At 61.8% G+C, this 48,268-nt stretch carries 42 protein-coding genes; 15 read left to right on the top strand and 27 right to left on the bottom strand.

The genetic code is table 11. The annotated features are described in order from the left end of the window. Positions 1 to 522 (bottom strand): glyceraldehyde 3-phosphate dehydrogenase NAD-binding domain-containing protein (locus EBS11_RS20440; RefSeq protein WP_290605818.1); only part of this gene is annotated, 522 nt, incomplete at its 3' end. 78 nt (positions 523 to 600) lie between these two features. Beyond that, positions 601 to 2,598, bottom strand: coding sequence for a transketolase (gene tkt / locus EBS11_RS20435; RefSeq protein WP_290605816.1), 1,998 nt, complete (start codon positions 2,596 to 2,598; stop codon positions 601 to 603). 186 nt (positions 2,599 to 2,784) lie between these two features. Between tkt and EBS11_RS20430 the strand changes: the two genes are divergently transcribed. Beyond that, positions 2,785 to 3,510 carry a 16S rRNA (uracil(1498)-N(3))-methyltransferase gene (locus EBS11_RS20430; protein ID WP_290605814.1) on the top strand — a complete coding sequence of 242 codons (726 nt, stop codon included), beginning with the start codon at positions 2,785 to 2,787 and terminating at the stop codon, positions 3,508 to 3,510. A gap of 198 nt (positions 3,511 to 3,708) precedes the next feature. Here EBS11_RS20430 and EBS11_RS20425 read toward each other — a convergent pair whose 3' ends face one another. The 3 genes from EBS11_RS20425 to EBS11_RS20415 all read right to left on the bottom strand — a co-directional run bounded on the left by EBS11_RS20425 (position 3,709) and on the right by EBS11_RS20415 (position 7,522). Next, positions 3,709 to 6,579 (bottom strand): TonB-dependent receptor, encoded by a 2,871-nt coding sequence (locus EBS11_RS20425; RefSeq protein ID WP_290605812.1) that lies wholly within the window; start codon positions 6,577 to 6,579, stop codon positions 3,709 to 3,711. Positions 6,580 to 6,910: 331 nt separating this feature from the next. Continuing rightward, positions 6,911 to 7,159: a hypothetical protein gene (locus EBS11_RS20420; RefSeq protein ID WP_290605810.1), complete on the bottom strand. Its 249-nt coding sequence runs from the start codon at positions 7,157 to 7,159 to the stop codon at positions 6,911 to 6,913. 102 nt (positions 7,160 to 7,261) lie between these two features. Beyond that, entirely contained in the window at positions 7,262 to 7,522 is a 261-nt protein-coding gene (locus tag EBS11_RS20415; protein ID WP_290605808.1) for a hypothetical protein, read from the bottom strand. 303 nt (positions 7,523 to 7,825) lie between these two features. Between EBS11_RS20415 and EBS11_RS20410 the strand changes: the two genes are divergently transcribed. Then, complete coding sequence (locus EBS11_RS20410; protein WP_290605806.1) at positions 7,826 to 9,460, top strand: NAD(P)/FAD-dependent oxidoreductase; 1,635 nt, start codon at positions 7,826 to 7,828, stop codon at positions 9,458 to 9,460. 84 nt (positions 9,461 to 9,544) lie between these two features. On the opposite strand, the gene EBS11_RS20405 is transcribed toward EBS11_RS20410, so the two are convergent. The 7 genes from EBS11_RS20405 to glnA form a co-directional block, all read right to left on the bottom strand. Further along, positions 9,545 to 12,193 carry a TonB-dependent receptor gene (locus tag EBS11_RS20405; protein WP_290605804.1) on the bottom strand — a complete coding sequence of 883 codons (2,649 nt, stop codon included), beginning with the start codon at positions 12,191 to 12,193 and terminating at the stop codon, positions 9,545 to 9,547. A gap of 441 nt (positions 12,194 to 12,634) precedes the next feature. Then, positions 12,635 to 14,023, bottom strand: a complete 1,389-nt coding sequence (locus EBS11_RS20400) for a GAF domain-containing sensor histidine kinase (RefSeq protein ID WP_290605802.1) — start codon at positions 14,021 to 14,023, stop codon at positions 12,635 to 12,637. A 134-nt stretch (positions 14,024 to 14,157) separates the two neighbouring features. Next, positions 14,158 to 15,123, bottom strand: a complete 966-nt coding sequence (gene corA, locus EBS11_RS20395; RefSeq protein WP_290605800.1) for a magnesium/cobalt transporter CorA — start codon at positions 15,121 to 15,123, stop codon at positions 14,158 to 14,160. Positions 15,124 to 15,267: 144 nt separating this feature from the next. Then, positions 15,268 to 16,758 (bottom strand): nitrogen regulation protein NR(I), encoded by a 1,491-nt coding sequence (ntrC, locus tag EBS11_RS20390; protein WP_290605798.1) that lies wholly within the window; start codon positions 16,756 to 16,758, stop codon positions 15,268 to 15,270. 48 nt (positions 16,759 to 16,806) lie between these two features. Continuing rightward, positions 16,807 to 17,895, bottom strand: a complete 1,089-nt coding sequence (gene glnL, locus EBS11_RS20385; protein WP_290605796.1) for a nitrogen regulation protein NR(II) — start codon at positions 17,893 to 17,895, stop codon at positions 16,807 to 16,809. 5 nt (positions 17,896 to 17,900) lie between these two features. After that, entirely contained in the window at positions 17,901 to 18,383 is a 483-nt protein-coding gene (locus EBS11_RS20380) for a DUF4124 domain-containing protein (protein WP_290605819.1), read from the bottom strand. 182 nt (positions 18,384 to 18,565) lie between these two features. Beyond that, positions 18,566 to 19,981 carry a type I glutamate--ammonia ligase gene (glnA, locus tag EBS11_RS20375; protein ID WP_070219258.1) on the bottom strand — a complete coding sequence of 472 codons (1,416 nt, stop codon included), beginning with the start codon at positions 19,979 to 19,981 and terminating at the stop codon, positions 18,566 to 18,568. A gap of 385 nt (positions 19,982 to 20,366) precedes the next feature. On the opposite strand from glnA, the gene EBS11_RS20370 reads away from it, so the two are divergent. The 3 genes from EBS11_RS20370 to EBS11_RS20360 all read left to right on the top strand — a co-directional run bounded on the left by EBS11_RS20370 (position 20,367) and on the right by EBS11_RS20360 (position 21,617). Next, the gene (locus EBS11_RS20370) at positions 20,367 to 20,828 is read left to right on the top strand and encodes a rhodanese-like domain-containing protein (RefSeq protein ID WP_290605793.1); all 462 of its coding nucleotides are present in this window, start codon (positions 20,367 to 20,369) and stop codon (positions 20,826 to 20,828) included. A gap of 157 nt (positions 20,829 to 20,985) precedes the next feature. Beyond that, positions 20,986 to 21,336 (top strand): type II toxin-antitoxin system RelE/ParE family toxin, encoded by a 351-nt coding sequence (locus EBS11_RS20365; RefSeq protein WP_290605791.1) that lies wholly within the window; start codon positions 20,986 to 20,988, stop codon positions 21,334 to 21,336. Beyond that, positions 21,333 to 21,617 carry a Fis family transcriptional regulator gene (locus tag EBS11_RS20360; RefSeq protein ID WP_290605789.1) on the top strand — a complete coding sequence of 95 codons (285 nt, stop codon included), beginning with the start codon at positions 21,333 to 21,335 and terminating at the stop codon, positions 21,615 to 21,617. The genes EBS11_RS20365 and EBS11_RS20360 overlap by 4 nt, the downstream gene beginning before the upstream one ends. Before the next feature lie 4 nt (positions 21,618 to 21,621). On the opposite strand, the gene EBS11_RS20355 is transcribed toward EBS11_RS20360, so the two are convergent. Continuing rightward, positions 21,622 to 22,974 (bottom strand): TAXI family TRAP transporter solute-binding subunit, encoded by a 1,353-nt coding sequence (locus EBS11_RS20355; RefSeq protein WP_290605788.1) that lies wholly within the window; start codon positions 22,972 to 22,974, stop codon positions 21,622 to 21,624. Between the two features lie 131 nt (positions 22,975 to 23,105). Between EBS11_RS20355 and EBS11_RS20350 the strand changes: the two genes are divergently transcribed. Next, positions 23,106 to 23,711: a glutathione S-transferase gene (locus EBS11_RS20350; protein ID WP_290605787.1), complete on the top strand. Its 606-nt coding sequence runs from the start codon at positions 23,106 to 23,108 to the stop codon at positions 23,709 to 23,711. On the opposite strand, the gene EBS11_RS20345 is transcribed toward EBS11_RS20350, so the two are convergent. From EBS11_RS20345 to EBS11_RS20315, 7 genes are all read right to left on the bottom strand, one after another. Continuing rightward, the gene (locus EBS11_RS20345; RefSeq protein WP_290605785.1) at positions 23,708 to 24,037 is read right to left on the bottom strand and encodes a hypothetical protein; all 330 of its coding nucleotides are present in this window, start codon (positions 24,035 to 24,037) and stop codon (positions 23,708 to 23,710) included. The two genes, EBS11_RS20350 and EBS11_RS20345, sit on opposite strands and share 4 nt — an antisense overlap. A gap of 112 nt (positions 24,038 to 24,149) precedes the next feature. Next, entirely contained in the window at positions 24,150 to 27,266 is a 3,117-nt protein-coding gene (locus EBS11_RS20340; protein WP_290605783.1) for a transglycosylase domain-containing protein, read from the bottom strand. Positions 27,267 to 27,648: 382 nt separating this feature from the next. Then, positions 27,649 to 28,434, bottom strand: a complete 786-nt coding sequence (locus EBS11_RS20335; RefSeq protein WP_290605782.1) for a molybdopterin-binding protein — start codon at positions 28,432 to 28,434, stop codon at positions 27,649 to 27,651. 31 nt (positions 28,435 to 28,465) lie between these two features. Beyond that, positions 28,466 to 29,293, bottom strand: coding sequence for an EI24 domain-containing protein (locus tag EBS11_RS20330; RefSeq protein WP_290605780.1), 828 nt, complete (start codon positions 29,291 to 29,293; stop codon positions 28,466 to 28,468). Continuing rightward, positions 29,293 to 30,333: a sterol desaturase family protein gene (locus EBS11_RS20325; RefSeq protein WP_290605778.1), complete on the bottom strand. Its 1,041-nt coding sequence runs from the start codon at positions 30,331 to 30,333 to the stop codon at positions 29,293 to 29,295. The genes EBS11_RS20330 and EBS11_RS20325 overlap by 1 nt, the downstream gene beginning before the upstream one ends. Further along, a complete protein-coding gene (locus tag EBS11_RS20320) occupies positions 30,330 to 31,199 on the bottom strand; it encodes a polysaccharide deacetylase family protein (RefSeq protein ID WP_290605776.1) in 870 nt (289 codons plus the stop codon). The genes EBS11_RS20325 and EBS11_RS20320 overlap by 4 nt, the downstream gene beginning before the upstream one ends. Continuing rightward, the gene (locus EBS11_RS20315; protein WP_290605774.1) at positions 31,199 to 32,116 is read right to left on the bottom strand and encodes a cytochrome D1 domain-containing protein; all 918 of its coding nucleotides are present in this window, start codon (positions 32,114 to 32,116) and stop codon (positions 31,199 to 31,201) included. The genes EBS11_RS20320 and EBS11_RS20315 overlap by 1 nt, the downstream gene beginning before the upstream one ends. 251 nt (positions 32,117 to 32,367) lie before the next feature. On the opposite strand from EBS11_RS20315, the gene EBS11_RS20310 reads away from it, so the two are divergent. From EBS11_RS20310 to EBS11_RS20300, 3 genes are all read left to right on the top strand, one after another. Continuing rightward, on the top strand, positions 32,368 to 32,724 hold the full coding sequence (locus tag EBS11_RS20310) for an FKBP-type peptidyl-prolyl cis-trans isomerase (protein ID WP_290605772.1): 357 nt from the start codon (positions 32,368 to 32,370) through the stop codon (positions 32,722 to 32,724). A gap of 196 nt (positions 32,725 to 32,920) precedes the next feature. Next, positions 32,921 to 33,175: an acyl-CoA-binding protein gene (locus EBS11_RS20305; RefSeq protein WP_034782468.1), complete on the top strand. Its 255-nt coding sequence runs from the start codon at positions 32,921 to 32,923 to the stop codon at positions 33,173 to 33,175. Between the two features lie 46 nt (positions 33,176 to 33,221). Beyond that, positions 33,222 to 33,683: a GNAT family N-acetyltransferase gene (locus tag EBS11_RS20300; RefSeq protein WP_290605766.1), complete on the top strand. Its 462-nt coding sequence runs from the start codon at positions 33,222 to 33,224 to the stop codon at positions 33,681 to 33,683. Between the two features lie 89 nt (positions 33,684 to 33,772). On the opposite strand, the gene proX is transcribed toward EBS11_RS20300, so the two are convergent. From proX to EBS11_RS20280, 4 genes are all read right to left on the bottom strand, one after another. Beyond that, positions 33,773 to 34,825: a glycine betaine/L-proline ABC transporter substrate-binding protein ProX gene (gene proX, locus EBS11_RS20295; RefSeq protein ID WP_290605764.1), complete on the bottom strand. Its 1,053-nt coding sequence runs from the start codon at positions 34,823 to 34,825 to the stop codon at positions 33,773 to 33,775. Positions 34,826 to 34,837: 12 nt separating this feature from the next. Beyond that, positions 34,838 to 35,938 carry a glycine betaine/L-proline ABC transporter permease ProW gene (gene proW / locus EBS11_RS20290; protein ID WP_290605762.1) on the bottom strand — a complete coding sequence of 367 codons (1,101 nt, stop codon included), beginning with the start codon at positions 35,936 to 35,938 and terminating at the stop codon, positions 34,838 to 34,840. Further along, a complete protein-coding gene (gene proV, locus EBS11_RS20285) occupies positions 35,935 to 37,170 on the bottom strand; it encodes a glycine betaine/L-proline ABC transporter ATP-binding protein ProV (RefSeq protein WP_290605760.1) in 1,236 nt (411 codons plus the stop codon). Before proV ends, proW begins: the two co-directional genes overlap by 4 nt. A 594-nt stretch (positions 37,171 to 37,764) precedes the next feature. Then, on the bottom strand, positions 37,765 to 38,049 hold the full coding sequence (locus EBS11_RS20280; protein ID WP_290605759.1) for a polyhydroxyalkanoic acid system family protein: 285 nt from the start codon (positions 38,047 to 38,049) through the stop codon (positions 37,765 to 37,767). Between the two features lie 198 nt (positions 38,050 to 38,247). Between EBS11_RS20280 and EBS11_RS20275 the strand changes: the two genes are divergently transcribed. The 4 genes from EBS11_RS20275 to phaZ all read left to right on the top strand — a co-directional run bounded on the left by EBS11_RS20275 (position 38,248) and on the right by phaZ (position 42,173). Continuing rightward, positions 38,248 to 39,645, top strand: coding sequence for a hypothetical protein (locus tag EBS11_RS20275; protein ID WP_290605758.1), 1,398 nt, complete (start codon positions 38,248 to 38,250; stop codon positions 39,643 to 39,645). A 95-nt stretch (positions 39,646 to 39,740) separates the two neighbouring features. Continuing rightward, positions 39,741 to 40,028, top strand: coding sequence for a protealysin inhibitor emfourin (locus tag EBS11_RS20270; RefSeq protein ID WP_290605757.1), 288 nt, complete (start codon positions 39,741 to 39,743; stop codon positions 40,026 to 40,028). A gap of 320 nt (positions 40,029 to 40,348) precedes the next feature. After that, a complete protein-coding gene (gene fdxA, locus EBS11_RS20265; protein ID WP_290605755.1) occupies positions 40,349 to 40,672 on the top strand; it encodes a ferredoxin FdxA in 324 nt (107 codons plus the stop codon). Positions 40,673 to 40,952: 280 nt separating this feature from the next. Beyond that, positions 40,953 to 42,173 carry a polyhydroxyalkanoate depolymerase gene (phaZ, locus tag EBS11_RS20260; protein ID WP_290605753.1) on the top strand — a complete coding sequence of 407 codons (1,221 nt, stop codon included), beginning with the start codon at positions 40,953 to 40,955 and terminating at the stop codon, positions 42,171 to 42,173. Positions 42,174 to 42,238: 65 nt separating this feature from the next. Here phaZ and EBS11_RS20255 read toward each other — a convergent pair whose 3' ends face one another. From EBS11_RS20255 to EBS11_RS20245, 3 genes are all read right to left on the bottom strand, one after another. Next, complete coding sequence (locus EBS11_RS20255; RefSeq protein WP_290605751.1) at positions 42,239 to 42,922, bottom strand: DOPA 4,5-dioxygenase family protein; 684 nt, start codon at positions 42,920 to 42,922, stop codon at positions 42,239 to 42,241. 48 nt (positions 42,923 to 42,970) lie between these two features. Further along, positions 42,971 to 45,535: a TonB-dependent receptor gene (locus tag EBS11_RS20250; RefSeq protein ID WP_290605749.1), complete on the bottom strand. Its 2,565-nt coding sequence runs from the start codon at positions 45,533 to 45,535 to the stop codon at positions 42,971 to 42,973. Between the two features lie 127 nt (positions 45,536 to 45,662). Next, the gene (locus EBS11_RS20245) at positions 45,663 to 46,484 is read right to left on the bottom strand and encodes a transporter substrate-binding domain-containing protein (RefSeq protein ID WP_290605747.1); all 822 of its coding nucleotides are present in this window, start codon (positions 46,482 to 46,484) and stop codon (positions 45,663 to 45,665) included. A gap of 276 nt (positions 46,485 to 46,760) precedes the next feature. On the opposite strand from EBS11_RS20245, the gene rsxB reads away from it, so the two are divergent. Together rsxB and nth are read left to right on the top strand one after the other, a co-directional pair. Further along, positions 46,761 to 47,495: an electron transport complex subunit RsxB gene (rsxB, locus tag EBS11_RS20240; protein WP_290605745.1), complete on the top strand. Its 735-nt coding sequence runs from the start codon at positions 46,761 to 46,763 to the stop codon at positions 47,493 to 47,495. After that, positions 47,492 to 48,139 (top strand): endonuclease III, encoded by a 648-nt coding sequence (nth, locus tag EBS11_RS20235; protein ID WP_219133028.1) that lies wholly within the window; start codon positions 47,492 to 47,494, stop codon positions 48,137 to 48,139. The genes rsxB and nth overlap by 4 nt, the downstream gene beginning before the upstream one ends. The last annotated feature ends 129 nt before the right edge of the window (positions 48,140 to 48,268 follow it).

Genomic DNA, 48,268 nt, shown 5'->3' with positions numbered 1-48,268 from the left:
TTCGATGCCGATGGCGTCGTTCAGCGGCTTGACCAGCGGTGCCAGGCAGTTGGTGGTGCACGACGCGTTCGAGATGACGGTGTCCGTCGATTTCAGGACCGAGTGGTTCACGCCGAACACGACGGTGGCGTCGACGTCCTTGCCGCCTGGTGCCGAGATGATGACTTTCTTGGCGCCGCCCTTCAGGTGAGCCGATGCTTTCTCTTTGGTGGTGAAGAAGCCCGTGCATTCCAGCACGACGTCCACGCCCAGCTCGCCCCATGGGATTTCAGCCGGATTGCGCTGTGCAAACACGCGGATCGGATCGCCGTTCACGATCATGTTGTCGCCTTCGACGGTAACCGTGCCCGGGAACTTGCCGTGCGCGGTGTCGTAGCGGGTCAGGTGGGCGTTCGATTTGGCATCGCCCAGGTCGTTGATGGCAACGATCTGGATATCCTGTTTCTTGCCGCCTTCGTAGAAAGCGCGCAACACATTACGGCCGATGCGGCCATAGCCATTGATTGCAACTTTGATCGTCATACTCTGCTCCTGATTAAAAAAAAGGTATCAGCACAGCACCCCGGTCAGCACATGGCCAGGGTCTGCTCAAAATCAATATTAGCCAGCGATAACAGCTTTAACCTTGGCTACGACGTTCTCGACCGTGAAGCCGAAGTGCTTGAACAGCACGCCGGCCGGCGCCGATTCGCCAAACGTGTCGATACCGACGACGGCGCCTTCCAGGCCGACATATTTGTACCAGAAGCTGGTCACGCCCGCTTCGATGGCCACGCGCGGCACGCCCTTCGTCAGCACGCTGGCCTTGTAGGCGGCGTCCTGGCGGTCGTACACGTCGGTCGACGGCATCGACACGACGCGCACATTGATGCCTTCCGACGCCAGCGCGCTGGCGGCAGCGACGGCCAGTTCCACTTCGGAACCGGTGGCGATCAGGATGGCCTTGGCGTCGGCCACGTCGTTGAGCACATAGCCGCCGCGGAAGATGTTCTCGATCTGTTCGGCGCTACGCTCCTGGTACGGCAGGTTCTGGCGCGAGAAGATCAGGGTCGACGGGCCATCCTTGCGGCGCACGGCGGCGCCCCAGGCAGCGGCCGACTCGACGGTGTCGCATGGACGCCAGTTGTCCAGGTTCGGGATCAAGCGCATCGACGAGACGTGTTCGACCGATTGGTGCGTCGGGCCGTCTTCGCCCAGGCCGATCGAATCGTGGGTGAACACGAAGATCGAACGCAGTTTCATCAGGGCAGCCATGCGCAGCGCATTGCGGCTGTAGTCGGAGAACGTCAGGAACGTGGCGCCGAACGGGATGTAGCCGCCGTGCAGGGTGATGCCGTTCATGATGGCGCTCATGCCGAATTCGCGCACGCCGTAGTTGATATGGTTGCCAGGCTGGCCCGAACGCACGGCCACGCACTCTTTCCAGTTGGTCAGGTTCGAACCGGTCAGGTCGGCCGAGCCGCCGAGGAATTCCGGCAGCGACGAGGCCAGTGCCTGGATGGCGTTCTGGCTGGCCTTGCGGGTGGCGATGTTTTCTTTCTTTTCCACGCAGGAAGCGATGGCGGCGCTCAGGGCCGCTTCGAATGCCTGTGGCAGGTCGCCCTGCATGCGGCGCGACAGCTCGGCGGCTTGCTGCGGGAACTCCTTGCCATAGGCGGCGAAACGCTCGTTCCAGTCCGCTTCCAGCAGGGCGCCTTGTTTCTTGGCATCCCAGGCTGCGTACACGTCGGCCGGCATCTCGAACGGTGCGGCATCCCAGCCGATGTATTCGCGCACGGCAGCGATTTCCTTGTCGCCCAGCGCGGCGCCGTGGACCTTGTCGCCGCCTTGCAGGTTCGGCGAACCCTTGCCGATGATGGTCTTGCAGCAGATCAGGGTTGGCTTCGACGCGGTCTTGGCGGCGGCGATGGCGGCGGCCACGGCGGCCACATCATGGCCGTCGACGGCGCGGATGACGTTCCAGCCGTACGCTTCGAAGCGGGCCGGGGTATCGTCCGTGAACCAGCCTTCGACCTTGCCGTCGATGGAAATGCCGTTGTCGTCGTACAGGGCGATCAGCTTGTTCAAGCCCAGGGTGCCGGCCAGTGCGCACACTTCGTGCGAAATGCCTTCCATCAGGCAGCCGTCGCCGACGAAGGCGTAGGTGTAGTGGTTGACGATGTCGTAACCAGGCTTGTTGAATTCAGCGGCCAGCAACTGCTCCGACAGGGCCATGCCGACGGCGTTGGCGATGCCCTGGCCCAGCGGGCCGGTGGTCGTTTCCACGCCCGGCGTGATATCGACTTCCGGGTGGCCCGGGGTTTTCGAATGCATCTGGCGGAAAGCCTTGATGTCCTCCATCGACAGGTCGTAGCCCGTCAGGTGCAGCAGCGCATAGTGCAGCATCGAGCCGTGGCCGTTGGACAACAGGAAACGGTCGCGGTTCTGCCATTTCGGGTTCGCGGGATTGTGGCGATAATGACCACTCCACAGGGCAACTGCGATCTCGGCCATGCCCATCGGCATGCCTGGATGGCCGGAATTGGCCTTTTGCACAGCGTCCATTGCCAGTGCGCGGATCGCATTGGCCATTTTGGTAGTCGGGAGCGTAGTTGTCATGATGGTGTGGGTCAGTCGCGAGTTTGGGATTCGTTTGCAACAGCGCGGACAGGGAAGCCGGCTGCTTTCTGTAGTCAACTATTTTACCAGACTGGGGGGCTGCAAATTAGAATTGCGCCGTACTGGTGCGCCAAATGGCTATACTTTGACGTCTTTCCATCCCAATTTGCCCCATTTAGGATTTGCATGCCGCGTTTTTTCTGCCCCCAGCCGCTCGTCGCCGGCACCACCGTCCCCCTGCCGGAGGCCGTCGCCCACCACATCCAGGTCGTGCGCCTGGCACCGGGCGACCTCATCACCCTGTTCAATGGCGAAGGGGGCGAAGTGCAGGCCAGCCTGGTGGCGGTGGCCAAGCGCAGCGTGACGGCGGAGGTGCAGACGCACGTGGCGCGCGAGGCGGAATTGCCGTATGCCGTGACCCTGGCGCAGGCGCTGCCGGAAGCGTCGAAGATGGACTGGATCATCGAAAAGGCCATCGAACTGGGCGCCGCGGGCATCGTGCCGCTGGCGGCGCAGCGCTGCGTCGTGCGCCTGTCCGCCGAGCGGGCCGAGAAAAAAATGGCGCATTGGCAAGGCATCATCGTCTCGGCCTCGGAACAAAGCGGCCGCAACCGCCTGGCGCAGCTGGCGCCGCTGCAGGAATTCAATAGCTGGAGCAAACAGCAGAATGCACAGGCGCGCATCATCCTGACGCCACGGGCGGAGCAGTCGCTGGCCGAATGGGCCCGTCACCAGCCGCCGCAGGCGGTCACCTTGATGGTGGGACCGGAAGGGGGGTTTTCGGAAGCGGAAGAAAAGGCGGCCCTGGCCGCCGGCGCCATCGGCCTGTCCATGGGCCCGCGCATCCTGCGCACGGAAACGGCAGGCTTGACGGCACTGGCCGCCCTGGCCGCGCTGTGGGGCGGCATGTAGCGATTCTTTGCCCATCGATAACGCCTTGCGCTCACCTGCACTGCGCCAGCGGCCCGACATGGCAGCTACGTTTCGCCAATTGTAAATAGGAAACTGCTGGAGCATCCGGCAACGGACGCAGAAATCAAAAAGGTCCGCCAGGAAACCCTGGCGGACCTTATTCAGACGGTCATCCGATGCTCCTTGCGGAGCCCCAGATTAGAACGACTGGTTGTAGCGAACGTACACGAAACGGTCGATCGGCAGGTTAGGATCTACCGACGACGACGACGACGGGCCAGAGTAGTTGCTGTTGGCGCTGTAGTTGACGGTAGGAGCCTTGTCGAACACGTTGTTCGCGCCGACCATGATGCGGCCTTTCCATGGCGTAGCGTAAGCAACGCTCAGGTCGGTGTAAACATACGCGCCGATCTTGTTGTATGCGCCAATTGGCGATACTGGGTTCGAGCACTCGACATTCGCGCCGAATGCGCAAGCAGCCTTGGTGCCGGACGTGTAACGCGACGTGACCGTTGCGCTCCAGTTGCCCAGGCTCCAATCCAGCGTCAGGTTCGACTTCAGGCGTGGCGAACCCCACTCACCGTTCGAATCGTACCAATCGGCTGTCGCGCTGCTCTTGGTCAGGAACGATTTGACCCAGGTCGATTGCGAATTGATGGCGAACTGGCCGTATGCCGTACGTGGCAGACGGTAGACCAGGCCGATATCAACGCCTTCGGTTTCCATGGTACCCAGGTTGGTATTGCCGCGGCTCAGGCCAACGATCTGACCAGTCGTATCACGCGTCACGTTGTTGCAGAACTCGGAGACGTTGTACAGGTAGCACTGGCTCAGGGTGTATGCCACGCCAACTGCCGTGATGCGATTCTCGATGGTGATCTTGAACCAGTCCAGGGTACCGCTCAGGCCAGGCACGAACGATGGGCTGTACACCAGACCCAGGGTTTTCGTCTTCGCCGTTTCCGGTTTCAGGTTGCTGTTGCCAGCGCCCGTGTTGAATGGAACTGGCGTCTGCGCTGCGGCCGTGACTTCAGCGCCAGTCGCATTGCGTTGACGGAAGGTAGCAGGGACACCGGCTTTCGCGCAATTGGCCGCGATCGTCGGATTGGACGTTTGGCCATACTTGCTGTCACAGATGTCCAGGTAGCTGTCGTACGACTGCGAACCGCCGCCGAAGGTATCGTTCAGCGATGGAGCACGGAAGCCTTCAGCCCAGGTACCACGTGTCAGCAGGTCGTTGACCGGTTTCCACATGAAGCTGGCTTTGCTGTTGGTGGTCGTGCCGAAGTTGCTGTAGTCCGAATAACGGGTAGCCAGGTCGATCGACAACAGTTTTGCGAATGGCGCGTCTTTCAACAACGGCACGTTCGCTTCCAGGTACATTTCCTTGACAGTGTAGCGGCCATAGGTGGCATTGCCAGCCAGGTCGGTCGTCAGGTTCGACTGCGCGAATTGATCCGGGACGTCATAGCCGCGCACTTCGCGACGCTCCAGACCACCAGCCACGCCCAGGGCGCCTGCCGGCAAGGTCAGCAGTTCACCGCTGACGTCGGCGGTGATGCTGTTGACCGTGCTGCCGTACGTTGCCTGACCATTGGCCGCGATGTATTTCAGCGCTGCCGGGGTCGAGGCCGATGGGCCGCCCAGGATATTGAACGGGGTGCACTCCGCCAGCGAAATCGGGCTAGCCGCCGTACCGCACTGCACCACGCCGCTGGAGTTCAGGAACGATGGACCCAGGGCCTTTTTCAGGTTGATCAGGTTCAAATTACCCGTGCTCGACGACAAGCCGGTGACGGCGTTGTGGTTGTAGCCCGTGCTCCAGCTCCATGGCAGACCGCGCAAGGTGAAATCGCCTTCCAGCGATGCATCGATGTGGACGGTCTGGTTCTTGCTGTCCGTGACGCGCGGCATTTCGACCATGCGACGGTAGAAGAACGCATCCGCACCCGTGCCGCCAGTGACGGAAGCGCCGATCGGATTGTAGTAGCTGTTCTTGTCGATATAGACAGGGTATTTCGACTGGCTCAGGCTGTTAACCGGGTAGCCCGCGTTCTGACGGCTGGCATTACGTTCGGAGAACATGGCCGTGCTGGCAAAGCGCACGCCCATCGGCAGTTCGAACGTACCCTTGGTAAACATCGTCGTCAGCGAGTTCGGCGATTCGAACATCATTTGCTGCGTCGAGTTGTACAGATCGTCCACGCCTGCCGCGTACGCATGGTAGCTGGCCGGATTGCGCGAATCCTGGCCAACGCCGTTCGGGTTTTGCCACGTACCGGTGTGGTTCAGGTATTGGTTGACGCCCGTTGCAGCGCCGCTAGCGCTGACTTGACGGTAACGTCCCCACTGGCCGACGCCAAGACCATCGGTCGGATGATTCGGACCGTAGGTCGTCGCCGTGACATCGCGGTCTTTCGACCAAACTACGCCCGACGTCGTGTGCGACAGGCCGAACATCAGCGAGGCTTTTTCATCGCCAGCGCCATAGGAGAAGCTGTAGTCCGAGTTCTTGCCGTCGCCCTTGTCGTTCTGGCCATGGTAGACGCTCAGGTTCGCGCCTTGCATGGATTTTTTCAATACGATGTTGACCACGCCGGCGATCGCGTCGGAACCGTAGATGGACGATGCGCCATCTTTCAGGATATCGATGCGTTCGATCATGGAGGTCGGTACCGTCGACATGTCCGTGTAGCCAGCAACGGTGGTAGTCCAGCGCTTGCCGTTGACCAGCACCAGCAGGCGCTGCGAACCGAGGCCCCGCATGTCGATGTACTGGCCGCCTTGCTCGCGGTTCGAGGTCAGGGTCGAGCCTTTGCTGAATGCTGGAGGGCCAGCCGAAGTCAGTTGATTCAAGACATCGCCAACAGTCACCAGGCCAGTCGCCTGGATCTGTTGCGCCGTCATTTTCAGGACAGGTTGAGCGGTCTCGAGATCGACCTGGCGAATACGCGAGCCGGTAATTTCGACGCGTTGCGGTGCTTCCGCTTCAGCTTGTGCCTGGGCAAAAGCGGTGAGCGTATTCAATGCCAATGCCACTGCTACGGCAATCTTGGTGCGTTGATGCATAAGTTCTCCGATTTGAAATACTACTACCTACTGATCTAGTCAGGCTCTTGTAAACATATGTGAATATGTTTATGTCTTTTTTAATCCAGTGCTGGCGGCCGTGTATCCAACCGTTAAACGCTTTATGAGCGGGTCAGCAAGATTGCTATGACATGGCCATCATCAAACCATTTCCAAAGCGACACTGTCAATAATCGTTGGAAATCGATTCATCAAAGAAACAACACTTTTCCATTAAGCATTTCCTGTTTCTCGTAGAAAAAAGAGCATGTCATGCTTGATAGCAATAGTGCATGCACCAGACGAGGGCAATAGCGAGAGCTATACGAGCTCAACTGCTGCATTGCAGTGCGCGGTCAGCTGCTGCGTGGTGGGCCAGCAAACCAGCAATAGCCCACAAACCGATGGCAATTGCAGCCAAAATCAGCGAATGCATGCAATTTCCCTCTAAAGCAACGCACATAAATGGTGCATCGCTCAATAAAACATCGTTTTTTTTCGCGTACAGCACGACATAAACGAGATTTTTTTTCGCTAGCCAGACGAGGAGTGGCAGAGAGTTGCAAAAACACAACAACATGGGTTAAATCTATCACAATCTCACTTTTTCATTATATGATGCAGAGGCAACAAGAAAGCACCTTGCTGATTTGAACGCCTTATTTAGTATGAAAACATATATTCATATGCGTTCGTAACGCATATTTCTTCTTTTGAAATAATAATTCGCCCCATTTCTATTCCAGGAATAAATAATATTTACAGGAATATAAAATTGCCGCGCGCTGCCCCAATATAATCGGAAAGATATCAAGGGGCCGGCTGATTTTTCACGCCTTAGTATTTCCCGGAAAATACCATTGCGCCGCTTGTAATAACATTGCGGAATACTTTCTGCTCGTCCGCGTCCTAATTTGGGCAGCTTTCCATTATTCGCTTCCATATGCTCCTGTGCTTGCCATCGCGGCTGCACCTGATGCGATCCGCTGCGCACGACCAGGAACCTGTTCCGGCAAATTCCGCTCCCGGTGGCGTTGACCGACCTGGCAATCTGCCGTGACGCCCCTGCCGCCTTCACGGCAGGCTGGCAGCGTCACCCCGCCGGGGCCTGCCGGCCAGGCGCGGCCGCCTCGACCTTCTCAACAAAACGCCAGCTCCGGGTAAAATGGCGGCTTGATGGCCGCGCGCGGCACGTCAACGACTCTCCGCTAGATACGGAGCCCAGCCATTTATATAGACAGATATCATGTTGCGACTCAACGAAGTAAAACTCCCCCTCGAACACGACGAAGCAGCCCTGCCCGCCGCCATCCTGGCGCGCCTGGGCATCACCGCGGCCGACCTGACCGGCTTTACCGTCTTCAAGCGCAGCTATGACGCGCGCAAGCGCAGCGCCGTGGTGCTGATTTACTCGCTGCATGTCGAAGTCAGGAATGAAGCGGCCGTGCTGGCGCGCCTGAGCCACGATATCCACCTGATGCCCGCGCCCGATACCGACTACAAATTCGTCGCCGGCGGCGAACAACTGGCCGGCCACACGAGCGAACCGCGCCCCATCGTCATCGGCACGGGCCCCTGCGGCCTGTTCGTGGCGCTGATCCTGGCGCAGATGGGCTTGCGCCCCCTCATCCTGGAACGGGGCAAGCAGGTGCGCGAACGCACGGTCGACACCTTCGGCTTCTGGCGCAAGCGCGAACTGAACCCGGAATCGAACGTGCAGTTCGGCGAAGGCGGCGCCGGCACCTTTTCCGACGGCAAGCTGTACAGCCAGATCAAGGACCCGAAACACTACGGCCGCAAGGTCCTGACGGAATTCGTCAAGGCGGGCGCGCCGGAAGAAATCATGTATGTCAGCAAGCCGCACATCGGCACCTTCCGTCTCGTCAAGATGGTGGAAGAGATGCGCGCTAACATCGAACAGCTGGGCGGCGAATACCGCTTCGAGAGCAAGGTGGTCGATATCGACATCGTGCCGGGCGCCGACGGCGGCCAGGTGCGCGGCGTGGTGCTGGCCAATGGCGAAACCATCGCCAGCAACCACGTGGTGCTGGCCATCGGCCACAGCGCGCGCGATACCTTCGAGATGCTGCACCGGCGCGGCGTGTACATCGAGGCGAAGCCGTTCTCGATCGGTTTCCGCGTGGAACACCCGCAATCCCTGATCGACAGCTGCCGCTTCGGCCCCAGCGCCGGTCACCCCATCCTCGGCGCGGCCGACTACAAGCTGGTGCACCATGCCAGCAATGGCCGCTCCGTGTACAGCTTCTGCATGTGCCCGGGCGGCACCGTGGTGGCGGCTGCCTCGGAGCCGGGTCGCCTGGTGACGAATGGCATGAGCCAGTACTCGCGCAATGAACGCAACGCCAACAGCGCCATCGTCGTCGGCATCACGCCGGCCGACTATCCGGGCGACCCGTTGGCCGGCATCGCCCTGCAGCGCGAACTGGAAGAGCGCGCCTTCGCCCTGGGCGGCGGCAATTACGATGCGCCAGGGCAATTAGTCGGCGACTTCGTGGCGGGCCGGGCCTCGACGGAATTCGGCAGCGTGGTGCCCTCGTACAAGCCGGCCGTGCACCTGACGGACCTGGCCCCTTCGCTGCCCGAGTACGCCATCACGGCCCTGCGCGAAGCCTTCCCGGCATTCAACAAGCAGATCAAGGGCTATTACAAGGCCGACGCCGTGCTGACGGGCGTGGAAACGCGCACCTCGTCGCCGATCCGCATCAAGCGCCGCGACGATGACCTGCAAAGCCTGAACACGCGGGGCCTGTTCCCCGCTGGCGAAGGCGCCGGCTATGCGGGCGGCATCCTGTCGGCGGCCGTCGACGGCATCAAGGTGGCCGAAGCGGTGGCGCTGTCGATGGCGGCGCGCAGCAAGTAAGGCCGCATCGCCGCCATTTGCGGCGGCGCAAAAAAAACGCCCGGGCAAATCACCCGGGCGTTTCAGTTTCCAGCCTGCCTTTACTTAGAACGTATAGCTGCCGCGCACGTAGATGGTACGGCCGATGGCATCGGCGAAGCGTGGATCATAGCCAGCCTGGAACGTCCTGGTCTGGAGGCTCAATGGCGGTGCGCGGTCGAACAGGTTGCGCACGCCAGCGGTCAGGGTCACGTTCTTGGTGGCAGCGACCGCGCCGAAGGTGTCGAAGGTCGTGTACGACGACACATTGTGGCTTGGGTCCTGGTCGACATAGCCGGATTTGTAATGGCCGGACAGGCCGCCGCTGAAGATGCCGCTGTTCCAGTTCAGCGTGACATTATGCTGCCAGCGGAAGACGGGACCGGTACCCGAGTAAATGCCCACGTTATCCTTCCACACGCCGCCATCCGTATTTTGGTACTCATACTTGTTGATGTAGGTACTGTTGGACACGATGGCAAAGGTGCCGTAGTCGTTCGAGCGCACGCGGTAGTTCAGGCTCAGGTCGACGCCGTTGGTATTGATGCCGCCCAGATTTTGCGTACGCAGGTCAACATAACCGCAGGTGACGGGATTCGGACATTGCGAGCCGTCCGTTGCCAGGTTGCCCGCCGACGTGCGGTGGTAGACGGCGGCATAGGTCACCGGATCGCCGAACACATCATCTTCGCTCAGGCTGCCGATCGAATGTTTCAACTGGATCCACCACACGTCAACACCGATGCTCAGGTTGTTGAGCGGCTCGAAAACGATGCCCAGCGTGGCATTTTTCGATTTTTCAGGCTGGAGGTTCTTGTTGCCGCCGCCCAAAGCCTGGAATTGCTGGCTGCAGTTCGCCGCTTCAGGCTTGCCTGGCAGCGCTTTACCGCCAGGGCAGTTGATAGGGTCATCCTGCTGGCTGGTATTGGTGTACGTCTGCGCCGAGTTGATTTCATACAGCGACGGCGCACGGAAGCCCGTCGAGTAGGAACCGCGCAGCAGCACTTCCTTGGTCGGCTGGAAGCGGAACGCCACCTTCGGATTGGTGGTGTTGCCAAAATCGCTATAACGGTCGTAACGGACGGCCGCCGTCACGTCCAGCGATTTGATGATGGGCACGTTCAACTCGGCATACAGCGCCTGGGTGTTGCGTGAACCTTCGTTATGCAGCTCGGGGTCGATACCGGTACTGGCGACAACCTTGCTGGCGTAGTCGAAGTTGGCGGTGCTGAGGAAGCTTTCATGGGTTGCCTGGCCGCCGACAGCCAGCGCGGCCGAGCGGCCCGCGCCGAACCAGTCGCTCAATTCGCGGCTGGCATTGAAGTCCGCGCCCTTGGTTGTGCCCTTGGCATTCTGTACGTTGCCGTCCAGCGCGGCGCTCTGGATCAGCGCCATGCCGGCAGCGTCCTGGTCGCCATACGGATTGATAATGCCGTTCAATACGCCCTTGGTGATGATGCCGCCATCACTGTAGCCCTTCAGGTTGACCTTGACCTTGTTTTCGTTATACGTCAGTGCGGCGTTGTAGTCCCAGCCGGCGATATTCCCCGTCAGGGCGGCTACCAGACGCTGCTGTTTATTGATGTTTTCGTCCGAACGCGAACCATTCGGCAGATCGCGCCATTTGACGTGGACGAAGCCGGGATTGACGCCGGCCGGTGGCGGCGAGTCCGGTTCCCAGTAGGTCGAGCTGAGCGGAATGTTTGGCACGAAATTGCCATTGCCCGGGAAATACGGGTTGGGCGAGCCGTCGAGACGGGTACGATTCTGAAACAGGCCGCCGTATGGCACGGGAGCGATATGGCTGTAGACCTTGCTTTCGCTGCCCAGATACTCGAGGCTCAGTTCATGGTTCGCATTGAGCTTCAGCGTGCCCTTGACCAGGCCGGTCGTGCGCTCGCTTTTCGGCACGTAGTCGACAAAGCTCGACGTCGTCATCTGGCAGCCAACGCCCAGTGGTATCAGGAAGGTACCGCTGGTGCAGCTAGGCGCGGCCGGATTGCCGCTCTTGCCGTCCTGGTAGTAGTTGGCCGGGCTGGTGGTGGGCGACAGGCCACCCGGGAAACGGGTGTTATACGGACGCTGCGTGCCGGTGATGGCGCGCTGGGCCTGGTGGTCGAGCATCGCGAAGAGGTTGAAGCCATCCTTGTCCAGGTCGCCAAAGCCGTAACCGATATTGGCGCTGTTGGAGAAACCGCCCGATTGTTCCGGCATATCCGCGCCAATGCTGGCGACGCCGCCCTGGAAATCCTTGCGCGTGATGAAGTTGATGACGCCGCCCACCGCATCGCTGCCGTACAGCGACGACGCGCCGTCACGCAGTACTTCGACGCGCTCGAGCGCGGCGAAGGGAATCATGTTCAAGTCGGGCGCCGAGCTGTCGAGCGCATTGTTGGCCAGGCGGCGACCATTCAGCAAGACCAGGGTCTTGTTGGCGCCGATGCCGCGCAGGTTGGCGAACGAGGCGCCGCCAGTGCCCAGGCCGACCACCTGGCTGGTGCCTTGCGAGGCCTGCGACGCGCTCAGGTTCGACATGACTTGTTCGATGGTGGTAATACCCTGTTTCTTCAGGTCATCCATCTTCAAGATCGTGATGGGTACCGATGTTTCACCATCGATACGCTTGATGGCCGAGCCGGTAATTTCCACGCGCTGGATCGGCGTGTCGGATTGTTGCGCCATCGCTGGCTGGGCCAGCATGGTCAGGCCGGCCATGACAGCGCCACCTGTAAACATCAAACGTAAAGAACGAGACAAGACTGTTTCCATCATCATTGCAAACTCCCCTTAATTTTTACCGCATGATCATCATGTAATCTAGCGTCACCGAACATCGAGGTGGCGATCCGCGGATGGCGGCCATCAACTCATTCAATTCTTATCATTGTAAAAAGCGCATTCTTGCCACTGATGAAGGGCTGTATGAACTCAATGGATGATGAATAGCCGCCCTCCAACTACTCTGTTAAAAGCCCAGCCGCCTTCAGCGAACTGAACTTTAATAAGCCATCAAAACACGCGGGATTGGAGAGTGTCAACGACGTACTGATCGTCGCTACAAAAAACAACATTTTACAAAACAGTAATATTGTTTTGCACAATGATGGTGTAGCTTACGCACCAAAAGTCACCATTTTTGCACTGGCGTAGGGAGGATTACTCGCGGCAGACTGAAGCGGCCAGCGGCAGCCGGATATGGATATGGCAGCCGGGACTGCTGTCGACGGCGCTGACCTCGCCGCCCAGCTGCTGCACGATGGTATAGACGATATGCATGCCCAGGCCGGAGCCGCCCTGGCCCCGCTTGGTGGTGAAAAACGGTTCGAACATGTGTTCGCGCACGGCGGGCGCCAGGCCGATGCCGTCGTCGGAAAACTCCAGCAGCAGCCAGGACGCGGCGGCATCGGCATCGTCCGTCTCGATGCGCGCGCGTATCGTGATGCGCCCCGGACCGCCCTGCGGATAGCCGTGGCGGGCGCTGTTCATCAGCAGGTTCGACAGGATCTGCGACAGTTTGCCGGCCGCCAGGCGCACCTGGCAATCGGGGGCGATGTCGAGTTCCACGCCCAGCGCCGCCTTGCGCAGCTCCGGGCTGTGCGCCGACACCAGGCCGTGCACGTAGTCGTGCAGCGCCAGGTCGGCCACGTATTCGCTGACCTGGTCCACGGCCAACTGCTTGAAATTGCCGATCAGGTCGGCGGCGCGCGCGAGGTTGCGCTCGATCAAGGCAGCTGCGCCCTTGAGCGACTCGGCAATATCGACCAGCTCGGCACGGCTGACCTTGGCGCCGCCCAGCAGCTGCACCAGCTGGTCGGCATAGCTGCCCATGCTCGACGCCGCCGTCAGCGCCACGCCGATGGGCGTATTGACTTCATGCGACACGCCCGCCACGAGCGAACCGAGCGCCGCCATCTGTTCCTGCTCGATCAGGTTGGCCTGCGCCGCCAGCAGCGATTCAGTGCGCACGCGCACGATTTCCTCCAGCTGCCGGGTACGCTCCTGGTGCTGCAGCTCGGCCGCGCTGCGGGCCGAAAAGATCGACAGCAGCAGCAAGGCCAGCAGCCGCTTGTTTTCATCGATGGGACGCGTGTCGATGGCCGACAGGATGCCCAGGGTCTGGCCGTCCGTATCGATCAGCGGCATGCCGACATAGCTTTCCGCGTGCATGTCGACGAGAAGGGTATCGTATGGAAAGCGACGCTGGATGTCGCTGCCGTGAAAGCACATGCTCTGGCAGGTCACGTCCTGGCACGGCGTGTGCCGCAGGCTGTATTCAATGTTCGGCTGGTAGCTGTCGCCGCCCCACAGGGCCAGCGTGCGGATGCCTTCGCTGCCGTCATCCATGCGGATCAGGCGCCCGGCGATCACATACTGCACGTCGAGCGCTTCGGCCAGGTCCTTGACGAGGATGCGCAGGAAGTCGTCGCCGCGGGCGCGGGCCGTCGAGGCGGTAATCGAGCGCAAGGCCGCTTCCGCCAGGGTGCGCCGCTGCTCGGGATCGAACAGGGGTTCTTGCGAATTCACATCAAACAACGGAATACTCATGAATGCTCCTGCGCAGCACTGGAAGCACCAGCAACCCTGCCGGCGTGGCAACCCTCAGCCATGGCCCGCGCACGCGGACCTGCCGCGATTGTACCCCTGGCTATTGTTTAATAATACAGATTTGCAGGAATTTTTTACAGCCAGCCGGAACGCTTGAACAGGTAGTACATATAACCGCAGACGCAGCTCATCAGTCCCACGGCCACGGGATAGCCATATTGCCAGTCCAGTTCCGGCATGAACTTGAAGTTCATGCCCCACACGCCGGCAAAGGCCGTGAAGACGGCGAAAATCGCCGCCCAGGCCGCCAACTGCTTGTTCACTTCGCTCTCATCGATGGCCACCATCGACAGGTTCACCTGGATGGCCGTGCTGATCGTGTCGCGGATGGTATCGAGCGTGCCATTGATGCGCGACAAATGGTCATGCACGTCGCGGAAGTATTCTTGGGTATCGTGGCACAGCGGTGGCACGCGGCCGCCGTGCAGCTTGCCCACCGCTTCCATCAGGGGCGCCACGACGTGCCGCAAGACCATGACCTTGCGCTTCAGCTGGTACAGCCGTTCGATATTGTCGCGCTCGGTGCCGCGGTCGAAGATGCGGTCCTCGATCAGTTCCAGCTCCGATTCCAGCGCGTCGAGCACGGGGAAATACCGGTCGACGACGGCGTCCATCAACGCGTACAGGACGAAGGCGGAACCCTGGCGCAGCAGGTGCGGTTCGCGCTCGGCGCGTGCCCGCACGCCGAGGAAGCCTTGCGAGCTGTTGCTGCGCGACGAGAGTACGTAGTTGGCGCCGACAAAAATGTCGACTTCGCCCAGCACCAGTTCATTCTCGACCATTTCCACGGTCTTCACGACGGCAAACAGGGAGTCGCCGTACTCCTCGATCTTCGGGCGCTGGTGGCCCCGCTGCGCGTCTTCCACGGCCAGTTCGTGCAGGCAAAATTCTTGCTGCATCTGTTTCAGCTCGTCCGGCGTGGCGTCGAGCAGGGCGACCCAGACGAAGCAGTCGGGCCGCTCCACGTAATCGCTGATATCGTCGATCGGCAAGTCGGCCAGTTTTTTGCCATCCTGGTAGGCCACGCAGTTTATGAGCATACACATTCCACAATCAAATGAAGAGCGGACGAAACAGTCCGCCAGGCGTCAGCTTACCTTATCGCCTGCATTTGTTGTGCATTCTGGCGTGCAAGGGACGCCGGGAGAAAAGCGGACGGGGTGGGGTCCCCGCCCGGCAAGGCGTCAGTCTTCCTTGGCGCCGTCGATGCCCAGTTCCGAGATCTTGCGGGTGATGGTGTTGCGGCCGATACCCAGGCGCACGGCCGCGTCGTTCTTGCGCCCGTGTGTATGCTTGAGCGCCGTCTTGATCAGGGCCGACTCGAATTGCCGCCCCAGCACGGCCATGACTTCCTGCTGCCCTGCGCCCAGCATGCCGGCCGCCTGCAGCTCCAGCAGGCCGATCCAGCCCGGCGGCGCGCCATTGGCGGGCGCGGCCGCCTCGAAGACCTGGCCGCCATGCCCATGAGCAACACTCGCCGGCGCCGTGTCAGTGGACGCCGCCGTGGCGCCGCCATCGCCCTGCCCCTGCGTCAATTCCAGGGGCAAGTCCTTGATTTCCACCGTCTGGCCCGGCGCCATCACCGTGATCCAGTTGCACAGGTTTTCCAGCTGGCGCACGTTGCCGGGCAAATCCAGGCTGCTGAGGAACTGCATCGTCGGTTCGCTCATGCGCTTCGCTTCCACTCCCAGCTGGCGCGCGCTTTGCACCAGGAAGTGGCGCACCAGAATGGGGATATCCTCGCGCCGCTCCCGCAAACTGGGCAGGCGCAAACGGATCACGTTGAGGCGGTGATACAGGTCTTCGCGGAACAGGCCGTCGCGCACGCGCTGCTCCAGGTTCTGGTGCGTGGCCGTAATGACGCGCACGTTGGCCTTCATGGGCTGGTGCCCGCCGACCCGATAGAAATGCCCGTCGGACAGCACGCGCAGCAGCCGCGTCTGCAAATCAAACGGCATGTCGCCGATCTCGTCGAGGAACAAGGTGCCGTTCTCGGCCTGCTCGAAGCGACCCCGGCGCGTCGTCTGCGCGCCCGTAAACGCGCCCCGCTCATGGCCGAACAGTTCCGACTCCAGCAAATCCTTCGGGATCGCCGCCGTGTTCAGGGCGATGAAGGGCTGCGCCGCGCGCGGGCTGTGCTTGTGCAGCGCGCGCGCCACGAGCTCCTTGCCGGAACCGGATTCGCCCGTGATGAGCACCGTCACGTTCGACTGCGACAGGCGGCCGATGGCACGGAAGACTTCCTGCATGGCCGGTGCCTGGCCGAGAATTTCCGGCGTTTCCGACGGGCCCGACTCGACGCTCGTCTCGCGCAGGCTTTCTTCCAGCGCCCGGCGGATCAGCTCGACGGCCTTGTCGATGTCGAAGGGCTTGGCCAGGTATTCGAAGGCGCCGCCCTGGAAGGCCGCGACGGCCGAGTCGAGGTCGGAAAACGCCGTGATAATGATGACGGGCAGGCCGGGAAAGCGCGACTTGACCGTCTGCAACAATTCCAGGCCGGACGCGCCCGGCATGCGGATGTCCGACACGAGCACTTGCGGCGTGTCGAATTCCAGTGCGGCAATGGCGTCGCGCGCATTGGCAAAACTCTTGGTGGCGAGATTTTCCCGTGCCAGGGCTTTTTCCAGCACCCAGCGGATTGATTCGTCGTCGTCAACTATCCAGATTGGCTTCATTAGTGTGTGCGTCCCGCAATGGATTTCATGGGTGGGATACGCCCCCGCTTATGGCAAGGGCAGAACGATCCTGAAATCGGTGTATCCAGGCCGGCTTTCGCACTCGATCACGCCCAGGTGCTGCTGCACGAAGGTTTGCGCCAAGGTCAGCCCCAGGCCGCTGCCGCCTTCCCTGCCCGACACCAGCGGGTAGAAAATCCGGTCGCGGATCTGGGGTGCGATGCCCGGTCCATTGTCAATGATATGCAAGTCTAATGCCAGGTTGTAACGTACCTTGGCCAAGGTCACCTGGCGCGCCACGCGCGTCTTGAAAATCAGCTCCGCATCGCCCGCCTCGATGCGCTCGGCCAGGGCCTGCGCCGCGTTGTGCGCGATATTCAGCACGGTCTGTATCAGCTGCTCCTTGTCGCCGCGGAACTCGGGAATCGAGGCATCGTAATCGCGCGAAATGGTCAGGCCGCTGGGAAACTCGGCCAGGATCAGGCTGCGCACGCGCTCGCACACTTCGTGGATATTCACGTCGCCCACGATGTGCGGGCGGCGGTGCGGCGCCAGCAGGCGGTCGACCAGGGTCTGCAGGCGGTCCGCTTCCTTGATGATGACCTGCGTGTATTCGCGCAGTTCGCTCAGGTGCAGGGCCGGCAGCTCCAGCTCCAGCAGCTGGGCCGCGCCGCGGATGCCGCCCAGCGGGTTCTTGATTTCATGCGCCAGGTTGCGGATCAGCTCCTTGTTGACCTGGCTCTGGTCGAGGATGCGCTCCTCGCGGTCCAGCTTTAACTGCTGCACGTTTTCGCGCAGCTCGATCAGCACGCTGTCGGGCGGCGCGTCGAGCGCGCTGATGATGCTGTGCACGCGCAGCGGCTCGCGCCCCAGGCGTTCCAGGCTCAGGTCCTGGCGCAAGTCGGAAAATTTATGCTCGAGCGCCTGGGCGCAGATGCCGGCCAGTTCCTCGGGATTGAGGAACAGGGCCGTCAGCTTTTGCCGCGACAGGGCTTTCAAGGAGCTTTCCAGCAGGTTTTCCGCCGCCGCGTTGGCATAGCCGATGCGGCCATCGCCGTCGAGCAGGATCACGGCCGAGGCCAGCAAATCGAGGCCGGCCAGGTGGGCGGGACGGATAGGGTGACTATCTAGGGTCATGTGGATTACCGAATATTCGCGATTTCGCGTTTCAGGGCCTCGACGTTCTGCTGCGTCCGGCTGATGTTGTCCTTCAACTGCGCCACTCTTTCCTGGTACTTGGCATAGTTGCGCTCATTGCCCTGGCGTTCAGGCTGGCCCTCGTTGAATTCCAGGCGCTGCGCCGCCAGCTTCTGCTCTTCGCTGCGCAATTCATCCTGCAGGATCTGGCGCCGGTCCAGGTCGCGCGCCCGCTGCTCGGCGCCATCGACCCGGGGAAACGCGCCGGCGGCCGGCGCCGGCGTCCCCGCCGCCTGTTGCGAAGGCCGCGCCGGGGCAGCGGCCAGCGGCGCCGCCCTGCGCGGCGGTTCCGTCATGGCGCCGGGCAAGTCCAGCAGCTGGCAATGCTTGCCAGCACTCTTGTCCGTGTATGTCTTGTGTCCCTGCGCATCGGCGCACACGTACAGCTGCCCGTGCGCCTGCGCCGCCGCGCCCAGCAAGCCTGCCATCAGCGCCATTCTGTATTGCTTGGTCAATCTTCACTCCTGTCGGCTCGTGCCGCATCATTCCTGCGCCGACTATACAACACTGCACCGGCGCCGCCTTGGCGCGCCGCATAAAAAAACGCGGGCAAGACCATCGCCTCACCCGCGTTTTTATTCAATGCCAGCAACTTGCCGGCATGGCGCCATTACAGCGAGTAGTACATGTCGAACTCGGCAGGATGCGTGGTCATGCGCATGCGCTGCACGTCCTGCATTTTCAGTTCCAGGTAAGCGTCGATCATCGAATCGCTGAACACGCCGCCACGGGTCAGGAACTCGCGGTCCTTGTCCAGCGCTTCCAGTGCTTCTTCCAGCGAAGCGCACACGGTCGGGATCAGTGCGTCTTCTTCCGGCGGCAGGTGGTACAGATCTTTCGAGGCGGCTTCGCCCGGATGGATCTTGTTGGCAACACCGTCCAGACCGGCCATCAGCAGTGCGGCGAAGCACAGGTACGGGTTCGCCAGCGGGTCCGGGAAGCGCGCTTCGACGCGGCGGCCTTTTGGATTGGCCACGTGCGGGATGCGGATCGAGGCGGAACGGTTTTTCGCCGAGTACGCCAGTTTCACCGGCGCTTCGTAGCCTGGTACCAGACGCTTGTACGAGTTGGTGCCCGGGTTGGTGATGGCGTTCAGTGCCTTGGCGTGCTTGATGATGCCGCCGATGTAGTACAGGGCGAAATCGGACAGGCCGGCATAGCCGTCACCGGCGAACAGGTTCTTGCCATCTTTCCATACGGATTGATGCACGTGCATGCCCGAACCATTGTCGCCAACGATAGGTTTCGGCATGAAGGTGGCGGTCTTGCCATAGCTGTGCGCCACGTTCCACACGACGTATTTCAGGTTTTGCGTCCAGTCGGCGCGCTCGACCAGGGTCGAGAACTTGGTGCCGATTTCATTCTGACCGGCGCCGGCCACTTCGTGATGATGTACCTCAACCGGGATGCCCAGCGATTCCAGGATCAGGCACATTTCCGAACGCATGTCCTGGAAGCTGTCCACTGGTGGCACGGGGAAATAGCCGCCCTTGACGGTCGGACGGTGGCCGCTGTTGCCGCCTTCGATGTCCTTGCCCGTCGACCACGAACCTTCGTCGGAACCGATCTTGACGAAGCAGCCCGACATGTCGATCTTCCAGCGCACGCTGTCGAAGATGAAGAATTCCGGCTCAGGGCCGAAGTAGGCGGTGTCGCCCATGCCCGACGATTTCAGGTAGGCTTCGGCGCGTTTCGCGATCGAGCGCGGGTCGCGGTCGTAGCCCTTGCCGTCCGACGGTTCGATCACGTCGCACTGCATGAACAGGGTCGTTTCTTCCATGAACGGGTCGATATTGGCCGTGTTTGGATCCGGCAGCAAGATCATGTCGGACGCTTCAATGCCTTTCCAGCCAGCGATGGAAGAACCGTCAAAGGCGTGGCCCGACTCGAATTTGTCCATATCGAAGTGCGACACGGGAACCGTCACGTGCTGCTCTTTACCACGGGTATCGGCAAAGCGGAAATCAACGAATTTGACTTCGTTTTCTTCTACCATCTTCAAGACTTCTGCGGCTGTCATTGCCATGCGTATCTCCTAAATGAATGTGGGGTGAGCCGACCTTAGTGCGTCTGGGCTGATGAAGCGAAGCAAACATTGCGTGCCACCAAAACTCATAGGGATCATAGCAGATTCCATGCCAGCTCCCGGAGCGTCCCGGCAGCCATCGCCAAATCGCTGTCATCCCAGTGAAAATTTTCGCGCCGGCGATTTCCGCGCCGCATTTGCACCAAATCAGGAATGCACTATACAAGTGCGAAAAACGAATAACGCACCATTATCGTGCATTTCGAAACGATTCTTGAAAAATGCCCATTTATGGTGCGTCGGCAAGATCCCCCGTATTCCCGCTTGCGGGGCGCCAGCGGCGCACTATAATCGTCCACACCTTTCCACTTTCATCGAGGATGCCATGACCACCGCCGCCGATATCCTGAACACCGCCCGCAGCCGCGCCAATGAGGGCACGCCCTATGCGGGCGCCGTCACGCCGCAGGAAGCGTACGAGCTGCTGCAGCGCGATGCTGCCGTCAAGCTAATCGACGTGCGCACCAATGCCGAGCGCGACTGGGTCGGCCGCGTCGACATCGCCGATACCCAGCATGGTGCGGTGCAGTGGGCCACCTACCCAGGCGGCGCGCCGAATCCCGACTTCCTCGCGCAGCTGGCCGCCCAGGCCGGCAAGGACGAGGTGCTGCTGTTCCTGTGCCGCTCCGGTGTACGCTCGCGCCATGCGGCCAAGCTGGCCACCGAACACGGCTATATCAACTGCTTCGACATCCTCGAAGGCTTCGAGGGCGACAAGGATGCCGACGGCCACCGCAAACAGATTGGCGGCTGGTGCAAGGCAGGCTTGCCATGGCTGGGCGCCTGACGCCGGCCGCCTGACTATCTGAACCATGTTTGATCTGGCGGGCCATGCTGCGGCCCGCCATCGGCTACAACCATCCATGCGCGCCCGATTTTCTCAAGAGCGGCGCAGATTTACCTTGCGAACATGTACCTTATATAGTACAACGTAGGAGTGGGTCATGGATGCTTCCGGCTTGCGGCAAATTACCCTGCTGTTCTATGCGAACGGCCATGGCGGCGAACCCGTGCGCGACTGGCTCAAGTCTTTACCCATCGAAGAGCGCCATGTGATCGGGCAAGACTTGATGCATGCGCAATGGCGCTGGCCCGTGGGCATGCCCCTGTGCCGCCACCTGGGGCAAGGCTTGTCGGAAGTGCGCAGCAGCTTGCCCGGCAACCGCATCGCGCGCGTGCTGATCTGCCATCACGGCGATTGCCTGGTGGCACTGCACGGCTTTATCAAGAAAACCCGCGCCACGCCCGACGATGACCTGGCCATCGCCCGCAAACGCTTGAAGGAACTGACATGAACGACACCGCTCCCCACCTCGGCAGCAGCCTCGACGACTTTTTAAAAGAAGAAGGTATCCTTGAGCAAACGCAAACCCGTGCCATCAAGGAAGTGATCGCCTGGCAACTGGCACAGGCGATGCAGGAACAATCGCTGTCGAAGACACGCATGGCGGCCCTGCTGCAGACGAGCCGCTCGCAGCTCGACCGCCTGCTCGACCCTGACAGCGACGTGACGCTCTCCACCCTGGAGCGGGCCGCCGCGCTGCTCGGGCGCAAGCTGTCCGTCACCCTCATTTAAGTCATCAGACCGGCTCGCCCACCTCAGGCGCCGGATGCTCTCCCATCAGGGTCAGGATGCGCTTGCGCACGAAATTGATGTGGCTGCGCAAGCCATACAGGCCATCGGCAAACGACAGCGGTATCGAGATCTGGTTGACCATCTCCTCGATCTGATCCAGCCGCTTCAACTGTTCCGCATACACGTGCGCGCGCTGCTCTTCCGGCACGTCTTCCAGGGCCTGCTCCACCGTGCGCAACTGGCCATACCAGCGGTACACGCGCGAACGGATGCGCCAGACATACAGGGGCGGCACCACGCGCGACAGAGGCAGTATCAAGGCGCCCAGCGCCACCACCAGCACCCACATGCGGTCGAAGAAATTGGCCAGCCAGAAACTCATGTAGCGCTGCAGCACGGGCGCGCCATCCTTGTAGAATTTCAGCGCCTCCGGCGCGACGGGAATTTCCGTGTAGCGCGCGGACGGGAACTGTCCCTGCTGCTGGAACCAGCCCGTGCCGCCATGGATGCGGGCCGCCGCCTGCACGAACAGGTCGACGAGGGCCGGATGCAAGTCTTCGCGCGCGACCAGGGTGGCCGTCGGCGCGATCAGGTGGTAATCCTGCGGGGGGATGTTCTGCCCCAGGTCGACGATGCCGCGCGGCAGCACCACGTGCGTGAGGAAAGACAGGCGCCGCGTGTACGCTTCCGCTTGCGAAAAATCAAACAGCTTGATGCCCGGGGTTTGCAGCAGCATCTGGATCAGCGGTGCTTCCGGTGCCGAACTGAACACGAGGCCGTCGATGCGCCCTTCCAGCAGTTCCACCGTGGCGGGCGTGTTCTGCAAGTCGCTCACCGTCAATTCATTGGCTTCCACGCCATTGACGGAAAGCAACTGCCGGAACAGGCTGGGCACGCCCGTGCCTTCCGGTCCCAGGTTGATCTTCTTGCCCTTCAATTGCGTCAGTTCCGTGACCGCCTTGTCTTCGCGCATGAACAGCCACACGGGTTCCGTAAACAGGCTGCCCAGGGAAATCAAGCCATGGCGTTCGGCATCGGCGTGCTCCGTCGAGCCGCTTTGCACGAAGGCAATATCGGTCGTGCCCGCGTTCAGGCGCTGCAAATTGTCCTGCGACCCCAGCGACGGCTGCAAGGTTACCTTGATGCCGTGCTTGGCCAGGGTGGCCGCGTATTTCTTGCCGAACTCTTCGTAGGCGCTGTTGTCCTGCCCCGTCGACAGGGTCACCTGGCGCGGCGGGGCCGGGTCCACCAGCCAGTACGCCAGCGCGCAGAACGCACCGACCAGCAGCAGGGTGGGGCCGGCGGTGGCGAGGAAATCGCGCACGGAAAAGCGGCTGAACGCGAGGATTTTGGACATGTGGTGGCGCATAGGTTTCATGGGTGGCTACGATGCCAAGAAAAGCTCAACTATGCAAGGCACTTTCACGCGCGGCGCGTGGCCATTTCCGCTACAGTGCTGGATCGACCACCTGCCCTCTGGAGTTCCGCATGCTGAAAATTCTTGGAAAAGCCGCCTCGATCAATGTCCGCAAAGTCCTGTGGACGTGCGAGAAAATCGACCTGCCCTACGAACGCGAAGACTGGGGCAGCGGCTTTCGCAGCACCGACGACCCTGCCTTCCTGGCCCTGAACCCGAACGCCATGGTGCCCGTGCTGGTCGACGGCGACCTGGTACTGTGGGAATCGAACACGATCTGCCGCTACCTGTGCGCGCAGGCGGGCCGCGACGACTTGCTGCCAAGCACGCCCCGCGCCCGCGCCGAAGTGGAAAAATGGATGGACTGGCAAATGGGCGATTTGAACAACAGCTGGCGCTACGCCTTCATGTCGCTGGTGCGCCGCAGCCCCGCCCACCAGGATGCGGCGCAGCTGGCGGCGGGCATTGCTGGATGGAACAAGATGATGGGCGTGCTGGAACAGCAGCTGCAGCGCACGGGCGCTCATGTGTGCGGCGAACAATTTACCTTGGCGGATATCGTGCTGGGCCTGTCCGTCAAGCGCTGGCTGATGGCGCCCATGCAGCGCCCCGACTACCCCGCCATCGCCGCGTATCACGCGCGCCTGGCGGAGCAGACCGCCATCTTTGCCGGTTAATCGAGTTCGATCGCCGCGACCGTGCCGCCGATGACGTAGCAATCGCCATCGCGGCGCACTTCGTCCAGGGTCGCGGGAGTGTCGCGCGCATACGTGCCGTCGATATCGACGCACCACACGTCGCCAAAGCGCAGCAGCTTCACGCCGCAGCAGATGCGGTTGATGAAGTTGCCCGGCGTCCTGAGCAGCACCTCCTGCACGTCGCCCACCGTGATGGCCATCTGACGCCAGACATTGCCGTCCAGTGCATGATTTCTTGCGTACAGGACGATGCGCACGGCCTGCACGCCCCCGGGCCGGTACTGCTGCTCGAATGATACAAGCATCCCATCGTCAAAACGGTGATATTGCTCAAACATCCGCTGCGTTTTTTCCATTTTCTATTCCTGCGCAAAAAAAACCGGCCCGCAAGGGCCGGCTTTCAGCGTCTGCGCCATGTTAATTCGTGCACTGCCTGGCCACGCCCTCGGCCTGCGCGGGAGGCTCGATCAGCGGCATCAGACTCGGCGCCAGCGACACGAGCAGCTGCACCGGCAAAGCGCTGGTGAAATCGTAGTTCTTCGATTCCGGCCCCCGCACGTACGCCGTCATGCTGCCATAGAAGCGCTCGCCGATATTGAACACAAACGTGGCCGAACGGTTCACGTAGCGCGACTCGATCAGGCGGCCGCCGGCGCCATACACGTCGAAGCGCTGGTCGCCCGTCCCCGTCTTGCCGCCCATCGGGATGGGCACGCCGTCGGCGCCGACAAACGCCGTCTTCGCCCGCTTCGCCGTGCCGTCCGACACCACTTCGCGGATGGCCTTGGCCACGGCCTTGGCCACGTCCGGCGACAGCACTTGCTCCGCCTCCACCTTCGTGCCCCGCTTGACCATGGTGTCGTACGGCGTGTTGGCGGCGAAGTGCATGGAATCGATGCGCACGCTCGGCTTGCGCACGCCATCGTTGATGATGATGCCCATCAGTTCGGCCAGCGCGGCGGGCCGGTCGGCCGAGGCGCCCAGGGTCGTCGCATACGACGGCACCAGGGAGTCGAACGGGTAGCCCATCTTCTTCCACTGGCGGTGGATTTCCAGGAACCCTTCCACTTCCAGCAAGTTGGCGATGCGGCGGTCCTGCGCATGCTTGCGGTGCGTGTTGAACAGCCATTTATACACTTCCTGGCGTTCCTTCTCGCTGGCCGCCACCATCTGCGACAGGGTGGACCCCTCATGCTGGCGCAGGTACGCCACCATCCACAGTTCCAGCGGATGCACATTGGCGAGATACCCGCGGTCGGCCAAGGACCAGTTTTCCATCGCGTACTGCTGGTACATCTTGGCGACGCGCTCGGGCGGCACTTCGTTCTGCGACGGCAGGTTGGCGTTGAGGAAATCGCCAAACTCTTCCAGCGTGCCTTTCGGATTGATGGTGCGGAAGATGTTCGCCAGGCGCACGGGCGTCGGGCGGATGCTGGCCAGCAGGATCTTTTCCTGCTCGTCGACGCTCTTGCCGCGGTACTTCTGGTAGAAGCGGTGCAGGAATTCGCGCCCTTCCTTGTCGGCAAAACGGCTCAGGTACTGGGCCCGGCGCGGGTCGTCCGCGTCCGCCAGCAGGGAGGCTGACGAATCGGGGCGCGAAAACATGTAGTAGCGGGCCACGTCGCGCATCAGACGCACGAACACCAGGTTGGTCGACTGGCGCAAGGCTTGCTGCACCGTCATGATGCGGCTGTCGTCGAGCTTGGAGAAGTTGCCGAAATGATGCAGGCCGCCGCCCGTGAAGAACCCTTCGGCCGGGCTGCCCGAATACTTGCGTTCCATGGCAGCAGCCAGCATGGCGGGCAGGTTGCGCGCCTCGCCCAGCGGCAAAGGTTTCAAATAAGCAATCGCCCACTGCGACAGCATGTCCTTGGGATCGACGGCCACCTTGCCCAGCTCGGCCGCGCTCATGCCGCCATAGCGCTGGTGCAGCTGGTCGATGATGTCCAGGTAGGTCACCAAGGTGCGCAGCTTGGCCGTGGAACCGAGGTCCAGCTTGGCACCTTCGTTGATGTCCAGCGGCTGGTCGTAATTGTCCGTCTGCACGCGCAGCAGATTGGCTTGCTCGCCTTTTTGCAGCAAAGTAAAGCTGTAGACGACGTTGGCCGGGTCGCCATTGCCCAGCATGCCCTTGCCCGTCAGGCCGGCCGCTTTCGCCACTTCCGGATCGCGCAGCTCGCGCAAGACCTTGGTGACGGCATTTTGCGCCTGCGCGTCCAGCGTGCTGACCACTTTCAGGTCCAGGCGGTCCAGGTTATACAGGCGCGGGTCGCCCAGCATGCTGGCCAGGTGGTTGCGCACGGCATTCGAGGCCTTGCGCGTGACAAACGACGTCGACGCTTCCGACTGCACGCCCGAGGCCGTCGACGGGCGCAGCGGCTCGGCGATGGCCGCATCGCGCAGCTGCGGCGAAATCACGCCTGCCTGCGCCAACAGGCGCAGATGGCTGTTCGTCAGCGCTTCCAGGTCGGCACCGCCCGCCACCAGATAATGCGAGGGGCGGCGCTGCGCGATCAGCAGGCTCAGCGCCTGTTTGTAGGCCAGCGCACTGCCCGGCTGGTCCATATGTCCTTTGAGCAAAGTTTTCACTTCGGCAAACGGACGGCCATACCAGACCCACATGCCGTCGCCGATGCCGTTGACCTCGCCAAAACCGCTCTTTGCCGACAGCGGCACGGTATTCAGGTAGTTGACGACGATCTTGCGCCGCGCTTCCATGGTGTTTTCGCCATCCTGGTACGAGCGCAGGCTGGCCGAGATCATCTGCAGCAGCTTGTCCTTCATGGAGCTGGTGCGGCCATCTTCCGAGTGGCGGTACTTTTCGATCTGCGTGGCCAGGGTACTGCCGCCGCCGCCCCGGTGGCCGCCGAACAGGTTCAGTGCCTTGTCGAGGATGGCCTTGCTCAGGCGGTCCCATTCCACGGCGGGATTGCGCATGGGCGTGCCCGGATCGAGCAATTCGCGGTTTTCGATGAACAGCAGGCTTTGCACGAGGGCCGGCGGCGCTTCGGCGAAACCGTCGAACATGCGCTCGGGATAGCTGGCGGCAAACAGGGGCGCGGCGCGGCAGTCGAGGATGGATAGGCCCGCGCGGTTTTTCTCGTGATAGGTGGCAAAGATGCCCCGGTCGACCAGTTGCACCATCTTCGGCGACATGCGCGCCTGCGCCGTGACGGCATAGTCGCGCGCATTCAGCTTGGTGATGAAGTCCGGCAGGCTGGCGTAGCCCAGGCGCTCGTCGTAGGGGCCATGCTGCGGGTAGCGGATGGCGTCGGCAGGCGCGGGACCGGGCTCGACCTTGAACGTCAGCTGGCGGTCGATGCGCGTGAAAAATTCCGCCTGCAGGGCCGAGGTGCGCACTTCGCGCATGACGAACCACGCCACGCCGGCGACCAGCGCCAGCAAGATGATGGCAAAGATGGGCCAGACGCGCGAGCGGCGCTTCCGCGGCGGGCTCGCCGGCGGCGGTGCCTCGGGAGCGGGATCTTCTGGGGGCCGCTCTTGCGCGGCCAGATTGACGCCTGTGTCTTTCATGGGATGCTGGGGTAAGGTTGGGTTTGGACGGCGCGAACAATGCGGTGGCCATGCCACTTCGCAGCACTATCGGCGCCAGGCAAGATCACGGCCAAGGGGCGGCAAGGCCGGTAACAACGAAGATTGCTTAACATGATGTCCAGACCGGTGAATCAAAAAAACGCTCTACTGCACAGGCAGGCAGCCCCGTGTCCGACACGCCAGGCCCCTGTTCACCATTCCACCACATCGGCATGAAAACGACTGACGAGCGCACACAAAAATCTTGCTTCATTGAAGATTTTCGCAAAAAAACAACGACTTGGACTGTACGCTCGCGAACATAGGAGCAAGGCGGGCTGGACGCCGGCGGAAAAGCCGCCGGCGCCGGGCTGGCAAGAGCTCAGATGGGGGTGTATTCCGCCTGCATGGCGTCGAGCGTGGCGCACATGTCTGCAAAGGCGGCCGCTGCCTGCGCCGGCTCGCCCTTGACGCCCAGTTCGATATGCCGGCGCGTCTGCGCATCGCCCACGCTGGGCAGGCTGAATACCTTGATTTGCGGAAACTCCGCTTCCAGGCGCACCATCAGCGGCGTCAGCAGGGATTCCGCCGTTTCATACACGAGCAGCGCATGTTCCGCGTGCGGCACCTGGTTGAACAAATGGCTGTAATGCGTGTCCAGCACCCATTCGATCATGGGCCAGGACATGATGGGAAAGCCCGGCACGAAATAATGCTCGCGCACGGCAAAGCCGGCGATCTTGTTGTACGGATTCGGAATCAGCTCGGCGCCCTGCACGAATTCCGCCATTTTCAGGCGATGCAGGTTTTCCGGCGAATTCAAGTCGGCCGGCACGCCCGCTTCTTCGCCCATTTCCGTGATGCGCTGCTGGATGTTCGCCTTGCCCTGCGGATGCAGCACCAGCGGCAAGCCCAGCGCATCGGCCGCCGCCTGGCGCGTATGGTCGTCCGGCGTGGCGCCGATGCCGCCAAAGCTGAAAACGATGTCGCCGCTGGCAAAGCTACGCTTGAGCAAAGCCACCAGGCGGGCCGGTTCGTCGCCCACGTATTCCGCCCAGCTCAGCTGCAAACCGCGCTGCTTGAGCATTTGCACCACTTTCGGGAAATGCTGGTCCGTGCGCTTGCCCGACAGGATTTCGTCGCCGATGATGATCAATCCGATAGCCATGAAGCTTCCTCGTAGAATTCGATAAAAATGGTCAGGCGTCCGCCGGCGCCACGTCCGTCATGCCGCGCTGGCCCCGCAGGCGCGCCAGGGCTTCCAGGCAGTAATACTGGAACCACAGGCCCGTAAAGATAAAGATCAGCACATACAGCCAGATGGCGAACGCGGCCAGGAAGGGGAAGAAGACGACGGACATCACGCCGCCCATCCACAGCAGGCCCGGCACGGCACCGGCCGCGCCCGACACCATGCCGATGGCCAGCAGGGGCCAGCGCTGCTCGCGCATGATGGCGTGGCGCTCGTCCACGCTGGCGTAGTCGGCCATGGCATCGTAGGCCATGACCCGGTACGTCAACCAGCCCCACAGGATCGCCTGCGCCACCAGGGCGGCTGGCGGGAAGGCATACAGGGGCAGCAGGATGACCCAGGCGACGATGAACAGCAGGAAGGTGGCCAGCGAGGTGCCGACGCTGCCGAGCAGGCTGCCGCCATGCTTTTTTTCCAGCCACGGGAAATGCCGTCCGCCCACGTGGCGCGCGATGGCCGGCATGGCGAACAGGCCCATGAAGATCAGGGCCGTGAGTATCATCAGCGGCAGCAGCATGAACATGGCGATCAGGGGCACGATGACGGCTTTCAGCACGCCCAGGCCGAAAGTGGCCAGCACCTGGCCGCTGGTGCGGAAGAAATCGTACTCGGTAAACAGCGCGTGCAGGCTGTCGATCAGGGGCTGCAGGCCCACATACAGCAGCACGCCCCACAGGATCACCGACAGGACAAAGGGCACTGCGCTCAGCAGCAATATCTTGCCGTGCAATTGCGACAGCAAGGCGCGGCCATACGAATTCAACACATTACGCATCAACGGCGTCCTTTTCGTTTCAATCTTGCAAATTCCACCATGCGGCGCAGGCCCAGCCATTGCTGCTGCCAGAAGCCGCGGCCATAGTTGCGTCCCGGCCGGCCCACGCCTGCGCTGTCGATGCGCGCCAGCTGGTCGCGCACGCCCGTGCGCGCATAGCCCGCGGAGAAATTCGCGGTGCCCAGCAGCATATCCCAAATCGGCAGGACCACGCCGAAGTTGCAACCGCCCATGCTGCCCTTGCCTTTCGACTCATGCCCCACGCCGATGGCATGATGCGTGCGGTGGAAACGGGGCGAGATGAGGAGCCGCTCGCCGACGCGGCCGAAGTGTATCCTCACATTCGCGTGCTGCAGGCTCTGCAGGATGCGCGAAACCGACACCAGCAGCACGTACTGGCCCGGCGGCACGCCGATGCCCAGCGCCACCAGGGCCATCACCACGTCGCGCAGGAAATCATCGAGCAGGTGATTGCGGTTGTCGCTCCACAGGTTCAGGTTCTGCTGGCTGTGATGCAGGCTGTGCAAGCCCCACCACCAGCCGAAATGGTGCGAGGCCCGGTGGTAGCAATAATCGACGAAGTCCAGTATCACAAAATAAATGATAAAACTGACCAGGGGACTGATGCCGGGCAACAGCGATTCCAGGTTCAATGGATGGATATTGTCGAAACGCAAGGCCCCGGCCAGACCGTCCATCAGGGGATCGAGCGTGAAGAAGATGAGGACGGAAAACAGGCCGATGCGGTGCAGCACGGTATACAGAAAATCGTTCCAGCGGGCGCGCGGGTCCGTGATCTTTTGCGCCGGTATCATGGCTTCGAGCGGACGCAGCACGAGAAACAGCAGCACCAGCTCGCACAGGCCGATCAAGAGCCATTCCGTGCCCTCGAACGCCTCTTCCGTGAATTCGCCAAAGCCCAGGTGATACACGAGCGGGTTGACCACCGTCTGGAACAGCCAGCCCTGCGCCACGCCGAAGGCATCGACGACGGCGTCAAGGGCGGGCTGGACGAAGGCGCTGATATCGGCGGCGATCATGGCTGGCCCTTCTTCTGCGCGTAGGCGGGATGCTCGCGCAGGGTGGCAAAGCAGAAACCCTTGTCTTGCAAGCCGGATATCAGGGCATCGAGGTTGGCGGGCGCCCACGGATCCTTGCGCGACCAGATGCCCATGTGCGAAATGAAAATGTCGCCGCTGCGCAGGTTCGCCAGGGCTTTTTTCAGCAGCATGGCGTTCGGATACTTATCGCTGGGCAGCTCGTCACCGGAATAACCTGCCGGCGCCCAGCCCGCGTGCTGGTAGCCGCAGGCGCTGCCGGCCGCCAGGGTGCGCGGCGACGTATAGCCGCCCGGCGCGCGCCAGAACGGGTCGAGCTTGTGGCCCGTCAATTCCTGGAAGCGCGTGTCGACGCGGCGCAATTCCTCGCAGAATTGCTGATCCGTGAACGACGCCAGCTTGCCGCCCTCCTTGCCGAACTGGGGCTTGACCTGGATCAAGCCGTTGGCCAGATCCTTCTTCCAGTACACGTGGTCAAACGTATGCGTGCCAAAAGCATGGCCTTCGGCGACCCGGGCCTTCCAGTACGGCGCCCAGGACGGATCGAGCGAATAATCGCCGCGCGTCGTCTTTTCATTGGCCAGGAAGAAGGTTGCCTTCACATGGCGCTTGTTCAGCACGTCGGCGACCAGTTGCGCCTGTGACTGGCTGCCCGTGTCGAAGGTCAGGTAGATCGTGCCCTTGCAGGCGGCAGGGGCGGCAGGGGCGGAAGAAGCGGAAGAGGCGGCCGTGGCGACAGGTGCGGCCGGGGCCACAGGGGCGGCGGCGTGCGCAGCCGGCAGCATGGCGCTGGCGCACAGCAGCATGGCGGGCACGTGGCCCGCGAGAATCAAACGCGGCATCGTCATCACATGCGCGGCGAGTGGGTGGCGAAATACACGCCATGGGGCGAGCGGCCCACGGGAATCAATTTGATCACCTTGCGCGTGGTCAGGTCGATCACGGCCACTTTCTTGATCCAGCGCAAGGTCACCCACATGGTCTTGCCATCGGGCGTGATTTCCATGCAGTCCGGGCCGCCGGGCACATTGATGGTACCCACGTTTTCCAGGGTTTGCTGGTCGATGATGTTGATGGTGTTCGACACGCGGTTCGACACGAACGTCATGCGCTTGTCGCCCAGCGCGCGGAAATTATGCGTGCCAGCGCCCGCCTTGATGCGCTTGACGGTCTTTTGCGTGCGCCAGTCGATCACTTCCACGTAATCGCTGCCCATGATGCCCACCAGCAAATATTTGCCATCGGGCGTCATCGTGATGCCGGCTGGCGCGGGGCCGACGGGCATGGTCCACTTCACCGTCTGCGTGGCCAGGTCGATGGCGCTGACCTGGTTGCTGCCCTGCTGGGTAATGAAAGCCATGCTGCTGTCGGCCGTGAATGCCATGTGGCTGGGCAGTTTCGGCAGCGGGATGCGCTTGGCCAGGGTCAGGTTCTTGCCATCGTAGCGGTACAGGTCGATGCGGTCCAGGCGCAGGGAATTCGAGATGAACCACTTCTGGTCCGGCGAAAAGCCGATCTGGTAGGGGTCGAGGATATTGCTGATGCGGCGCTGGATCTGGCCCGACACGGGGTCGAGGAAGATCAGCTCATTGCCGACGGAACTGGCGACGATGAGCGACTTGCCGTCCGGCGTCTCCATCAGATGGTGCGGCTCCTTGCCGACGGCAAAGGTGGACAGGGGCGCATAGGTTTTCTGGTCCAGCAGTTGCACCGTGGCATCACGGGAGTTGAGCACCACCACCACTTTGGCTTGCGCCGTAGACATTGCGGAAACCAGGCACAGCGAGGAAAAAAGAAAGCGGCGTAGACTGCGGAACATGGAGGAAATCACTGTTAAATACAAAACATGTATTTTACGTGGAAACACTGTATTTTCTGAATTAATTCCCGCTTGAATGATACCGATGGCGACAGGCCATGGTGATTTCCGGTTTTCGGGTGGACGCGGCATGCAATGGCGCTTTGCAAGCCATTGCTCTACAATCTGAAGCTTTCATCGCCTACACAAGGATAATCATGACCACCACTACCACCGCTTCCGGCCTGCAATACATCGACACCGTTGTTGGCGAAGGCGCTGAAGCGCAAGCTGGCAACAATGTTGTCGTGCATTACACGGGCTGGCTGCAAAACGACGACGGCAGCGCCGGTTCGAAATTTGACTCGAGCAAGGACCGCAACGATCCATTCGAATTCCCGCTGGGCGCAGGCCGCGTCATCCAGGGCTGGGACGAAGGCGTGCAAGGCATGAAAGTGGGCGGCAAGCGCCAGCTGATCATCCCGGCAGCGCTGGGCTACGGCACGCGCGGCGCCGGCGGCGTGATTCCACCGAACGCCACCCTGATTTTCGACGTCGAACTGCTGGGCGTGTAAGACACAGGCTGCGTTCGCATGACCGCAGCAGGCGCCGCCCCTGTTCACGCAGCGGCGGCGCTTTTGTTTTGAGTATGTCCTCTAATGCACGGCGCCCTTTTTTCACTATGATGTCAGGCACTGCAGCACGCACGGTGGCCACTCCGCCGGGCCTGCCGCACTTTTCCAGCGATTCCATCAGCACACAGGAGCCATCATGAGTTTACAAGAGCAATTCGAACAAGCGCAGCTCGATTCCAAGACCCTGTCCGAGCGTCCGGACAATATGACCTTGTTGAAAATCTACGCCTTGTTCAAGCAAGCCTCGAGCGGCGACGCCACGGGCGAGCGTCCCGGCATGACCGACTTCGTCAACCGCGCCAAGTTCGACGCGTGGGCGGCCCTGGCCGGCACCTCGAAGGAAGAGGCGCAGCAGCAATACATCGACCTGATCGAAGACTTGAAGGACTGACCGTCCCTCCCTGCCCTGGCGCCTGCCGGGGCAGTATAATTTCCGCATGACATCATTACCGATTTCCCTGGCAGTCCCCGCCGACCTGCCCCGTCTGTTCAACGTCTGGCACCTGTCCGTACGCGCCACCCACGATTTCCTCGCCGACAGCGATATCGCCTTCCTGATGCCCTTCGTGCGCGACGAGCTGGCCAGGGTCACGGCCGAAGGCTTGCTGCACGTGCTGCGCGCCGATGATGGCGTCGCCTGCGCCTTTCTGTGCGTCGAGCACGCCAAGATCGAGATGCTTTTCGTCCACCCTGACCGGCGCGGCAGCGGCGCCGGCCGCACCCTGCTGCGGCACGCCATCGATACGCTGGGCGCCACGGCCGTCGACGTCAACGAGCACAACACGCAAGCGCACGGCTTTTACCGCCACCTGGGCTTTATCCTGGAAAACCGCTCGGAACGCGATCCGTTTGGCCAGCCTTTCCCCATTTTGCACCTGAAACTGGCCGAAAACGGCTAAAAACTCACCAAAACCCACGAAAACAGGCCGTTAACGCAAAAGTGGCTACCAAATCGGTAGCCACTTTTTTACTGCCGAACAACGGTACCTTACTTCTTCGCCGCCGCCAGCGCCTGCGCGATCCAGCCGTCGAACGTCTGCTGGTGGAACTTGATCCAGCCTGCCGTGTGGCGGGCGATGTCCGCCTGCGTGTTTTCGCCGCGGCGCATGCGCTCGTTCTGCGCATTGATGTCGGCCACGGGCAGTTGCATCACCTCGAACAGCTTGGCCGCGGCCGGGTTGTTCTCCGCCCAGACCTTGTTGGCGACGATGCGCGCCGTGTTGACGGCAAAGCCGTAGTCGCTGCCATCGTCGAGGCGGGTGTTGACCTTGTCCGGATTGGCCGAGAACGGCACTTTGAGCCAGATCACGTCCTTGCCCGGCACCAGCACGCCGCTGACCCAGTACGGCGTCCACGTGTAGTACAGGATCGGTTCGCCACGCTTGTAGCGGCCCAGGGTGTCGGCGATCAGGGCCGCGTAACTGCCCTGCACGTGCGTCACCGTCTCGCGCAGCTTATAGGCATCCATGTGGTTTTCGATCAGCGCTTCGCAGCCCCAGCCTGGATTGCAGCCGGTCAGGTCGGCCTTGCCATCGCCGTCGTGGTCGAACAGCTTGGCCAGGGTCGGATCGCGCAACTGGTCGATATTCGTGATGTTGTACTTTTCCGCCGTCGCCTTGTCGATCAGATAACCCTGCGCGGCAGGCCCCGCATACTGGCCCGTGCGCAACAGCTTGGCGTCGCCGCCCGCATTGTTATAGAAATCCTTGTGCATGGGGTCCCAGTGCACGGCCATGAAGGTGGCGTCGCCGTTGGCGATGGCGATATGCGCCGTCGGATACTCCACTTCCTTGATCGGCTGCACTTCGTAGCCGAGCTTTTCCAGGGCCTTGTCGACCAGCATGGTCTGGAAGGTTTCTTCCGCGATCGAGCTTTGCAGCGCCTGCACCTTGATGCCCTTGCCGGGCAGCGCATCGGCGGCCGGCGTCTGCGCCATGGCCAGGCTGGTGGTCAGGGCCAGGGCGGCGAGCGCCAGGGCGGAAAACAGCTGGAACTTGCGTTGCGATTTTTGCGTCACTTTAAAATTGTCAATTTGATGCATGTAAATCCTTTCTTATTGTGCGCTGGCCAGCGTAGCTTGCTGTTGCGCATTATTTTTTTCCGTATTGCCGCGCACCAGGCGCAACACGCATCCGACAGGACCCGTCTGGTACCAGTGGCGCACGCCGCGGCGCGGCTGGCCCATGGCTTGCGTCAAACGGTCCAGGGTGATGGCCAGCAGCACGATGCCCAGGCCGCCCACGGTGGCCAGGCCCATGTCCAGGCGGCCGATGCCGCGCAAGACCATCTGGCCCAGGCCGCCGACGGCGATCATCGAGGCGATCACCACCATCGACAGCGACAGCATCAGCGACTGGTTGATGCCGGCCATGATGGACGGCATGGCCAGCGGGAACTGCACGCGGGTCAGCAACTGCCACGGCGAGGCGCCATACGCGCGGGCCGCTTCGATCAGGTCGGGACGCACCTGGCGGATACCCAGGTTGGTCAGACGTACCAGAGGCGGCAGGGCAAAGATGATCGTCACGATCACGCCCGGCGCATTACCGATACCAAACAGCATCACCACCGGCACCAGGTAGACGAAGGCGGGCGTCGTCTGCATGGCGTCCAGCAGGGGGCGCAGGATATTCTGCGCGCGGTCGCTGCTGGCAAGGAAAATACCCAACGGCAAGCCGATGGCCAGACAGAAGGCCAGCGACGTCAGCACCAGCGACAGGGTGGTCATGGCTTCGGGCCAGATGCCCAGCATGGACACCACCAGCAGCGCCAGCACGGTGCCGATGGCCAGGGTGCGGCTGGTAAATTGCCAGGCCAGCAAGCCGATGATGGCGATCACCGTCAGCGACGGCGCTGCCAGCAGCACGCCTTCCACGCCGGACAGCACGCTGTCGATGGGCGCGCGCACGGCCTGGAAGAAGGGGCGGAAATGCGTCACGACCCAGGCCAGGCCCTGGTTGATCCAGCTTTCCAGCGGCAGCGAGCCGTCGAAAATCTGCGTCAGGTGAAAACCGGACGCGGCGTGTTCCGGCTGCACGGCAGGTCCGGCCGCGTCCAGCCAGGAAGTGTCGCCCGGCGGCGTCAGCGCCCACGGGTTGATCTGGGCGGCCTGTTCAACAACAGGTTCTACTGTGGAAACGTTGCTTGGGTTCATGCTTGTCCTTTCTGTTGTTGTGGCTCGGCAATGGCTGGCGTATCGCGGTCGAGGAACTTCAGCAAGGTCGTCTTGCTGATGGCGCCGCGGAAGCTGCCGTCATTGGCCACCACGGGGACGGCGTAAGGCAGCTGCGCCACCTGGCCGAACAGGCCGGCCACGGGCTCCTCTGCATTGATGGTCTGCACGTCGGGCAGGTAGGCATGCGCCAGGCCCAGCGGTCCCACATGGCCGTCGAGTGCATTGCGCAGCGAATCTGCCGAGACGACGCCGAGGAACTTGCGCTGCGGATTGACGACGTAGGCATACGCGCGATCCTGCTCTTCCAGCATCGACAGCGCGGCGCGCGAGCCGCGGCTGGGCGACTCCGACACGACGATCTGGCTCTTGCGGGCGATGTCGCTGGCCTTGAAGACGGCCGCCGCATCGACGCCGCGCACGAAGTTGCGCACGTAATCGTTGGCCGGTTTACGCAGGATTTCTTCCGGCGTACCCACCTGGACCACGTGGCCGTCTTTCATGATGGCGACGCGGTCGCCGATGCGCATGGCTTCGTCAAGGTCATGTGAAATGAAGACGATGGTGCGGCGCTTGATCTGCTGCAAGCGCAGCAGTTCCGATTGCATTTCCGTGCGGATAATCGGATCGAGCGCGGAAAACGCCTCATCCATCAGCAGAATCGACGGGTCGCACGCCAGCGCACGGGCCAGGCCCACGCGCTGCTGCATGCCGCCCGACAATTCGTCGGGATAGCTGGCGCCGTAGCCGTCCAGGCCCACCTGCTCCAGCGCCTGCTGGGCCAGCGCATGGCGCTCGGCTTTCGGCATGCCGGCCAGTTCCATGCCGAAAGCTGTGTTGTCGAGCACGGTAATTTGCGGCAGCAGCGCGAAGGACTGGAACACCATGCTGATGTCCTTGCGGCGCAGGGCGCGCAGCTGGGCGTCCGGCAAGGTATTGATGTCGTTGCCGTCGATCAGGATGCGGCCGGCCGTCGGCTCGATCAGGCGGTTCAGCATGCGCACCAGCGTCGACTTGCCGGAACCGGACAAGCCCATGATGACGAAGATTTCGCCTGCTTCAATGGTAAAGGTGGCGTCGAAGACGCCGATGGTGCAGTCGGTCTTGGCCAGGATATCCTGCTTGCTGGCGCCTTGATGGACGAGCTCAAGTGCTTCTTCTGGCTTGTCGCCGAACACTTTGAACACATGGTCGATAATGATTTGTTTTGCCACGATGTGGTTCTCCCTCGATTGGACGAATGGAATGAAACCCAGCAAGCTGCGAGCTTGCGGCGGGAATCAGCAAACCCTGTTGCGTCGGCTACGCCACGGCGCGAACAGCGCACGGGAGCGACAGGAAACAGGGGGTGACACGCATGTGACCAGCGGATGGCCAAAGCCGGTGCCGGGGTGCCGTGTGCGTGCTAAAAGAGGCTGTGGTTCAGGACTTTTAACAACGCTAGCGCCATGCAAATACATGGCACCAAATGTATTTGACCGAAAAAACGATCAACCTACTTTTTTAACCGGATGCGGGTGTAAAACCCAAAGAATTATTCACCACTCAGCGAGTGGGAGTACTGCGAAGCAGAAGGTGAAACGCGGTGTAGCTGTTGTAAATATGACTCAAGTATAACGCAAAAAGACACAAAAGTCCAATGGCTTTCCAAATAGAAATGTGCTAGCAATGTGCGTTGGCGCACAGTCGGCGCCCAAACAAGGGGATATGGCGGCGAAAAGACACCTGTTTCCAGCGTCTTTTCGCCTGCCGCTGCGGCGCCATCCCTACCACCAAAACGGGGTGGCCGGCAAGCCGCAGGGGGAACCTTACGCCGGCTCGGTAAACACCTTGCGCATCTTTTCCGCGATCTTGCCTTCGATCGTCGGGGCGAAGGCGCTGAGCAGGAATCCCAGCTTGATTTGCAGTTGCGCCTGCTCTTTTTCAAGGGTCAGCGAACCATCGACGCCGCTGCGCTCGAAACGCAGCACGTCGCCATCCCAGGCGCAGGCCAGGTCATATTCCTGGGCCAGCTTGTCGGCCACTTGCTGCGCCGCTTCACGCGCCTTTACCGCTGTCAGCTTATGTTGCTGAACTATATTTATATCCGCCATCAAACGATCCTTTTATTAAAAACGGGGGCAATACGGTCAGCATCATACCAGCCGCCCTGCGGCAGGCAGGACGGCTGCTGACGGGGGATGGGCAGAAAACCGCGCATCTTCCCGCGCGTCGTTTGCGCAAGATCAAACCGGAGGTAGCGAAGCAGGCCGACTATTTCAGTTCCAGTTGCGCGTACTTGGAGAGCTACCATGGACCAGAAAGTCATCGTGCCAGTCGAAGCCGTGCTGACCAATGGCATATCCTTGCCAGTCGGCTATGTTCCCACCCCCTCGGCGCCGTACCGGCAGCACCGCAAGAATGCGCAGCTGACCTTGCAGCCGGGGCCACCCCGCCTGCTCGACGCCGTCACCCGCAAGCTCGAAGCCGTGCCTGTCGGTTCACGCGTGCTGATCTGGAAGCAGGACCCGTCCGTCACCGAACTGGGCACGCGCAAGGCCTTCCTGCCCGGGCTGATCCTGCAAGGCCCGCGCGACGCGCGCATCACGTTTGGCGAACCGGGCATCGCCCAGGTGAGCCCGAATGCCTTCGGCGACTTCATCGTCTCGCCCAATACGGATCAGTTCGATGCCGTGCACTGCTTTGCCGTCGTGCGCATGACGCTCACCATGTACCAGCGCGCGCTGGCCACCAACGACACGGCACCGCCCCTGCCCTGGCAATGGAATAGCGCCAGCAACACGACGCCCCTGAGCGTCTTTCCGCACGGCTTGCCCAATGTCATGAATGCCTATTACAGCCGCAGCGACAAGGCCCTCAAGTTCGGCGACTTCATCCCCAACGGCGCCAGCGAGCGCGTCTACACCTGCCGCTCGCTCGACATCGTCTCGCACGAAACCGGGCATGCCGTGCTTGATGGCTTGAAGCCGAGTTGGCTGCTCAGCAACAATCCGCCGCAGACGGGCGGCTTGCATGAATCGTTTGGCGACTTGACGGCCATTTTCCTCGCGCTGTCGCAGCTGGACCAGGTGGAGGCCGTCATCGCCCAAACGAAGTCCGACCTGCACGACAAGACCTTCCTGTCCGACCTGGCCGAGCAGTTCGGCCTGGCCCTGGGCCGCCCCAATGGCTTGCGCAATGCCGACAACGACATCAAGCTGTCCGAGGCGGGCACGGAAGTGCATGCCATCTCGCAAGTCTTTACGGGGGCCATCTACGACATCCTGGCCGACATCTTCGCCCACGAGCGCCGCCCCCAGCTGGAAGATGACGCGGCCGTGCTGCACCGCTGCGGCGACTACCTGCGCAGCCTCGTCCTGCGCTCCCTCGTGGCCGCGCCCGACCAGGCAGCCACCTATGCCGACGTCGCCGGCCAGATGCTGAGGATCGCCCAGGCCGACGGCAATACCGCCTACCTGGACTTCATCCGCAACAGCTTTACCGTGCGCGAAGTCCTCAAGGCCACGGCCATGACGACGGCGGACCAGATCGCGTTTGCCGCCGCCGTCGTCGACGAAGACGGCGCCGTGCAGGACAGGCGTGCCTGCTGCGGTACCATGAACCACGCGGAATACAGCGAATCGGATCAGTTGCTCGAGGCGGAGCGCGCAGCGCTGGCGGCCTGGTGCCGCAGTTACGGCCCCCATTAGGGCGAGTACCGCCGCGCAACACGGGCCGCGTCCCGCACCAGGGCGCGGCCGGTCCGGCTGCGGCGGCCACGACACCATCCACAGCAGGGAGCACCATGAAAATTTCAGCGCACAGCAGCGGCGGCTTTGCCGGCCTGAGCGAACATTATGAAATCGATACGCGAACCCATCCGGCCGGTCCCCGCCTGGAAGCGGCCCTCGCCAGCAGCGGCTTTTTCACGGAAAACCATGCCATGGGCGGGCAAGTGGGTGCCGACATCCCCCAATGGCGCATCACGGTCGACGCCCCCACCACGCGCCGCACCATCACCTTTGCCGAGGATGGCAGCGCTGAAAACGCGCGTTGGCAACAACTGGTGGCACAAATCCGCGCCAGCGCCTGATTTTCAGGGCTGGTCTTGATTTGAATAAAGCAAAAACACCACACGGCAAGGCCCTGCCGCCCCATTGCTGCGCCAGCCCGCGGCAGGCGAGTGTTGCGTTCTTGCCGCGTTCTCCATGGCAACGTCCCGGATAGTCGCCGAACGGCCCGCTCCGGGCAGCACGGGCGCCGCCAAAAAATGAATTTGCTTATATGTATTGTATATAAGCGGGATTTGTGAGAAATAGCGAATTGCCTTAAAATACAATGCTTTGCTTTAGTATGCGCCGCCGCCGTTCCTGCAGGCGCTACAGCACCTCCCCCCAAATTGATAGGACTGTTATGACCCACGTTGTCACCGAATCCTGCATCGCCTGTCGCTATACCGACTGCGTCGATGTCTGCCCGGTAGATTGTTTCCGGGAAGGCCCGAACTTCCTGGCAATCGATCCGGACGAATGTATTGACTGCGCAGTCTGCGTGGCAGAGTGCCCGGTGAACGCGATTTTCGCGGAAGAAGACGTGCCGGGCAACCAGCAAGCCTTCATCAAGATCAACGTCGATCTGGCCCGTAACTGGCCATCGATCACCAAGACGAAAGCGGCCCTGCCGGAAGCCGAGCAATACAAGGACGTCAAGGACAAGCTCGACATGCTGGTGCGCTAAACGCCTGGCTGACCCGGCCAGGCCGCATGCCCGGGGCACGCCCCGGTCTACGACCCGGCCCTAGGGTCGATGAAACACGAAAAAAGCAGCGGAAACGCTGCTTTTTTACTTTTAAGGCATGTTTGCCGGTCTGTCTACGCCACTGTGGCGTGTATCCACACTGTTGCGCAAACTGTGGATCTATGCGCGGTAAAGCACATTTTGTCCTCAACAAACATCGTAGAATTGGATTATGATATTTGAGCCGATATTGGCGCTTGGAATTAAACAAGGACTCTATATGCTTTACCAACTGCACGAACTGCAACGCTCCTTCCTCACTCCAGTGATGCAATGGGCAGACATGTCCTCCAAGTTATTTACCAACCCGGTTTCTCCACTGGCCCACACCCCGTTTTCACAACGCATCGCAGCCGGCTACGAGTTGATGTACCGCCTTGGCAAAGACTACGAAAAACCACAATTCGACATCAAATCCGTTCTCGTCAAAGGCGAGAGCGTCGACATCCTCGAACACGTTGTCGTGACAAAACCGTTTTGCCGCCTGATTCACTTCAAAAAAGAAGCCACTGGCTTGCAACAGCCCAAAGTTTTGCTGGTTGCCCCCCTGTCCGGTCACCACTCGACCCTGCTGCGCGATACCGTGCGCGGCTTGCTGGCCGAGCACGATGTCTACATCACCGACTGGACGGATGCGCGCATGGTACCGCTAACGGAAGGCCCGTTCCACCTGGACGACTATATTTATTATGTGCAGGAATTCATCCGCCTGCTGGCACCCGACCTGCATGTGATTTCTGTCTGTCAACCGACCGTGCCCGTGCTGGCCGCCATTTCCCTGATGGCGACGGCCAAAGACCCGCACATGCCGAAAACCATGACCATGATGGGCGGCCCGATCGACCCGCGCCGCTCGCCCACGCAAGTGAACAACCTGGCGACGGAAAAGAAATTCTCGTGGTTTGAAAACACCGTGATCTACGCCGTGCCGCCGAACTACCCGGGCTTTGGCCGCAAGGTCTATCCGGGCTTCCTGCAGCACGCCGGCTTCATCGCCATGAACCCGGGCCGCCACGCGCAAAGCCACCGCGAGTTCTACATGCACCTGGTGACGGGCGACGACGAGCCGGCGGAAGGCCACCGCCAGTTCTACAACGAGTACAACGCCGTGCTGGACATGCCGGCCGAGTATTACCTGGAAACCATTAAAACGGTATTCCAGGAATTCAGCCTGCCGATGGGCACATGGAAAGTGGGCGGCCAGCTGGTGCGTCCGCAGGACATCACGAATGTAGCCCTGTTCACCGTCGAAGGCGAACTGGACGATATTTCCGGTGCCGGCCAGACGCAGGCGGCACATGACTTGTGTTCCGGCATTCCCGCCGACATGCAGCAAGACTTCGTGGCGCCGAAATGTGGCCACTACGGCATCTTCTCCGGCCGCCGCTGGCGCGAAATCATTTGCCCGAAAATCGGCGAATTCATCCAGAAACACGGCTGATCAACCGTACTTCAGCCAGAACGCCACGCCGGCTCACCCTGGCGTGGCGTTTTTTCATTCCCGGCTCATGCGCGCGACATTTCGATTTTCACCGTCGGCCGCGTATTGACGAAGATCTGCTCCACCCTCGGCTCGCCCGGGCCCGGCTTCTTCATCGCATAGCCATTCACGGGCTGCGAGCGGTTCACCCACAGTGCGTAATACAGGTGATCGGCGCGGGGATCCTCCGTATTCGGGTGGATCAATATCGTCAGCCCCAGGCTGTTCAACTGCAGCCACGGCACGATGACGGGTAGTAGATCATTGGTAAAGCCAAAATAGAATGACGGCGTCACGTGCGGACCGCGGGGCTCCAGATTCCAGTCTCCCAGTTCGATCTGGAAACGCTCGGCCGCCCACTTGCGTATCAGCGCCGCCTTCTGATAATTATCTTCATCGAAATAAATGTGCGCGTGATAACTCTCGATATCCGTGTAGGCGCGCGGCTTCGACGGCAAGGTTTCCTCGCCGGGGCGCACGCTGGCGGGGCGTGGCGTGGGCGCCGTGTCCGTGTGCTCGCCCCACGGACTCTTGCCGTGGGCCGGCTTCACCCGCTTGACGGCGCTCTCCTGCGCCAGGGCCGTCCCGGCTAGGCCGGAAGCGGCCAGCGCGGCCACGAGGCCGCCGCCGCGCAAGACCGTGCGGCGCTGCGGAGAAAGGAGATTGGCCCATTCCAGGTCGATGGCCGCGTGTTGATTTTGCTCAGACATATAATATTTCCTGTACTTGATGATAGGTAGGGAGATAGCGTCGCCAGATCAAAATTGAATCGTGGCACGGGCGTAGTAATAGCCGCCGAGGACGCCTAGTGGCCCGGAGTTGTCGTACGCGCCCGTGTACTGCGCCAGATTCGCCGCGCTGCGCGCTTCGCGCGGCACCTGGCCCGGCTTCTGGTCAAAGACATTGTTGGCGCCCACCGTCACGTTGATGCGCTTGCTGATGTCGTAGCCCACGCTCACGTCCGTCACGAAGGCGGCCTTCAGCTGGTAGTCGCCGCCCGTGATGGCATTCAGACGCTTGAGCTTGCCGTAGCGCGTCTCGCGCACGTTCAGCGTCCAGCCCGCTTTTTCATACGCCACGGTGACAATTTCCTTGTCGCGCGGCGCGCGGTACAGCAAGTCGTACTCGGCCGACTTGCTCAGGGTGCCGATGTTCGGCAAGCCTTGCAGCACGGCGGGAAGGTCCGCCTTGCCCACCAGGCTCGTGTGGTTGATGTTCGCCGCCGCCGTCCAGCGCAGCTTGCCGTCGGCCACGCGCAGCGCATCTTCCGCCGTGAAATCGAGGCCGCGCGTGCGCGTGTCGCCCACGTTGGCAAAATAATGCGCCACCAGGCCATTGCCCACCGTCAATCCGGCCGAGCGCAGCAGGTTTTCGATCACCGTCGCTTGCGCCGCCGTCAGGGGCCGGCCGCTGCCGTCGAGCGCCACGCCCGAGCTACGGTCGATGCCGATGTTCGACGACACGCCCAGCCGGTCGCTGACCTTGATTTGATACGCGTCAACGGCCAGGCGCAGAGTGGACGTCGGATTGAAGGTCAGGCCGGCAGACAGATTCGTCGATTTTTCCGGTTTGAGCGCTTGCGCGCCCAGGGCCCGGGCACCGGTCGAATCAGGTTGCGCCAGGGTGTAGGGCACGCCCGCATGGTCGGACGTGTTCGCATACGATTGCGTCACCAGGCTGGGCGCATGAAAGCCGTTGCTGACGGTGCCGCGCACGGCCACCGTCGGCGCGAAGTCGTAGCGGGCCGACAGGCGTCCCGTCGTCTTGCTGCCAAAATCGGAATACTTTTCGGCGCGCAGGGCCGTATCGAGCAGCAATTGCGGCGTCAGTTTCGCGCCCAGGCCGATATACGCGGCGTAGCTGTGACGGGCCGTGTCGGATGCATCGACGGGCAGGTAGCCCGCCAGCGCCGACGAGCCGCTGCCCTGCCAGGACGCGGGTTCGCCCGGGCTGCGCTGCTGGGTTTCATGCGAATACTCGAGTCCGACACTGAGGTCGGCCGGCTCGGCCAGCCCCAGCGGCAAGGAGCGGCGCGCATCCGCGTTCGTCGTCGAACGGCTGTAGCGCTGATTGCCGATATCAAAATCGGTCTTGCCGCCCGGATAGAGCAGCGAATAATTGGCCGAGTTCTCCACCCCCACATCGATGTCGTCACGGCCGTAGGTCGTGCTCACGTCCCAGGCCCAGCCCGCCGTCTCGCCCTTGATGCCCCCCGTCAGGGAAAAATCGTTTTCACTCGTCGTTTCATACGGCGTGAAGCCGTCCGGATACACGGACAGCAAGCCACGGTTGTTGTTGAAAATCGTATTGGGCAGGCGGAAATTCTGCGCCGAGCGGGCATCGCGGTGGGCGTACGTGCCGAAGCCGTACAGTTGCACGTCGGGCGAGACGTCATGGCCCAGGTTGGCGCTGAGCGAGGTGGTCGTGCTTTGCGGCACGCCCGTGTTGCGCCATGGATTGCTGTTGCGCGTCGCTTCCGCCGGGTTCGGCGCAGTGCCGGCCGGCAAGCTGTTGTTCGGGCCCAGCTTGACCAGCTGGCCATCGCTGTTGCGCACGGCCGGGTAGGACAGGTAGCCGGGATTCAAGCCGAAGTTGCGCACGGCAATGCCCTGGCGCTGGTACTCGGCGCCGAAGTGGGCAAAGCCGTGCTCGCCCAGGCGCGTGCCGCCATCGATGCGTACGTGGCCGTTCGTGCCGTCGCCTGCGTAGGTGGAACCGAGCTGCGTGCTGGCGCTGAACTTGTCATCGGCTTTCAGGATGATGTTGACGACGCCGGCAATCGCGTCGGAGCCGTAGATGGCCGAGGCGCCGTCGCGCAGGATTTCCACGCGGGCGATGGCGCCCGTGGGAATCAGGGCCAGGTCGGTGGCGACGGAACCGGGGAAGCCGTCCTCGTTGACGATGGCCGTCGTATGGCGGCGCTTGCCATTGACCAGCACGAGGGTATGCGACGGGTCCAGGTTGCGCAGCTGGCCGGCGCGCACGATGCTGCCCAGGTCGGGCTGCACCCGCGCCGGCAGATTGAATGAAGGCAAGGCCGTGTCCAGCGCCTCGAGCAGGTTCAGCTTGCCCGTCGCCAGCAATTGCTGCGCGCTGATGACATCGATGGGCGCGGCGCTGTTGGCCACCGTGCGTCCCGTGCCGCGCGCGCCCGTGACGATGACCGCGTCCAGGGGTCCTGCGGCCAGCGCGCCCTCGTCCGCCGGTGCCGCTTGCGCATGGCCCAGGGCGGGCAGCGCGAGCGCCAGCACGGCAGCGGCGACGGCTTGCGCCAGCGGCCGCAGGCGGGGTGCCGGGCCTTGCCTGTAAATCAGTTGCAGCATACGAAAACATCCTTTCAAGAGTCGTCAACACAGTGGCTGCAGACTAAAGGATGGACAAACAAACAAGAACGAATGGTTTCGTATTTAGATATTTCGTTTTGGCAACAAACAACAGTGGCGCAGCGCTTCAGGAACCGGGCGGCGCCGTGGCCAGGCTCTGGTCCAGGCGCTTCCAGTAATCGCGCTCGAGCCTGGCCGTATCGATTTCACGGGCCGCTTCGTTGAAACGCTTTTGCTGCGCGGCACCTTCCGCGGTGCGCTGGAAGCAGACATGCACGGTACGCTCCTTGAACACGGTATCGACGATGGCGATGCGCTCCCGCTCGGCCTTGCTGAAGTTGCGTCCCATCAGCAAATGCTGGAGGACATGGCGCTCGATGACGATCACGCGGTAGCGCTTGATCAACAGCTTTTTCAGATTCGTCGCGTCGTTCAAGCCCTCTTCCGTCTTCAGCTCGCCGCGTGCCACCATGCCATCGAACTGTTCCCCATTCGAATAACCGGCCACGGTGCCGATGCGCAGCTTGCCCAGTTCGGCCAGGCTCGCTCCCGGCGCGCCATCTTCCTTCAGATACGCCAGCACACCCTGCGTATTGCCAACAGGCACAGAAAAATGGCAGAGCCGTTCCCGCTCGGGCGTCCGCCAGACGGCCAGGAAGCCCGCATAGCGGGGGCTGGACAGGCCAAACTGCATGGCCCGCTTCCAGGGAAAATACTCGTACCGGGCCACATAGCCGAGGCGCTCGAAGACGGCGCTGACCATGGCGCCCGACATGCCATCGGCAGGCAGGCTGGCGGAAATGAAGGGAGGCCAGTCTTCCGCGGCGAAGCGGACGATGCGCGACGCTGCCGCGCCCGGTGCCGCAATGGCGGATGCGGCCTGGCCGTGCGCCACGGCAGACAGCAGGGATAAACAGAAGGGCAAACTAACTGTCCGGAGGAAACGCATGCTCTGCTCCTATGGCCCGGCGCGCCTTGTCCTGCAGGCGCGACAACAGGACTGGCGGTCGGCTTTCTGAAAGTCTTTCTTGATAAAAATCATGCTCCCACAAAAAAAAGAATTTTCAAAGTTGTTTATTTGCACTTTGACATTCTTATGGGAAATAAAATACGATTGCGGCGCACCCGCAACAGCCAGCCGCGACACCATGCTATCCCCTCCCGGGAAACAGGTTTTTCCTTGTGCGCGGCCCGGATGGCCGATAATGGCGTTTTACCGTGGAAGATGACCGTGCCGCACCCAGCCCCTCCCTCACTTGCCGACCAGATTGAAGACCTGCTGCCGCAAACGCAATGCACCAAATGCGGCTACAACGGCTGCCGCCCGTATGCGGAAGCGATCGCCGCCGGCAACGCCGACATCAACCAGTGCCCGCCCGGCGGTGCGCAGGGCATCGCGCGCCTGGCCAGCTTGCTGGGAAAAAAAGTCATCCCGCTCAATCCCGTCAACGGCCTCGAACGTCCGCGATCTGTCGCCTACATCGATGAATCGCTGTGTATCGGCTGTACCCTGTGCATCCAGGCCTGTCCCGTCGACGCCATCGTCGGCGCCGCCAAGCAGATGCATACGGTAGTCACCAGCCTGTGCACGGGCTGCGACCTGTGCGTGGCGCCCTGCCCCGTCGACTGCATCGTCATGTATCCCGTCAGCGGCGACGCCACGGGCTGGGACGCGTGGAGCCAGACGGATGCCGACGAGGCACGCGCGCGCCACGATTTCCGCACGCAGCGCCTGCGCCGCGAAAGCGAGGAAAACGAGGCGCGCCTGGCCGCCAAGGCCGTCGCCAAGATGCAGGAAGTGACGCAGGAAGTGCCCGCCACCCCCGACGAACTGGCGGAAAAAGAGCGCAAGCGCGCCATCATCGCCGCCGCCATGGAGCGCGCGCGCGCCAAGGCGGCCGCCAGCGCCGCCGCCAAGACCGACGCCCCCTCCCCCAACACGCCGAAAAAAGACGCATGAACGCCGCCAAACGCCTGGAGATCTTTACGCGCTTCCGCGCCGCCAACCCTTCCCCGAAAACCGAGCTCGAATACACGACACCGTTCGAGCTTCTGATCGCCGTGCTGCTGTCGGCCCAGGCGACGGACGTGTCCGTCAACAAGGCCACGCGCCTGCTGTATCCGGTCGCCAATACGCCAGCCAAGATACTGGCCCTGGGCGTCGACGAACTGGCCAGCTATATCCGCACCATCGGCCTATTCCGCACCAAGGCGAAAAACGTCATCGCCACTTGCCAGATCCTGCTGGAGCAGCACGGCGGCGAAGTGCCGCGCGACCGCGCCTCGCTGGAAGCCTTGCCTGGCGTGGGCCGCAAGACGGCCAACGTGGTCATGAACACGGCGTTTGGCGAACCGACCATGGCCGTCGACACGCACATCTTCCGCGTCTCGAACCGCACGGGCATCGCGCCAGGCAAGAATGTCGATATCGTCGAGCAAAAGTTGCTGAAATTCATTCCCAAGGAATTCCTGCACGACGCCCACCACTGGCTGATCTTGCACGGCCGCTACACGTGCACGGCGCGCAAGCCCCAATGCTGGAACTGCATGATTGCCGACCTGTGCGATTACAAGGACAAGTCGCCGATGCCGGCCGTGGTGTAAGGCAAAAAAAAGGCTCTGTCCTCGACAAATAGGGGAACTCACGGTACGGCCGTGGACCAGCCAGACGGGAGCACCTCATGCAAGCAGCCGAATGGAAACGTTTTATCGCCCAGTTTGCCAATCTGAGCC

Origin of the sequence: Janthinobacterium sp. (genome assembly GCF_009923995.1) — a bacterium.
In the GTDB taxonomy this organism is placed as follows: Bacteria; Pseudomonadota; Gammaproteobacteria; order Burkholderiales; family Burkholderiaceae_D; genus Janthinobacterium.
The sequence above is the reverse complement of the archived record's forward strand: the minus strand, read 5'-3'. Positions and strand labels throughout refer to the sequence as shown.

What these genes read in the sequence shown, in the direction of transcription:
- EBS11_RS20245 (WP_290605747.1), bottom strand. Translation starts at nt 46,484, where the DNA reads ATGCGTTTCCTCCGGACAGTTAGTTTGCCCTTCTGTTTATCCCTGCTG.
- EBS11_RS20355 (WP_290605788.1), bottom strand. Translation starts at nt 22,974, where the DNA reads ATGTCCAAAATCCTCGCGTTCAGCCGCTTTTCCGTGCGCGATTTCCTC.
- corA (WP_290605800.1), bottom strand. Translation starts at nt 15,123, where the DNA reads ATGCTCATAAACTGCGTGGCCTACCAGGATGGCAAAAAACTGGCCGAC.
- nth (WP_219133028.1), top strand. Translation starts at nt 47,492, where the DNA reads ATGAACGCCGCCAAACGCCTGGAGATCTTTACGCGCTTCCGCGCCGCC.
- EBS11_RS20255 (WP_290605751.1), bottom strand. Translation starts at nt 42,922, where the DNA reads ATGTCTGAGCAAAATCAACACGCGGCCATCGACCTGGAATGGGCCAAT.
- proW (WP_290605762.1), bottom strand. Translation starts at nt 35,938, where the DNA reads ATGAACCCAAGCAACGTTTCCACAGTAGAACCTGTTGTTGAACAGGCC.
- EBS11_RS20425 (WP_290605812.1), bottom strand. Translation starts at nt 6,579, where the DNA reads ATGCATCAACGCACCAAGATTGCCGTAGCAGTGGCATTGGCATTGAAT.
- EBS11_RS20250 (WP_290605749.1), bottom strand. Translation starts at nt 45,535, where the DNA reads ATGCTGCAACTGATTTACAGGCAAGGCCCGGCACCCCGCCTGCGGCCG.
- tkt (WP_290605816.1), bottom strand. Translation starts at nt 2,598, where the DNA reads ATGACAACTACGCTCCCGACTACCAAAATGGCCAATGCGATCCGCGCA.
- EBS11_RS20405 (WP_290605804.1), bottom strand. Translation starts at nt 12,193, where the DNA reads ATGGCCGGCCTGACCATGCTGGCCCAGCCAGCGATGGCGCAACAATCC.
- EBS11_RS20380 (WP_290605819.1), bottom strand. Translation starts at nt 18,383, where the DNA reads ATGGCAGGCTTGCTGGGCGCGGCGGCGCAGGCGCACGGGCAGCTGTAC.
- EBS11_RS20310 (WP_290605772.1), top strand. Translation starts at nt 32,368, where the DNA reads ATGACCACCACTACCACCGCTTCCGGCCTGCAATACATCGACACCGTT.
- EBS11_RS20400 (WP_290605802.1), bottom strand. Translation starts at nt 14,023, where the DNA reads ATGAGTATTCCGTTGTTTGATGTGAATTCGCAAGAACCCCTGTTCGAT.
- glnL (WP_290605796.1), bottom strand. Translation starts at nt 17,895, where the DNA reads ATGACCCTAGATAGTCACCCTATCCGTCCCGCCCACCTGGCCGGCCTC.
- EBS11_RS20275 (WP_290605758.1), top strand. Translation starts at nt 38,248, where the DNA reads ATGGACCAGAAAGTCATCGTGCCAGTCGAAGCCGTGCTGACCAATGGC.
- EBS11_RS20325 (WP_290605778.1), bottom strand. Translation starts at nt 30,333, where the DNA reads ATGATCGCCGCCGATATCAGCGCCTTCGTCCAGCCCGCCCTTGACGCC.
- EBS11_RS20360 (WP_290605789.1), top strand. Translation starts at nt 21,333, where the DNA reads ATGAACGACACCGCTCCCCACCTCGGCAGCAGCCTCGACGACTTTTTA.
- fdxA (WP_290605755.1), top strand. Translation starts at nt 40,349, where the DNA reads ATGACCCACGTTGTCACCGAATCCTGCATCGCCTGTCGCTATACCGAC.
- EBS11_RS20320 (WP_290605776.1), bottom strand. Translation starts at nt 31,199, where the DNA reads ATGACGATGCCGCGTTTGATTCTCGCGGGCCACGTGCCCGCCATGCTG.
- glnA (WP_070219258.1), bottom strand. Translation starts at nt 19,981, where the DNA reads ATGGCAATGACAGCCGCAGAAGTCTTGAAGATGGTAGAAGAAAACGAA.
- EBS11_RS20330 (WP_290605780.1), bottom strand. Translation starts at nt 29,293, where the DNA reads ATGCGTAATGTGTTGAATTCGTATGGCCGCGCCTTGCTGTCGCAATTG.
- rsxB (WP_290605745.1), top strand. Translation starts at nt 46,761, where the DNA reads ATGACCGTGCCGCACCCAGCCCCTCCCTCACTTGCCGACCAGATTGAA.
- EBS11_RS20340 (WP_290605783.1), bottom strand. Translation starts at nt 27,266, where the DNA reads ATGAAAGACACAGGCGTCAATCTGGCCGCGCAAGAGCGGCCCCCAGAA.
- EBS11_RS20280 (WP_290605759.1), bottom strand. Translation starts at nt 38,049, where the DNA reads ATGGCGGATATAAATATAGTTCAGCAACATAAGCTGACAGCGGTAAAG.
- ntrC (WP_290605798.1), bottom strand. Translation starts at nt 16,758, where the DNA reads ATGAAGCCAATCTGGATAGTTGACGACGACGAATCAATCCGCTGGGTG.
- phaZ (WP_290605753.1), top strand. Translation starts at nt 40,953, where the DNA reads ATGCTTTACCAACTGCACGAACTGCAACGCTCCTTCCTCACTCCAGTG.
- EBS11_RS20335 (WP_290605782.1), bottom strand. Translation starts at nt 28,434, where the DNA reads ATGGCTATCGGATTGATCATCATCGGCGACGAAATCCTGTCGGGCAAG.
- EBS11_RS20300 (WP_290605766.1), top strand. Translation starts at nt 33,222, where the DNA reads ATGACATCATTACCGATTTCCCTGGCAGTCCCCGCCGACCTGCCCCGT.
- proX (WP_290605764.1), bottom strand. Translation starts at nt 34,825, where the DNA reads ATGCATCAAATTGACAATTTTAAAGTGACGCAAAAATCGCAACGCAAG.
- EBS11_RS20315 (WP_290605774.1), bottom strand. Translation starts at nt 32,116, where the DNA reads ATGTCTACGGCGCAAGCCAAAGTGGTGGTGGTGCTCAACTCCCGTGAT.
- EBS11_RS20420 (WP_290605810.1), bottom strand. Translation starts at nt 7,159, where the DNA reads ATGTTGTTGTGTTTTTGCAACTCTCTGCCACTCCTCGTCTGGCTAGCG.
- EBS11_RS20365 (WP_290605791.1), top strand. Translation starts at nt 20,986, where the DNA reads ATGGATGCTTCCGGCTTGCGGCAAATTACCCTGCTGTTCTATGCGAAC.
- EBS11_RS20350 (WP_290605787.1), top strand. Translation starts at nt 23,106, where the DNA reads ATGCTGAAAATTCTTGGAAAAGCCGCCTCGATCAATGTCCGCAAAGTC.
- EBS11_RS20410 (WP_290605806.1), top strand. Translation starts at nt 7,826, where the DNA reads ATGTTGCGACTCAACGAAGTAAAACTCCCCCTCGAACACGACGAAGCA.
- EBS11_RS20270 (WP_290605757.1), top strand. Translation starts at nt 39,741, where the DNA reads ATGAAAATTTCAGCGCACAGCAGCGGCGGCTTTGCCGGCCTGAGCGAA.
- EBS11_RS20370 (WP_290605793.1), top strand. Translation starts at nt 20,367, where the DNA reads ATGACCACCGCCGCCGATATCCTGAACACCGCCCGCAGCCGCGCCAAT.
- EBS11_RS20430 (WP_290605814.1), top strand. Translation starts at nt 2,785, where the DNA reads ATGCCGCGTTTTTTCTGCCCCCAGCCGCTCGTCGCCGGCACCACCGTC.
- EBS11_RS20415 (WP_290605808.1), bottom strand. Translation starts at nt 7,522, where the DNA reads ATGGAAGCGAATAATGGAAAGCTGCCCAAATTAGGACGCGGACGAGCA.
- EBS11_RS20305 (WP_034782468.1), top strand. Translation starts at nt 32,921, where the DNA reads ATGAGTTTACAAGAGCAATTCGAACAAGCGCAGCTCGATTCCAAGACC.
- EBS11_RS20345 (WP_290605785.1), bottom strand. Translation starts at nt 24,037, where the DNA reads ATGCTTGTATCATTCGAGCAGCAGTACCGGCCCGGGGGCGTGCAGGCC.